This window comes from Cupriavidus sp. HPC(L) (assembly GCF_000307735.3).
Classification (GTDB): Bacteria; Pseudomonadota; Gammaproteobacteria; order Burkholderiales; family Burkholderiaceae; genus Cupriavidus.
The window spans coordinates 1-57,671 of sequence record NZ_AMPR02000466.1 but is presented as its reverse complement, the minus strand read 5'-3'; the positions used below and the strand labels follow the sequence as shown (position 1 = coordinate 57,671).

General features: G+C 63.8%; 43 protein-coding genes (1 of these 43 running past the window's edge). 19 read left to right on the top strand and 24 right to left on the bottom strand.

Features of this window, described 5'->3' with window-relative positions; translation table 11 throughout:
* Both B551_RS24305 and B551_RS26365 read left to right on the top strand, forming a co-directional pair.
* On the top strand, window positions 1–6,159 hold the 3' portion of the coding sequence (locus B551_RS24305) for a hemagglutinin repeat-containing protein (RefSeq protein WP_023265192.1). 4,419 nt of this gene lie to the left of the window's left edge; 6,159 of the gene's 10,578 nt are visible here — the last part of the coding sequence; its start codon lies beyond the left edge, outside the window; its stop codon occupies window positions 6,157–6,159.
* A 422-nt stretch (window positions 6,160–6,581) separates the two neighbouring features.
* Window positions 6,582–7,694, top strand: a complete 1,113-nt coding sequence (locus tag B551_RS26365) for a hypothetical protein (RefSeq protein WP_023265191.1) — start codon at window positions 6,582–6,584, stop codon at window positions 7,692–7,694.
* Between the two features lie 1,187 nt (window positions 7,695–8,881).
* Here B551_RS26365 and B551_RS24295 read toward each other — a convergent pair.
* Entirely contained in the window at window positions 8,882–9,763 is an 882-nt protein-coding gene (locus B551_RS24295; RefSeq protein ID WP_023265189.1) for a LysR family transcriptional regulator, read from the bottom strand.
* 144 nt (window positions 9,764–9,907) lie between these two features.
* Between B551_RS24295 and argH the strand changes: the two genes are divergently transcribed.
* On the top strand, window positions 9,908–11,446 hold the full coding sequence (argH, locus tag B551_RS24290; protein ID WP_023265188.1) for an argininosuccinate lyase: 1,539 nt from the start codon (window positions 9,908–9,910) through the stop codon (window positions 11,444–11,446).
* A gap of 72 nt (window positions 11,447–11,518) precedes the next feature.
* Here the strand turns inward: argH and B551_RS24285 are convergent, their stop codons facing one another.
* The 4 genes from B551_RS24285 to B551_RS24270 form a co-directional block, all read right to left on the bottom strand.
* Window positions 11,519–11,713, bottom strand: a complete 195-nt coding sequence (locus tag B551_RS24285) for a DUF1059 domain-containing protein (RefSeq protein ID WP_006575970.1) — start codon at window positions 11,711–11,713, stop codon at window positions 11,519–11,521.
* 123 nt (window positions 11,714–11,836) lie between these two features.
* On the bottom strand, window positions 11,837–12,487 hold the full coding sequence (gene leuD, locus B551_RS24280; RefSeq protein WP_006575971.1) for a 3-isopropylmalate dehydratase small subunit: 651 nt from the start codon (window positions 12,485–12,487) through the stop codon (window positions 11,837–11,839).
* Window positions 12,480–13,910, bottom strand: coding sequence for a 3-isopropylmalate dehydratase large subunit (leuC, locus tag B551_RS24275; RefSeq protein WP_006575972.1), 1,431 nt, complete (start codon window positions 13,908–13,910; stop codon window positions 12,480–12,482). Before leuC ends, leuD begins: the two co-directional genes overlap by 8 nt.
* Before the next feature lie 84 nt (window positions 13,911–13,994).
* On the bottom strand, window positions 13,995–14,969 hold the full coding sequence (locus tag B551_RS24270; RefSeq protein WP_006575973.1) for a tripartite tricarboxylate transporter substrate binding protein: 975 nt from the start codon (window positions 14,967–14,969) through the stop codon (window positions 13,995–13,997).
* Between the two features lie 192 nt (window positions 14,970–15,161).
* On the opposite strand from B551_RS24270, the gene B551_RS24265 reads away from it, so the two are divergent.
* Window positions 15,162–16,088, top strand: coding sequence for a LysR family transcriptional regulator (locus B551_RS24265; protein WP_006575974.1), 927 nt, complete (start codon window positions 15,162–15,164; stop codon window positions 16,086–16,088).
* A gap of 25 nt (window positions 16,089–16,113) precedes the next feature.
* On the opposite strand, the gene B551_RS24260 is transcribed toward B551_RS24265, so the two are convergent.
* The 3 genes from B551_RS24260 to B551_RS24250 form a co-directional block, all read right to left on the bottom strand.
* Window positions 16,114–17,571 (bottom strand): MFS transporter, encoded by a 1,458-nt coding sequence (locus tag B551_RS24260; RefSeq protein ID WP_006575975.1) that lies wholly within the window; start codon window positions 17,569–17,571, stop codon window positions 16,114–16,116.
* Window positions 17,571–18,440, bottom strand: coding sequence for a ParB/Srx family N-terminal domain-containing protein (locus tag B551_RS24255; RefSeq protein WP_253281418.1), 870 nt, complete (start codon window positions 18,438–18,440; stop codon window positions 17,571–17,573). Before B551_RS24255 ends, B551_RS24260 begins: the two co-directional genes overlap by 1 nt.
* Before the next feature lie 153 nt (window positions 18,441–18,593).
* The gene (locus B551_RS24250; RefSeq protein ID WP_253281417.1) at window positions 18,594–20,042 is read right to left on the bottom strand and encodes a Fic family protein; all 1,449 of its coding nucleotides are present in this window, start codon (window positions 20,040–20,042) and stop codon (window positions 18,594–18,596) included.
* 102 nt (window positions 20,043–20,144) lie between these two features.
* Here B551_RS24250 and B551_RS24245 point away from each other — a divergent pair, with 102 nt between their 5' ends.
* Window positions 20,145–20,750: a uracil-DNA glycosylase family protein gene (locus B551_RS24245; protein WP_006575978.1), complete on the top strand. Its 606-nt coding sequence runs from the start codon at window positions 20,145–20,147 to the stop codon at window positions 20,748–20,750.
* A gap of 7 nt (window positions 20,751–20,757) precedes the next feature.
* Here the strand turns inward: B551_RS24245 and B551_RS24240 are convergent, their stop codons facing one another.
* The 3 genes from B551_RS24240 to B551_RS24235 form a co-directional block, all read right to left on the bottom strand.
* Window positions 20,758–22,023, bottom strand: coding sequence for a type II toxin-antitoxin system HipA family toxin (locus tag B551_RS24240; protein WP_006575979.1), 1,266 nt, complete (start codon window positions 22,021–22,023; stop codon window positions 20,758–20,760).
* Entirely contained in the window at window positions 22,010–22,249 is a 240-nt protein-coding gene (locus B551_RS25905) for a type II toxin-antitoxin system Y4mF family antitoxin (RefSeq protein ID WP_006575980.1), read from the bottom strand. Before B551_RS25905 ends, B551_RS24240 begins: the two co-directional genes overlap by 14 nt.
* Window positions 22,250–22,376: 127 nt before the next feature.
* Window positions 22,377–23,819 (bottom strand): PLP-dependent aminotransferase family protein, encoded by a 1,443-nt coding sequence (locus B551_RS24235; RefSeq protein WP_006575981.1) that lies wholly within the window; start codon window positions 23,817–23,819, stop codon window positions 22,377–22,379.
* Between the two features lie 121 nt (window positions 23,820–23,940).
* Here B551_RS24235 and B551_RS24230 point away from each other — a divergent pair, with 121 nt between their 5' ends.
* From B551_RS24230 to B551_RS24220, 3 genes are all read left to right on the top strand, one after another.
* Complete coding sequence (locus tag B551_RS24230) at window positions 23,941–25,278, top strand: hydroxymethylglutaryl-CoA reductase, degradative (RefSeq protein WP_006575982.1); 1,338 nt, start codon at window positions 23,941–23,943, stop codon at window positions 25,276–25,278.
* A 213-nt stretch (window positions 25,279–25,491) separates the two neighbouring features.
* Window positions 25,492–26,001 (top strand): hypothetical protein, encoded by a 510-nt coding sequence (locus tag B551_RS24225; protein WP_006575983.1) that lies wholly within the window; start codon window positions 25,492–25,494, stop codon window positions 25,999–26,001.
* 23 nt (window positions 26,002–26,024) lie between these two features.
* A complete protein-coding gene (locus tag B551_RS24220; protein ID WP_006575984.1) occupies window positions 26,025–27,416 on the top strand; it encodes a tripartite tricarboxylate transporter permease in 1,392 nt (463 codons plus the stop codon).
* 57 nt (window positions 27,417–27,473) lie between these two features.
* On the opposite strand, the gene B551_RS24215 is transcribed toward B551_RS24220, so the two are convergent.
* On the bottom strand, window positions 27,474–27,974 hold the full coding sequence (locus B551_RS24215) for a cupin domain-containing protein (RefSeq protein WP_006575985.1): 501 nt from the start codon (window positions 27,972–27,974) through the stop codon (window positions 27,474–27,476).
* 298 nt (window positions 27,975–28,272) lie between these two features.
* On the opposite strand from B551_RS24215, the gene B551_RS24210 reads away from it, so the two are divergent.
* Window positions 28,273–29,460 carry an ATP-binding protein gene (locus B551_RS24210; protein ID WP_216599714.1) on the top strand — a complete coding sequence of 396 codons (1,188 nt, stop codon included), beginning with the start codon at window positions 28,273–28,275 and terminating at the stop codon, window positions 29,458–29,460.
* A gap of 101 nt (window positions 29,461–29,561) precedes the next feature.
* Here the strand turns inward: B551_RS24210 and B551_RS25295 are convergent, their stop codons facing one another.
* The 3 genes from B551_RS25295 to B551_RS24195 all read right to left on the bottom strand — a co-directional run bounded on the left by B551_RS25295 (window position 29,562) and on the right by B551_RS24195 (window position 35,252).
* Complete coding sequence (locus B551_RS25295) at window positions 29,562–33,344, bottom strand: autotransporter domain-containing protein (protein WP_023265187.1); 3,783 nt, start codon at window positions 33,342–33,344, stop codon at window positions 29,562–29,564.
* A 309-nt stretch (window positions 33,345–33,653) separates the two neighbouring features.
* Window positions 33,654–34,475 (bottom strand): IclR family transcriptional regulator, encoded by an 822-nt coding sequence (locus tag B551_RS24200; protein WP_006575989.1) that lies wholly within the window; start codon window positions 34,473–34,475, stop codon window positions 33,654–33,656.
* 3 nt (window positions 34,476–34,478) lie between these two features.
* Window positions 34,479–35,252, bottom strand: a complete 774-nt coding sequence (locus tag B551_RS24195; protein ID WP_006575990.1) for an IclR family transcriptional regulator — start codon at window positions 35,250–35,252, stop codon at window positions 34,479–34,481.
* Window positions 35,253–35,560: 308 nt separating this feature from the next.
* Between B551_RS24195 and B551_RS24190 the strand changes: the two genes are divergently transcribed.
* The 5 genes from B551_RS24190 (at window position 35,561) to B551_RS24170 (ending at window position 41,121) form a co-directional block, all read left to right on the top strand.
* A complete protein-coding gene (locus B551_RS24190; RefSeq protein WP_006575991.1) occupies window positions 35,561–36,520 on the top strand; it encodes an MBL fold metallo-hydrolase in 960 nt (319 codons plus the stop codon).
* 43 nt (window positions 36,521–36,563) lie between these two features.
* On the top strand, window positions 36,564–38,309 hold the full coding sequence (locus tag B551_RS24185) for an FAD-dependent oxidoreductase (RefSeq protein WP_043442656.1): 1,746 nt from the start codon (window positions 36,564–36,566) through the stop codon (window positions 38,307–38,309).
* A 145-nt stretch (window positions 38,310–38,454) separates the two neighbouring features.
* Complete coding sequence (locus tag B551_RS24180) at window positions 38,455–38,658, top strand: DUF2783 domain-containing protein (protein ID WP_006575993.1); 204 nt, start codon at window positions 38,455–38,457, stop codon at window positions 38,656–38,658.
* 145 nt (window positions 38,659–38,803) lie between these two features.
* Entirely contained in the window at window positions 38,804–40,126 is a 1,323-nt protein-coding gene (locus B551_RS24175; RefSeq protein ID WP_006575994.1) for an MFS transporter, read from the top strand.
* 128 nt (window positions 40,127–40,254) lie between these two features.
* Complete coding sequence (locus B551_RS24170; protein ID WP_006575995.1) at window positions 40,255–41,121, top strand: NmrA family NAD(P)-binding protein; 867 nt, start codon at window positions 40,255–40,257, stop codon at window positions 41,119–41,121.
* A 10-nt stretch (window positions 41,122–41,131) separates the two neighbouring features.
* On the opposite strand, the gene B551_RS26360 is transcribed toward B551_RS24170, so the two are convergent.
* Window positions 41,132–41,317 carry a hypothetical protein gene (locus tag B551_RS26360; protein ID WP_157072103.1) on the bottom strand — a complete coding sequence of 62 codons (186 nt, stop codon included), beginning with the start codon at window positions 41,315–41,317 and terminating at the stop codon, window positions 41,132–41,134.
* Window positions 41,318–42,490: 1,173 nt separating this feature from the next.
* Between B551_RS26360 and B551_RS24160 the strand changes: the two genes are divergently transcribed.
* Window positions 42,491–44,329 (top strand): reverse transcriptase domain-containing protein, encoded by a 1,839-nt coding sequence (locus B551_RS24160; protein WP_006575998.1) that lies wholly within the window; start codon window positions 42,491–42,493, stop codon window positions 44,327–44,329.
* 391 nt (window positions 44,330–44,720) lie between these two features.
* On the opposite strand, the gene argC is transcribed toward B551_RS24160, so the two are convergent.
* The 7 genes from argC to acnB form a co-directional block, all read right to left on the bottom strand.
* Window positions 44,721–45,698: an N-acetyl-gamma-glutamyl-phosphate reductase gene (gene argC, locus B551_RS24155; RefSeq protein ID WP_006575999.1), complete on the bottom strand. Its 978-nt coding sequence runs from the start codon at window positions 45,696–45,698 to the stop codon at window positions 44,721–44,723.
* Between the two features lie 185 nt (window positions 45,699–45,883).
* Window positions 45,884–46,711 carry a hypothetical protein gene (locus B551_RS24150; RefSeq protein WP_006576000.1) on the bottom strand — a complete coding sequence of 276 codons (828 nt, stop codon included), beginning with the start codon at window positions 46,709–46,711 and terminating at the stop codon, window positions 45,884–45,886.
* 51 nt (window positions 46,712–46,762) lie between these two features.
* The gene (locus B551_RS24145; protein WP_023265184.1) at window positions 46,763–47,356 is read right to left on the bottom strand and encodes a tetratricopeptide repeat protein; all 594 of its coding nucleotides are present in this window, start codon (window positions 47,354–47,356) and stop codon (window positions 46,763–46,765) included.
* Between the two features lie 230 nt (window positions 47,357–47,586).
* The gene (locus tag B551_RS24140) at window positions 47,587–48,399 is read right to left on the bottom strand and encodes a hypothetical protein (RefSeq protein ID WP_023265183.1); all 813 of its coding nucleotides are present in this window, start codon (window positions 48,397–48,399) and stop codon (window positions 47,587–47,589) included.
* Window positions 48,400–48,524: 125 nt separating this feature from the next.
* Entirely contained in the window at window positions 48,525–48,992 is a 468-nt protein-coding gene (locus tag B551_RS24135; protein ID WP_006576003.1) for a DUF2846 domain-containing protein, read from the bottom strand.
* 546 nt (window positions 48,993–49,538) lie between these two features.
* On the bottom strand, window positions 49,539–50,288 hold the full coding sequence (locus B551_RS24130) for a hypothetical protein (RefSeq protein WP_006576004.1): 750 nt from the start codon (window positions 50,286–50,288) through the stop codon (window positions 49,539–49,541).
* Window positions 50,289–50,633: 345 nt separating this feature from the next.
* The gene (gene acnB, locus B551_RS24125) at window positions 50,634–53,225 is read right to left on the bottom strand and encodes a bifunctional aconitate hydratase 2/2-methylisocitrate dehydratase (RefSeq protein WP_023265182.1); all 2,592 of its coding nucleotides are present in this window, start codon (window positions 53,223–53,225) and stop codon (window positions 50,634–50,636) included.
* Between the two features lie 249 nt (window positions 53,226–53,474).
* Between acnB and B551_RS24120 the strand changes: the two genes are divergently transcribed.
* Window positions 53,475–53,969 carry a hypothetical protein gene (locus B551_RS24120; RefSeq protein ID WP_157072102.1) on the top strand — a complete coding sequence of 165 codons (495 nt, stop codon included), beginning with the start codon at window positions 53,475–53,477 and terminating at the stop codon, window positions 53,967–53,969.
* A gap of 129 nt (window positions 53,970–54,098) precedes the next feature.
* Here B551_RS24120 and B551_RS24115 read toward each other — a convergent pair whose 3' ends face one another.
* Window positions 54,099–55,298 carry an esterase-like activity of phytase family protein gene (locus tag B551_RS24115; protein ID WP_083492734.1) on the bottom strand — a complete coding sequence of 400 codons (1,200 nt, stop codon included), beginning with the start codon at window positions 55,296–55,298 and terminating at the stop codon, window positions 54,099–54,101.
* A gap of 252 nt (window positions 55,299–55,550) precedes the next feature.
* Between B551_RS24115 and fliL the strand changes: the two genes are divergently transcribed.
* From fliL to fliN, 3 genes are all read left to right on the top strand, one after another.
* Window positions 55,551–56,030 (top strand): flagellar basal body-associated protein FliL, encoded by a 480-nt coding sequence (fliL, locus tag B551_RS24110; RefSeq protein WP_023265181.1) that lies wholly within the window; start codon window positions 55,551–55,553, stop codon window positions 56,028–56,030.
* Between the two features lie 141 nt (window positions 56,031–56,171).
* On the top strand, window positions 56,172–57,179 hold the full coding sequence (fliM, locus tag B551_RS24105; RefSeq protein ID WP_006576008.1) for a flagellar motor switch protein FliM: 1,008 nt from the start codon (window positions 56,172–56,174) through the stop codon (window positions 57,177–57,179).
* Window positions 57,172–57,609, top strand: a complete 438-nt coding sequence (gene fliN, locus B551_RS24100; RefSeq protein WP_006576009.1) for a flagellar motor switch protein FliN — start codon at window positions 57,172–57,174, stop codon at window positions 57,607–57,609. The genes fliM and fliN overlap by 8 nt, the downstream gene beginning before the upstream one ends.
* Window positions 57,610–57,671 lie beyond the last annotated feature (62 nt).

Genomic DNA, 57,671 nt, shown 5'->3' with positions numbered 1-57,671 from the left:
GGCGGCGACATGATCCTGGCAAATGTCGGCAGCCTCGAGAACCGCTACAGCACGGTGGCGGCCGGCGGCAACATGCTGATCGGCGATCAGGCGCAGAACGGCGAGGTGGCCACCGGCCAGTACGGGACCACCAAGCTGACCAATATCGGCCAGACCTTGTATCAACGTGCCACGCAGGAGATTGTCTCGACTTACGCCTGGAACAAGGACACTAACCAGGCAGTCGGTCCCGTGGCGCAACCGACCGTCGTGAAAACGCCGGTCGCAGTAGGAAAAATCGGCGGCACTATCACCGCTGGCACGCGGCTGACCGTCTATGGCGGCGAGATCCACAACGAGGATGTCGGCCGTGCGGACCCCATGGCGGGCACGGGCAGCACGACCGTGACCGGCGCATCGGGCACGACGGCGCCCTCTGTCAAAGGCGGCACTGGGGGCCGGACCGAAGGCAGCATCACCGGGGCAACCGCCGAGGCACCAACCGCCATCGCGCGTGGGACGCTGGCCAATGTCCCCATCAGCCTGCCCAGCAACGGCCTGTACACCTACCATAGCGAACCCGGCTACACGTACCTGATCGAGACCGACTCTCGCTTTACCAACTACGGCAACTTCGTATCGTCGGACTACATGCTCGGCTTGCTCGGCATCGATCCGGCCATGACGCAGAAGCGCCTTGGCGACGGATTCTTTGAACAGAAGCTCATTCGCGACCAGGTAACGCAACTGACCGGCCGCGTTCACCTTGCGGGTTATGACAGCGCGGAGGAACAGTACAAGGCGTTGATGGCCGCCGGCGTCAATGCGGCCAAGGAGTTCAACATCCTGCCCGGCATGGCGCTGACCGCCGCGCAAATGGATGCCCTGACCACCGACATCGTCTGGCTGGTGTCAGAAACGGTGACGCTGCCCGATGGCAGCACCCAGGAAGTACTGGTGCCGCGCATCTACCTGAGCCGCGCTCATGCGGCCGACCTGCAGCCCAACGGTACGCTGATCGCCGCCGACGACATCGAGCTGCACAGTGCGGGCACGATGAAGAACAGCGGCGTCATCGATGCCGGCAGTCGCCTGTCCATTGCCGCCAAGGAGGACGTGGTCAATCGCGGCGGTGCCATCCGCAGTCAAGGAGTGACCGCCATCTCTGCCGGCCGCGACATCGTCAACCAATCGGGTCAGATCAGCGGAGACAAGGTCGGATTGGTGGCCGGCCGCGACATACAGAATGTCACGCTGTTCGACCAGCAAGGCATCCAGTCCGCCGCCGGCAATTCGAAGGCCTCCACCAGCCTCTACGGTCAGCAAGCCAGCATCCAGTCCAGTGGTGACATGTTGATTTCGGCCGGCCGAGACGTCACGGCGTCAGGGTCCAACATCGCGGCCGGTGGCAACGCCATCGTCATCGCCGGGCGGGATCTGACTTTCGACACCCTGGCAGGCAAGACGCAGCAGTCGGTGTACAACAGCGACAAACACCACAGCGCGGACAGCCGAACCGAACATGCGGTCAGCACAGTCAAGACCGGCGGCAGCCTGACCACCACCAGCGGTGGCGACACGATCCTGAAGGGCACCGATGTCCAGAGCGGAACGGACCTGACCATGGTCGCCGGCGGCGACCTGGCGATCGCCGCGGTCACCAACGAAACGACGCATGACAACGTGGCCCGCCAGACCAAGCGGCGCCAGCTAGAGGAACACAGCCGGGATCAGACCACCGTTGGCGCGAGCCTGACCGCGGGCGGCAATGCAACGCTGGCCGCGGTCAAGGCGGCCGATCAAGGCGGCGGCATCGATCGCGCCGATGGCAAAGGCAATGTCACCGTGACCGGGGCGACGATTACGGCCGGCTCCGACGGCAAAGGCAACGGGGTATTGACGGTCGTAGCCGACCGCGACGTGACCATTGGCGAGGCCCGCGAGCTGCACGACAGCAGCCTCGATATCCAGCGCAAGGGCGGCAGCTTCGTGTCGCGCTCGTCCAGCAGCCTGCAGACCAGCAGCCATGCAGACCTTGGCGTGGGCAGTACGCTTTCCGGCGATTCGGTCGCGGTAAGGGCCGGCAACGACCTCACCGTGCGCCAGAGCGCTGTCGCAGGAACCGAGGGCGTGGCGTTGACCGCGACGGAAGGCAATGTGCTGATCACCGCCGGTCAGAACATGCGCGAAGACAGCGCGTCTCGGCAACAGAAGAAGTCCGGCATCTCGGCCTTCGCAGGTCAGGGCGGCATCGGTCTGACGGTGGGCAGCAGCAGCGCCAGCGGCGCCAGCCACACGCTGGCGATCACGCAAAGCGACGCACGCAGCGTGATCGGAGCCAGCAATGGCAACGTGACCATTACCGCGGGCAAGGACGCCACCATCATCGGTAGCGACCTGGTGGCTGGACGCACAGCCGACAGTGCGAACGCCGCCGCCGGCAACATCGACATCCTCGCGGAGAACGTCACGATCGCCGAAGGCATCGATCGCATCTCCCAGTCGTCGAGCGCCAGCAGCAAGTCGAGCGGTATTACTGTCGCGCTGGTCGGCACGCCTTACGACACAGCGAGGAATCTGAAGGCCGCACAGGAGAACTCCAGCGGCGTCTCGCGGACCATGCAGACCATGCGCGAACTCGGCGCGTCCGCACTGACGGTGCCTCAGATCGCCGTGTCGATCGGCAGCAACAAGAGCAGCAGCCAGTCGTCAAGCGAGGCCACGGTCAGCAGCGGCAGCAGCCTGACCGGTGCCGGCGACATCCGCGTCCGGGCCAAGGGCAATGGCCAAACCGATGCCGATGGCAAGGCGTTGGATGGCAACATCCTGGTTTCCGGCAGCAATATCAATGCAGGCGGTGCAGCCATCCTTGACGCGGCTCGCGACGTGACACTGCGCGCCTCCACCGACAGTTATACGGAGGCCAACAGCGCCAGCAGCAGCGGCTGGAAGTTCAACAACGCCGTGCCTAGCCTTGGCGATGTCGCCCGCCATCTCGGCGGCGGACCGAACAACAGCGGTGTGGGCATGGTGCCTTACGGCAGCCAGAAGGCGAACGCCAGCGGCGACATTGCCAGCAGCAAGCAGAACGCCAGCGTGGTGACGGGCAACACCGTCGCCGTGACCGCCCGCACCGGCGACATCACGATCGCCGGCAGCGGGATCGCGTCGGAAGGCGATGCCGCGCTGTCGGCCGCTAAGGGCAAGATCGATATTCTGTCTGGCCAGGATACCCTCTCGCAGCGCTCAGACAGTTCGAGCCGGCAGATCGGCGACCTTGGCGGCAGCGGCTACTCGGGCACGATCGGCGTACGGAGCGAGTCGCACCATATCGACACCAACCAGGCCACGCAAAACACCATTCGCAGCCAGGTCGTCAGCAACGGCGGCAACGTGACCATCGTCGCGAAGGACGACATCACCGCCCGCGGTGCAGACATTGCCGCAGGCAACGATGTAACGATGATCGGCAAGAACGTCGTGCTGGACCCCGGTGTCGATGCCGCGAGCCAGAACGAAAGCCACCGCGTCAGCCAGTACGGCACGACGCTCGCCCTCTCCGGCTACACGGTGACGGCAGCTCAGGCGCTGGAGAACGCTGCCCGTGCTGTCGAGGAAAACAAGGACAGCCGCGTCGCCACGCTCTACGGCGTACAGGCGGGACTGGCGATCGCCAACGGCATCGCCGGGATCCAGGCGGTGACAAGCGGCGGGGTCAGCTCCACCGCGGCGATCAAGGTCACCGCCAGCATCGGCGGCGGCAGCCAGAGCAGCGAATCGCACAGCCAGTCCAGCAGTCATCAAGGCAGCACCGTCAAGGCAGGCAACGCCGTCACCATCGTGGCCACCGGCTCGGGCGGCAAGGATGCCGACGGCTACGCCGTGGACGGCGACATCACCGGTCATGGCGCGCACATCGAAGGCAAGACCGTCAACCTGAGCGCCGCCCGCGACGTCAATCTGGAAAGCGCACAAGACCACAGCAGCCTGGATAGCCGCAGCCGAGGCAGCAATGCCAGCATCGGCGTGGGCGTCGGCATTGGCGGCGACCAGAATGGCTTCACCCTTGAACTGGCAGCCAGCCAGAACAAGGCAAAGGCCAACGGCGAGTCGGTGACGCACCAGAATTCGCACGTGGTCGGTACCGACAAGGTCAGCGTGACCAGCGGCCGCGATACCAACCTGAAGGGTGCACAGCTGATCGGCGATACCGTCGAAGGCACGATCGGCCGAGATCTGAACATCGAGAGCCGGCAGGACACCGAGACCTATCACTCCCGCGAATCATCCTCGGGCATGCAGGCCAGCGTCTGCGTGCCGCCGTTCTGCTATGGCACGGCCGTCCATGCCAGCGGCAGTGTCACGCAGGGAAATACCGACAGCACCTACCGCTCCGTGCAGGAACAGAGCGGCATCTACGCCGGGCAAGGCGGGTTCGACGTCAACGTCAAGGGCAACACCGACCTGAAGGGCGGCATCGTCGCCAGTACGGCCGAGTTCAACAAGAACCGCCTGACCACGGGCACGCTGACGAGCAGCGACATCGAGAACAAGGCCGAGTACAGCAGCAGCACCTCGACCATCGTCGGCAGCTACAGCGGCGGCAAGAGTGTGGCGGCCAGCGATCCCAACCTCGGACCCGTGCAGCCAGCCCACGTGGAATGGGCGGGCAACACCAACCTGCTGCAAGGCGCGGCCAACAGCCTGGCGGCTACCGCCGCCGGCAATGCGCAAAGATCGATCGACGGCAATGCGGCCGGTATCACGAAGAGCGCGATTGCGGCTGGCACCGTCGTTGTTACTGATGACACTGGCCAACAGACGAAGACTGGCAAGTCGGCGGACGAGACCGTCGCAGAGCTGAACCGCGACACCGCGAATGCCAATCAGAGCATCGACAAGATCTTCGACGCGCAGAAGGTAAAGGACCAGCAGGAGCTGAACCGGCTCAAGAGTGAGGTGGCGCAGCAGCTGGCGCCGATGGTCTATCAGCAGGTAGGGGATGTGCTGGTGGGGGCTTCGCCCGAGACCAAGGCAGCTGTGCACGCGCTTGTGGGCGGGCTGATGTCGCAAGCACTGGGGGGCAGCTTCGCAGCCGGTGCAGCAGGTGGCGCGGCGGCGTCGCTGGCCATGGAGGCCTTCGGGCAGACGTTGCTTGAGCAGAAAGACCTTAGCGAAGCCGATCGCAAGGCGCTGGTGCAGTTGGCTGGGGCGATTGTTGGCGGAGCCGCTGGGGCAGCAGCGGGAGGATCAACGGCCGATGCGGCTGCGGGGGCCAATGTTGGCAAGGTGGCGACGGAGAATAACTACCTGAACCACGCGCAGACGGATGCGCTGGCAAAAGAGCTAAAAGCGTGCAAGGGCGATCCGAATTGCGTAAAGGATACAGTCACCAAATATAAGGATATCGATCAGGAGCAGCGTGCGGACGTTCAGAGCTGCAGTGATCCCGGCGTTTGCAAAGACATCAGTTTCGAAGCACGGGGTGGTGGAAGTTTTGACCGCAGTGACGCCGTGGCGCTTTGCGCCGGCGTCCCTTCGTGCGAAACGTTCCTGATGCAAATCGGTTCGGCGAATACCACGGATCAGTTCTCCGCCATGCGGCGTGCCGAGCAAGTCGCGATAGCTGCCGAAAACGCAGTCACAAAGGGCACCCTCGTCGAAAGCCTCGACACCACATTGGCATCAGGTGGATCTTTTGGTGCAGGGGGTAGCACCGTTGCTGGCGCAACGAAAGGGCGACCGCCCAGCAACGCGAGCGCCGACCACACCGGCGCCAAGCAGGGTCGAGTAGGGGAACTCACCGAACTCTTCGATAGAGCAAATCCCAGATCTGATATCAATCTGAACGGTCGTACATATACCGCCACTTCCCAAAGCAATAAGGCTGGAACGACAAAGGTCTTCGACACCAGCGAATTATCGGACGCCCAGATAGCATCTCAAGCACAATCGTTTGTGAGGGACCTCACCGGTGGCATCCCGCTGACTCCCAAGGGCAACCCCCCAAGGGTCTGGACCGCCACAATGTCGGACGGAACGATCGTAAATCTACGGTCGGTATCGAGTTCGGTAGTCGACGCTTCGGGCGCGCGAGCAAGATGGACTGTAGATATCATTAATAGTCCGTCTATAAAGTCGTCCTCCGCCCGCCCCCGCGTCGAGATCAAGTTCAAATAGGAGCATAAAGATGCTAACTACTTCACAGTACGAGTTCATCGCAGAGGGCTGCGAAGGCATGGAATTAGACGCAATTTGGGACTACTTTTCAACTCCCTTCGGAAACGAATTTCTTCCACACTCTCTACAATCTTTTGAGGAAAGACGAGATGGATTCCTGTGGACTCTAGAGAGGCTGCTCATCGAGCATAAAATCACATTGGTTGATATTACGACACACAATCCACTTCCCGGAAGCATCGGGGCACAAATAGATTTGTTCCGAAGGGTTTTTCCGGATAATGATGAGGCTATGGATGGCGGCCTGTGGTTTTTTTCCGATGAGTGCCCTGGTGGGTCCTCATGGAGGCTGTAGCACAGTATTGCCATAGCCGGCGGCCGTCAGTCGAGTACTTTCCCCCACCGCATAATGCGGAGTTTTTATGAAACGTTTGTTTTACCCGTGCACTTTCGTAGTTGCATTCCTCGCGCTATTCTGCGGACCAGCTCAAGCCGTCCGGACTTCTTCGTTGATAGCTTCGCTTTCCGCTTGTGACGGCACGTTCTTCTCCGCCGTCCATGAAAAGCAGAAAGCGCTGACGAAAATCTCCTCCATCCGGCAGGCCAGCGGTTCGGCTTCCTTCATTGAGGTCCCTGATCGGCTCCGACCGACCGGCTACACAACGATGTTCAGCGCCCAATATCAAGACGAAGCGGCCGAACTGCTAGGCTACTACGATCTTGTCTCGGATTTTGGGTCAGCCGGCCGGTACTATTCGTGGGGCTTTATTGTTCCGGGCTCCGTTGAGCAGGTGAAGAATAGCCTCATGCCAAGCATTGCGGAACGGCACCGCCTGAGGCAAGTCGCTGGGGCCTATGCGCGCTCTGACCTGTGGAAAGATGGCGAGTGGCGCGCAGACGACAGCCTGGTTGCCGGCGAACTGCCGAAGGCTGGAACCGTCGAAAGAGTCTTCTTGATCCAAGATGCTAGTCGTGATTTTCCAGGCTCGACGTTTGTCGGATGCACATTACAAGGCAGCATCAGTAATACGATGCTCGCCGTCACACGGCCGGATATCGATATCCCTGGTCAGGTCGAAGCATCGACGCACCTTTCAACATCCAAGAAACTCGCGAATCTCATTTTCGGCGACACATTGTATCTAAATTACAGGTCGATGCTCGTAGATTGGTACAAAGTTGATCGGTGGAGCCTCGCAATGCTGCGCTGCATGCAAACGCTAAGGGCCAGCGATATATCGGACGTAATAGCGGCCCAACTTGAGAACGATCTGTCTGCAGACAGACAGGCACAGATTCTGGCCTTTATGCAAACGGATACCGGGAGCAAAGTCATCAGAGAGCTGCACCGTCAGCAGCAGAAGGATCCTCTGGCCGGGGCACCCGTTGAATTTTATGAAACGGACCGTCGCAATATGGATGCCATCAACAAGGGAATCGATGACATCGTCAAACACGCGAAGTCACCCCGTTATCAATTGGCATCTTCAGCGTTGATCGCAGAAAAATATGCACAGTGCAAGAAGTCACAATAGGGGTCGTCTTTGGAAGACCGCATCGATAACATACTTGCGAGAACAGCTCCATAGACTTGCACCGTCGCATATAGTCACTCGTCCGAGTTGAATCGACTGGCCCCATGGTGAATGCGGCCACCGCGCGTGGCAAGTGAGCTCAAACATTTCTTACCCTGCTTGCCGAATCTTCCGAGTTTTTTTAGCAACTCTGTCACAAAGAGCGCAGCAACGCCGAGGCGCGAGAAAGGAGAAGGCAGATGCTGTGTCCGAGATGCCAGCAAGGTGAAATTGTAGAGGCAAGAGTGAGAGCCACGGGCACTTCGCTCTTTATATGTCAAGAGTGTGAGGCAACGTGGTTCTCGTTAGACCAAATAGGAATCAAGAAGTTTGTCGATTTCGGAGCCTATTTGGAGGCGCATGACCTTCCCCCATTGTGGAGCGAAGTGGATCGTCATTAATCCAGATTCGGAAACTTGGCTATGGTCGATGAGGCCGCTGAGTTTTTGAATCGCCCTATGGCTTACATGGCGACACATGCACCATATCGGGCCATTCGTCAGGAACGGGAATCTTTCGTGTGGCATTGAATGTAGATGAAAAGAGGAGACGCTGCCCGAGCGGATGCAACGGGAGGTCGAAAGCTAATCTAATGGATATATTTGACAAAATTAAGCAAACATTACGAGACCTTGCACGAAGTTACAGCGACGACTGAAGAAGCGCTTTGGTGGCACACCTTAATCCTGCGGGATGACTGCATGCGTCTACTGCAAAGAATAGGCTTGTTCGCCTGTTAGTTTGCTCTCCTGTTTCTAGCAACACACCAAGAAGAGACGCACGTCGATGAGCCATGAGCTTTTAGATTACGCAAGGCAATTTGCAATTGGATGCATAAATCCAGAAATATTCTCAACAACATTCCGCACAAGATGGAAGCGCGAGCATGATGCAGGGGTGTTGAAAGTGGATTCCGCCAATATCAATGAGGCTTTGTAAACGATATTTTGTCTCGTCGACTTGTACAACGGAGAATCAGATCGCGCGGCCTATGAACTCGATGGCCTCACGCTGATAGAAAGAGTCAGCGGTACCCTTCGAAGTACAGGTCTCCTTTGATCCTGTCAGCGATGGAAGCTGAATCAATCAGGTCATGGTCCCAATGCTTGCCGCTAGTCGACAGATGGGCACGATGTACCTTGTCGGGTCTAGCTGGATTGCGCAATCGCCCGCCGCAAGCAATCGAGAAACACCCCCGCCAGCGCCGCCTCCGGATGCTGCCGCGCGCGCAACACATAGCTGTTGAACACGATCGCCGGTTCAAATGGCAGTGCTTTGACGCCAGCAATGCGCAGGCTGCGGATCACCAGCGGATTCACCACGCTGACGCCCAGGCCCATGCTGACCATCGTGCAGATCGTCGCCGCGTAGGGCGTTTCCAGCGTCAGCTTGCGGCGATCGGGCGCGAATGCCGCGTCGATCGCGGCGCGCGTGCCGTCGCCGTGCGTCAGTGAGATGAAGGTCTCGCCATCGAGATCGCGGGCGACGACGCGTCGCTTGCGCGCGAGACGGTGATCGGCCGGAACGATGCAGACGCCCTGCACCTCGCGCAGCGAGCTGGCCTCCACGCCCGGCGTGTCGGCTACGTACGAGACCAGGCCGAAGTCGCAGAACTGCGTGGCCGTCCATTTCGCGACGGTCGGCGAGTCGCTGGTATGGACCGAGATCGGCACGTCAGGGTGCCGCTTGCGGAATTCGCGGATGGCGGGCGACATCACGCTCATCGCAATCGACGGCACCGCGCCGATGCGTAGCGTGCCGGTGCCCAGCTGGCGGATCGCGCGCGCGGAATCGCGCAAGGTGTCCAGGCCGACGAAGGCGCGTTCGACATCGCGAAACAGGGCCTCCCCCTCGGCGGTCGGTACCAGGCGTCCCGCGATGCGCTCGAACAGCCGGAAGCCCGCCTCACGTTCCAGCTGGGCAATCACGCGGCTGACATTCGGCTGCGACGTATGAAGCTGCTCGGCCGCGATGGTCATCGAGCGCGACAGCATCACCGTGCGGAAGGTCTCGATCTGCTTGAAGTTCATCGTGTCGTCGGCGAAAAAAAGGGCGCGACGATGGTATATCAAAACCGTATGCATTGGCCCGATATTGTGATTTGACGATATGCGCCGTGCATTTCCATACTGGCCCGACGACACAACATCCCCCTCACCGAGATTTCGGGCCATATGGACACGACAGCAACCGACGCCACCAGCAACGCCCCCTCGAAAGTCAGCCGCCGCCTGCAGCAGGCGACCGCTCCCGAAGTCTGCGAGCTGATCTACCTGCCGCGGCTCAACCGCGACTTCGGCAGCGGCTTCCGCTACCTGACCGACATCAACCAGGCGCATCTGCTGATGCTGCATGCCGCGGGGTTGGTGCCGCGTCCGATGGCGGCGCGGATTGCACGGGCGCTGGAGCAGATGGAACACGCAGGCCCCGACGCGGTGCCGCTCGACCCAGCGCGCGAGGACGCTTACTTCAACTACGAAGCCCAGCTGATGCAGACCGCAGGTGCCGACGCCGGTGGGCGTCTGCATGTCGCACGCAGCCGCAACGACATCCTGGCGACCGTTGACCGGCTGCGTGCGCGCGACACAGGGCTGGCGCTACTGGAGGCAATCCAGGATCTGCGCACGACCACGCTGAACATGGCGCAGCAGCACGTCGACACCGTGATGCCCGGCTACACGCACCTGCAGGCGGCGCAGCCGATCACCTACGGCTACTACCTGGTGGGCCTGGCCGATGCGTTCGCCCGCGATGCCGAACGCCTCCTGCGCGCGCTCGATACGCTGGACGCCTGCCCGCTCGGTGCCGGTGCGCTGGCAGGTACCGCCTTCCCGATCCAGCGCGAGGAAACCGCACGTTTGCTGGGCTTCTCGCGCTGCGTCGCCAATGGGCTCGACGCGGTGGCGTCGCGCGATTTCGCCTGGGAAATGATGTCGGCGATGACGATCGCGGCGGTCGGCTGGAGCCGCGTCGCGCAGGACTATTTCGTCTGGTGCACGCCGGAGTTCGGGCTGATCGATTTCCCGGACAGCGTAGCCGGCACGTCGAGCATCATGCCGCAGAAGAAGAACCCGGTCGTGCTCGAATACCTGAAGGGCAAGGGCGCCCATCTGACCGGCCTGCTGACCGCCGCGCTGTCGACCGTCAAGGGCACGAACTTCTCGCACACCGGTGACGGCAACCGCGAGAGCATGCGCGGCTTCTGGGAATGCGCTGACGAATGCGTGCGCAGCGCCAAACTGCTGACGCTGGTGATCGGCGCGGCCACGCCGCTGCGCGACAACATGCTGCTGCGCGCGCGCCGCGACTTTTCGGCGGCCACCGATCTGGCCGATGCGCTGGTGCGCGAGGCCGATCTGTCGTTCCGCGAGGCGCATCACATCGTCGGCGCCGTGGTGCGCCAGGCGCTGGACGCGCGGCTGCCCGCCGACGGCATCACCAGCGAGATGGTCGATATCGCGGCGCGCCAGCAGATCGGCCGCGCCATCGGCCTGAGCGACGAGGCGGTGCAACGCTGCCTGGACCCGGTGCAGGGCGTCAGCGCCCGCATGGCATCCGGCGGGCCATCGCCCGCGCTGGTGCGTACGCGGCTCGTCGCGATGCGAGCGGAGCTCGAGGCGGCCGGCGCGAATCTTGAGGCGCGGCGCGGCGCCGTCGCCAGCGCACGTGAGACGCTCAAGCGCGAGAACGCCGCGCTCGCCGCCGCCCTGTAGAAACGACACCGCCGGCCAAGGGCCGGCGAAATGTCATGGCGCAGCGACGCCCTCAGCGGCGTCGTCCCCGATTCACTGCGGCGGCGAGCCCTCCTTGAAGGCCGCCCTGATCTGCTCGCGCAATTGCGGCGAATCCTGATGCTGGTGGACCGTCACCGCATGCTGCACAGCGGCCTCCAGCAATTCGTCTTCGCTGTCGGCGCTGATCGCCACAGTGCACTTGGTGTCGCTGGGAATTTCCCGGCAATCGATATATTTGCGTCCCATTGCTGCCTCCTGACGCTGCCTGCATGAAATGGCGGAACGAATTCCGCGCTGGCACCGCCGGCGCGACACCGGTCAAGGCCGGCGGGCTGCATTGAGTATAGGCAGGCGGCAGGCAATCGATGCTTACCCGGCGCTGCCGCTGAGCCGCCTGCGCGTCGCCGCGGCGATGTCTCGCGTCCACGGCTCGGCGGCCCAGCGGCGCTCGGCGAACGCCTCGATCTGCTGCCGATACGCCAGCGACAGTCCGATGATGTCGAGCCCTTGCAGGAACATCTGGCGATGGCGACCTGCCAGCGTAAAGCCCGCATCGAATCCATCGGCGCGCACTCGCATCGCATCGATATCGATGCTCACGGGACCGCCGTCGCTGCCTTCGGCAATCTCCATCAGCGCGGCGACCTGCTCCGGCGGCAGCATCACCAGCAGCAGCCGGTTGTTCATCGCGTTCGAATAGAAGATCTCGCCGAAGCTGGGCGCCATCACGGCGCGGATGCCGTACTGCTGCAACCCCCAGACCGCGTGCTCGCGGCTCGAGCCGCATCCGAAGTTGGAGCCGCCGATCAGGATCGAGGTGCCAGCGTATTCGGGGCGGTTCAGCACGAATTGCGTACGCGGCTGGCCCTGCGCATCGAAGCGCAGGTCGTACAGCAGGCCCTGCGCAAGCCCGGATTTATCGATGCCGCGCAGGAACTGCTTCGGCATGATCTGATCGGTGTCCAGGTTCTCGATGCGGATCGCCGCGGCCTTGCCGTCGATGCGAAGCGGTTCAGTCATGGTGGCGCCCCAGTGCGCGTACGTCGGTGATGCGGCCGGTCACGGCGGCGGCGGCCGCCATTGCCGGACTCATCAGATGCGTGATCGCCCCCCTGCCCTGCCGGCCTTCGAAATTGCGGTTGGTGGTCGACGCGCAACGCACGCCTTCCTCGAGCACATCGTCGTTCATCGCCAGGCACATCGAACAGCCCGGCTGCCGCCATTCGAAGCCGGCCTCCATCAGCAGCGCGGCAATGCCCTCGGCCTCGGCCTGTGCCTTGACCGCGCCCGAGCCGGGCACCACCATTGCGCGCACACCGTCGGCCACGCGGCGGCCGCGCACGACTTGCGCGACCGCACGCAGATCCTCGATGCGGGCATTGGTGCAGGAACCGATGAACACGTGCTGGATCGGCGTGCCGGCGATCGGGGCGCGCGGTTCCAGGCGCGTATAGGCCAGGGCCTGTTCGGTGCTGCGGCGTGCGGGACCTTCGGGCTGCTCGATCGGATCGGGAATGCGTCCGCCCACCGGCACCACCTGGTCGGGGCTGGTGCCCCAGGTGACATGCGGGGCGACGTCGCTGGCATCGAAGCGGTGCTCGGCGTCGAACACCGCGCCGGCATCGGTTCGCAGCGCGCCCCAGGCGTCCAGCGCCTGCGGCCGCAATGCTTCGTCGATATCCGGCGCGCGTTGCAGCACGTAGTCGATCGCCGTCGCGTCGGGTGCGATCAGCGCGCCACGCGCGCCGGCCTCGACCGCCATATTGCACAGCGTGAAGCGCGCCTCGACGCTGAGCGCTTCGATCGCGCTGCCGCAGAACTCGACCACATAGCCGCGCGCACCCTGGGCACCGATCCGGCCGATGATCATCAACACCAGATCCTTGGCCGTGGTGCCTGCCGGCAGTGTGCCGTCAACGCGGATCCGCATGTCCTTCGCCAGCCGGTAGACCAGCGTCTGCGTGGCCAGCACGTGCTCGACCTCCGAGGTGCCGATGCCGAAGCCCAGCGCACCCAGCGCGCCATAGGTGGTGGTATGGCTGTCGCCGCAGATCACCACCATGCCGGGCCGGATCATGCCGTGCTCGGGCGCCACCACGTGCTCGATGCCCTGCAGCCGGTCGTTGGTATCGAACAGCGGAATTCCGTGCCGGTCGCAATTGGCCTTCAGGTTGCTCGCCTGCAACGCCGACGCGGGATCGGCGATCACGCGGATCCCGCCGGGCTGGGTCGTCGGATGCGTCGGGATGATATGGCTGACGACGGCGACGTTCTGCCCCGGCATCAACACCGGCCGGCCCTGCTCGTGCAGGCCGGCGAAGGCCTGCGGGCTGGTGTATTCGTTCATCAGATGCAGATCGCAGAACAGCAGGACGTTGTCGTCGTCCAGCCTGACGACCGTGTGCGATTCGACCAGCTTGCGATAGAGCGTGCGGGGGGTCATGCAGCGTTCCAAATGAGGCGATATGTCATGCGGCGATGTTCGGCGGCGTGTGGCACGGGCAGGGTTGCGGGCAATGTTCGTGGCTTATTCCGCCGAAATGCCGCGCTCCTTGATCAGCTTTGCCCACAGCGGCATTTCCTTGGCCAGACGGGCGCGGGCCTGCTCCGGTGTGGTCGGCATCGGATCGAAGCCCTCCCGCACCATGCGGGCCTTCAGCGCCGGCGCGTTCAACGCGGTATTGAGCGCGGCGTTCAGCTTGGCAACCACCGGCTGCGGCGTGCCCGCCGGCGCGAACACCATGAACCAGGTTTCGAAGGCATAGCCGGGCAGCCCGGCCTCGGCAATAGTCGGCACATCGGGCATCAGTGCCGAACGCTTCGGCCCCGTCACACCGATCGCGCGCAACTTGCCGGCCTGCACCTGCTGCTGCGCGGCCGACAGCACCGGGAAGCTCATGTTGACCTGCCCGGCGATGGTGTCCATCAGCGCCGGACCGCCGCCGCGGTACGGGATGTGTTCGATCGGTACGTTTGCCACGCTCTTGAACAGCTCCGCCGCCATATGGAAGGTGCTGCCCGGGCCCGCCGATCCGTAGGTGTACTTGCCGGGCTCCGCCTTAAGCATCGCCAGCAGCCCCTTCAAATCCTTGGCCGGCAGCTGGTTGTTGACCACCAGCACGTGCTGCGAACTGGCCACCATGCCGATCGGCGCCAGATCCTTCTGCGTGTCGTACGGCATCTTCGCGAACAGCGAGGGATTAATCGCCAGCGACACGGTCTGCAGGCCGATCGTGTAGCCGTCGCCGGCCGCCTTGGCCACCGCGTCGACGCCGATATTGCCGCCGGCGCCGCCCTTGTTCTCGATGACGATCGTGCCGCCAAGCGCCTTGGCCCATTCGTCGGCGACCAGCCGCGCCGCGATATCGGCGCTGCCGCCCGGGGCATACGGCACCACCAGCTTGATCGGCCGCTCGGGATAGTTCTGCGCATACGCGCCCGCGGCGCCGACCGTGCTACCGAAAGCCAGCGTCAGGCCGGCGCAAAGCCATTGCAGTTTCATCGTTGTCTCCATCCACTCGGGGTCGGTGGGTATTGGTTTAGTTATGGGTTTGGTTATGGGTTTCGTTATTGGTCTTGTTGTGGAAGGCATCGTATCATTGATGAAAACCAGCATAATTTCCGGTCGGGTCATGCTTGATTAACTAGAATTCATGAATCGGCATTTCCGCTCGCCGCAACAAACAGACCTTCCATGGACGGTTTTTCCGATCTCGCCTTCTTCGCCACCGTCAACAAGTACGGCAGCCTGGCCGCCGCCGCGCAACAGCTCGGCGTCACGCCGCCCGCGGTCAGCAAGCGCCTGGCCGCGCTCGAACGCCGCCTGGGGGTGCGCCTGCTGCAACGAACCACACGGCGGCTCAGCCTGACTCCGGAGGGCGAGACCTATCTGGTCGAAGGCGCGAGGGTATTGGCCGAATTGGAGGCGCTGGAGCGCACCGTGGCGGGCAGCGGCGCGACGCCGCACGGCCTGCTGCGGATCAGCGCCACGCTCGGCTTCGGCCGGCGGTATATCGCGCCGGCGCTGTCGGCGTTCGCGCGGCTGCATCCGCGCGTCGAGGTGCAGCTGCACCTGAGCGATCGCCCGGTCAATCTGGTCGAACAGGGTTTCGATGCGTCGATTCGCTTCGGCGAGTTGCCGGACGCGCGGCTGACCGCCCGGCTGCTGGCCAACAATCGCCGCCTGCTGTGCGCCACGCCCGGCTATTTGAAGTCGGCCGGCACACCGGCCACGCCGCAGGATCTGACACGGCATCAGTGCATCTTCATTCGCGAGAGCGACGAGACCTTCGGCACCTGGCATCTGCGCAGCGGCGCGCGGCAGGAGACCGTCAAGGTGCGCGGTCCGCTGAGCACCAACGATGGCGAGTCGGCGCTGGGTTGGGCGCGCGAAGGGCACGGCATCCTGGTCCGTTCGGAATGGGACGTGGCACCGCTACTGCGCAGCGGCGAGCTGCGGCCGGTGCTGAAGGAGTGGAGCCTGCCGAACGCCGATATCTACATCGTGTTCCCGACGCGCAGCCATCTGTCGGCGAAGACCCGCGCGCTGGTCGACTTCCTGCTGCAACGCTTCGCTGCGCATCGGCGTGTCGACAGCGGCGCGCAGCACAACGGCTGGTGATCGTGACAGCGGTGCGCCGACGCGCTTACTCGCGGTATGGGTGCAGCGGCGCGGCCACGGCCTCCAGCGGCTTGCGTTCGGCATCGACCGCGTATCGCCACGCCAGCAGCCCGGCGACGATCACCAGCGCCGCGCCGATCGCATAGCCGATCGCCACCGCTTCGCGGCTGCCGGTCTCGACCAGCATGCCGAACAGCGCCGGGGCGGCAAACCCGCCGGCGCCGGTGCCGATCGCAAAGAAGATCGAGATGGCCAGCGCGCGGATTTCCAGCGGGAAGACTTCGCTGACGGTCAGATAGGCCGAACTCGCCGCCGCCGACGCCAGAAAGAACACGGCCGACCAGCACAGCGCCAGGCCGCGCGCATCGACCCAGCCCTGCACGAAGGCCCAGCCGGTCAGCGCGAGCCCCACGCCGGACAGGCAATAAGTCAGGCCGATCATCCTGCGCCGGCCCACCTGGTCGAACAGCGGCCCCAGGATCAATGGACCCAGCACGTTGCCCAGCGCGAACGGGAACAGATAGAGGGCCACGCGCCCATCGGGCACGGCATAGAAGCGCGTCAGCACCAGCGCATAGGTGAAGAAGATCGCGTTGTAGAAGAAGGCTTGCGAGATCATCAGCGCCAGCGCCACGACCGTGCGTCTGCGATAGCAATGCAGCATCACGTGCGCGACCTCGCGCCATGGCGTCGCCTGGCCCGCGGTGCGCGGCATTTTCCTCAGCACGGTATCGTCGCGAACGGTATGCGGGGAATGACCGTAGACCTCGGCCTCGATCCGCTCGATGATGCGCAGCGCCTCCTCCGGCCGGCCGTGCGTCAGCAGCCAGCGCGGGCTCTCCGGCACATCGCGCCGCACCAGCAGAATCGCGATGGCAAGGATCGCACCCAGCGCGAAGCCCGCGCGCCAGCCCAGTTCGGGGCCGAGCACCCGCGGGTCCAGCAGCACCAGACTGAGCCCCGCGCCGAGCGCGGCGCCCAGCCAGAAGCTGCCGTTGATCGCCAGGCTGACGCGGCCGCGCACACGCGCCGGCACCAGTTCGTCGATCGCGGAATTGATCGCCGCGTACTCGCCGCCGATACCCAGACCCGTGACGAAGCGGCATAGCGCAAAGACCGCGAAATTCGGCGAAAAGGCGGTCGCCAGCGTCGCGCCCATATAGACCGCCAGCGTCAGCAGAAACAGCCGCTTGCGGCCAAGGCGATCGGTCAGGCGGCCGAAGACCAGCGCACCGAGCACGGCGCCGGCGATATAGATCGAACCCGACCAGCCGAATTGCGAGGCCGACAAGCCCAACGTATCGGGCCGCTGCAACACGCCGCCGAGCGATCCGACCAGCGTCACCTCGAGGCCGTCGAGCACCCATGCCACACCGAGCGCGATCACCACGCGCCAGTGCCAGCGGGACCAGGGCAAGCCATCGAGCCGCTCAGGCAAGGCCGCCGCCGGCGCGATCGAGCGGGCCTGCGCGGGTGCCGTCATCACGCCTTTCCGTCGGACTTGCCGGATTTGCCGGATTTGGCCGCCTTCGCGCCCTTGCCCTTGCCGGCCGGCTTGGCATTCGCCTTGCCGCGCGGCTTGTCGCCCTCCCTGTCCTCGAGATGGCCCGGCAATCCGCGTGCCTTGCTGCTGCGTGCCAGCTTGACCGCATGCGCGAGCGCCAGCGCGAAACCCGAAACCGTGTCGAGCCGCCCATCGATATGACGGCGAAAGAAATCGGCCCAGCGGAAATCCGGATACGCCTGCTTGACCTTGTCGTAGCCGCCGGCCAATTGCGCGTAGGCCTCCAGACTGCGGTACGGATCGTCGCGCATCTCGGCCAGCGAATGCGGCAGCGCCGCCAGTCCCTGCCGTTCGCCGTATTGATCGTACGGATGCACCAGATGCCGCGCCTCCATCTCCAGCCAGAAGCGATCCGGCGGCAGCGCGCTCCAGTTGTGCTTGATCACCGCCGGCACGCTTTCGATGCCGAGCTCGTACCAGGCGCGCGCCCAGTGGTGGTGGTCGATCACGTAGAACGCCGGCCCCGGCCCGATCACGACATGGATGCGATGCCGCTCCATCAGCTCGATCTGCTTGCGGCCCTGATGGCGCAGGGTCACGTCCATCTTGCTCTGTACGTGATACAGGCCGACCGTCATCTGCGTCGGCCGCAATTGCCGGACCGGCAGCGTGACACGGGCGCCCTTGCGCCAGATTTCGCCGGTGAGCGCCTCCGCCGGCGGCGCCGATATGACACCGCCCGCCGTCGTCTTATCGTCAACCGGATCCAAAGATTCGCGCAGCCGGGCGGGCTCGCCAATGCGTTTCATTGCCTTGCCCCCCTTGTGACCGTCTTGCCGTGGGTTCATGCGGGCCTTTGGTGGTTTGTTGATGCCCCGGGCGGGGCAAGAAGCATGCCGTAGCGGGATGCGTTTTACGCCGCCAATCCTTTGCCGGGTACGCGACGCGTTTGTAAAAGCTGCAATATCCGGTTGCCGGAACTGCCCGACGTCGCGTCTATTTCACTTCCACACCTGGACCCATTTCTCGAACTCGCTCGGACGCAATCGGAACCGTGCAATGCTGCCGAGATGCAGGGTCATCAATTGCGTTTCGACGACCTCGACAAAACGGGAGCGATCCTGCTCCGCCAGCCGCTCTGCACGGCTTCGGATAAACGACACGGCCTGGACCTTGGTCATTGCCATGCGTACCACCTCGGCCACGGTCTCGCCAATCTGGATTCGATATCGCATGCGGAAAGGGTCCGGCTCGCCGACCGACTGCCGGACAGCGGAATAGCGCGCGCACGAGCGCTGGTAGGCCCATACAAATACGTCGCGCAGCAACTCGACGCGATTCAATTCATAGACGGCCAGCATGGCGCTGATGTAGACCTGCTGCGGGACATCGACGAAAGAAAGCGGACAGAGGTTGTGCTTGATCAGCGGAATATTCGCGGCCAACCGCGAGACGCGTTTATTGACGTCCTCGAACGGCTGCAGATAGGGCAAATGGACCATCGCAAAAAATGCCTGCTCGAACGGGTCGTCGATCGCAGCGGCCGTCTCCAGCACGCACTGGAAGCACTCTGCTATCCGCTGTGGCCCGTCCAACGGCGTGAACGACGTTTGCCCGATGCCGACCGCGATGGTGCGAAGGCGCCCGCTGGCAGCAGGGTCCGGCAGCAGATTTTCGGAAAGCAGCGCGTGCAGGTTCTGAATCGTATAGCTGTTGAACTGAATTTCCTCCGCGCTGGCCAACAGGAATTCGATGGCCTCCTTGTGGTTCAGGATCATCTGCGCTTCGATTGCGCCCTTGCCTTCCGCGGCTTCGCCGACGGACAGCAGATGCTCGGTCTCCAGCAAGGAATACGTATTGCCCTCCAGGCGGCTGGAATTCCACGACAGGTCGATCAGCAGGCGGCTCGCGATCTGGCGTGCGTATGTCCCGGCAGGCTCGTGCGAGCCCACCACGCTTCCCTGCGACCTCAACTCCGTGCGTATGGTCTCGGGGAGATAGAAGGTCCGGTTGGGGCGATAGGCGTCGAGAAACGCGCGGTTGTATCGCGCCGCAGGGCGCCGGCCCAATGGCTGGAGGACATAGGCTTGAATCGATTCGGCCTCTGCCGTCAAGGGCACGCGGATTTCGCCGCGTCCTGTCAGTCCGAGTTCCAGTTTGACGTTGCCCGCCGCGGTGACCATCGTCGCCGCGCGATACCGAGTCGCGCGACCGGCACGCTCGCGGCGCAGGTATCCTTGCGCGATCAGGTCGTTCAGCCATCGCTGAACAGTGCGACGTGTGGCCACGCCATGCAGGCCGGCATCGATCTGCTCGATTCTGATGCCTTCCGGGTGGTGTGATACAAGGTCAAGCAAGACCTCGTATTGCTTGTTGGCATGGGTTTTTGGCATCACTTCAACGCCCGCCTGATGTCGCGATTTGGAGAATTGCGACATCACCAGCGTCACCAATGTCGCGAAAGCCGATTATCACGACATCGCCCATGTCGCGCAACAGCGTCTCTGCTGAACCTGGCTACGCGCAAGAGCATTCCCGCGGCACGATCCGACATGAAGTTGCAACGTATCCTCCCCCTCCACACACTCCTTTCCGAAGTCCGCGCCTGCCGAGCCTGCGAACCGGACCTGCCGCTCGGTGCCCGTCCCGTCCTGCAAGCCTCACCGCAATCGCGCATCCTGATCGTCGGCCAGGCCCCCGGGATCAAGGTCCACGAGACCGGCATCCCGTGGAACGACGCCAGCGGCAAGCGGCTGCGCGAATGGCTCGGGGTCGATGCCGACACGTTCTACGACCCGACCCGATTCGCCATCGTGCCGATGGGCTTCTGCTATCCCGGCCGCGCCGCGAGCGGGGACAAGCCGCCGCGGCCGGAATGCGCGCCGTTGTGGATGGACCGGATTCTGGCCAGGCTGAAGAACATCGAACTGACGTTGCTGGTCGGCCTGCACGCGCAGCGGTATTTCCTCGGCGCGGCGAACAAGGCATCGTTGACCGAAACGGTCAGGGACTGGGCGGAATATGGTCCGGGCGTCGTGCCGTTACCGCACCCGTCGCCGCGCAACGTCGCGTGGTTTCAACGCAATGGCTGGTTTGGCGAGGCAGTATTGCCGGCGTTGAAGGCGGAGGTCGGTCGGGTGCTGGCCGGAGTTCGATAAAGCGGGATCAATACTCGGGGCTGGACAGCCTTCGAATGGTGAGCGCCGCCCTCTGTTCAATCAGTCGAACGATTCTTGCCACGACGTCCGACCCGCCGAAAATATCCGCCCTTTCAGCTAGCAAGCGCATGGCGACCACAGGCAATTGTTCCGCCATCTGAACCACTGCCCTTAGAGATGGCGGCACTGCCAGTCCGCCATCTTGTGCGAGCCGTTCCCAATGTTGGACGTAGAGCTCCGTGAATTTGTACTTGCCGCCCAGTTTCATCGCCATCTTCGGTGTCAGATCCGAATAGATTGCGGTGGACAACGTGTCGTAAAGCGGCGCCAGCTCTGGCCCGCTGCTGCGGTACAACAGCGAAAAATTCTTCGCATGGGCGTCGTGATTGCCTATCAACGCATGAAATACGGTATAGCGAAACAGGCGGAGTACAGCCGGAGCAAAGGGACGGACGACACGGCGAAGTAATGCAAAGCATTGCGCCATATCAGGACCACCTTCATTCTGATATTTGGATTCCGGTACCACACCCAGCGCCTGGCAAAAATCTTCCTGGTGCATCCGATGAATCTGCCCAGAGCCGTCCCGGAGGCGGTCATAGCGCTCGACAAGCAGATAGCGCCGTGCACCCACCATGCTGATCCGCGCGGGCGCCACTGCCAAGCCCATCGCTTCCGCCAGCGCCATGCAGAAGCCCTCATTGCTTACGCTGTCCTCGATTCCCTCGATAGCCGGCTTCAGGATGTGTGTGCTTGGCGCCCCGCCTAAAGGCAAGCCTATGCGCTGACCGTCGACTATCACGGGAAGCTTGTCTTGTACACCGGCCAACGACAACCTCAAATCGTCCTTGCCGACAAGCATGGGGCGGCGCGGCAGCTCATCGAGCAGCGCAGCCAATTCGTCGTCATCCAACCACTGCACCGAACCTTGATGCTGCGATGGCAACGGTTGGCCGGGCTCGACGAATGTCACGGCACCGGCGCACTCACCACCGATGTGGTCGAGCAAGGCAAAGTCGTTCTGGACCGACACGTGAACCTGTTGTGCGATCAGCCTGCGCAGTCGTCCCTCGGGCAGCAGACCAGCGAAGAAGGCCCGGGCAGCAAAATCGTCGAACGGCTCTTCTTGCAGCGGCAAGGAGCAAGACAGAGCGAGCGCATCGGGTCGTTGCAACCAATCGGTGGAGTAGGCAAAGCGCAAACGGCCGTGCGACAACGACAAGGTGCCGACCCGACTGCGCTGCAGCCATACCTCCAATTCACGCGTCATCATGGTGTTCTTCAGTGTTCAAGCCTTGGAGTACCAATCGCCCTCCCACCGCGTCGATCACGCGCAATAACGTATCGAGCCTCAGTGTGGGCTTGCCGGCTTCGGCCTCGACGATAAAACGAAGGCCGCATCCGGCAGCCATCGCCAATTCTGACTGTGTCAAATGCAGACGTTTTCGAGCGGCGCGCAAGGCCGGCCCGAGGTCTGACGCGGAGCGGATCAGTGTCATGCGGTTTTCCCGTTCGGGATATAAGACGCCGTCACGAAAGTATAGGCAATGAAATTTCCCGATCGGGAAATTTGAGGCTCCCAAACATTGTAATCGGACAGATTTATCCCGTTCGGGAAAATTCGCCCTACGGCCGCCGGCGCACCAGCTTGCTTCCGCTCCCCGCCCCCAACACCCTGCGCAATGCCGCCTCAAACCTCGGATCGAGGACGGCGCCCACGTTGAACCGTGCCCATTGCGATCGCGCTTCGGGATCGACCCGGAACACGCGGCCCGGGGCGATCATGACCTTTTGCGCCAACAGGACTTCGGCGAGCGCAAGGGAGTCCGGCACCTGCGGAAATGCTGCCCACAGGTACAGGGTCTGCGGCGGCCGCACCCATACGTCGGCGCCGAGGCGATCGAACAGGACCAATGCCTGCTCGGTGGCATCCGCGAGCCGCGCGCGCAATTTGGCGAGATAGCGCTGGTAGTGGCCTTCGCTGAGGATCACGTCGACGGTGCGCTCGCAGTATTCCGAGCTGCTGACATGGATCAGCGCCTTCAGGTCGGCGAGGTCGCTGGCGAGCGCATCGTTGCAGGCGATATAGCCGACCCGCAACGCCGCCGAAAAGGACTTCGAGAAGCTGCCGATATAGATGGTCCGTTGCAGCTGGTCCAGTGCGGACAGCCGCGGCAGCGTGGTCGGCTTGAAGTCGGCCAGCGCGTCGTTCTCGACCACCAGCAGATTGAAGCGCTCGGCCAGCTGCAGCAGGCGATAGGCCTTGGCCGCGGAAATGTCCGAGCCAGTGGGGTTGTGGCCGACCGATTGCGTGAAGAACAGCCGCGGCCGCTCGCGGGTCAGGATCTGTTCGAGCGCCTCGATGTCGGGCCCATCCGCGAGCCGCGGCACGCCGACGATGCGGGCACCGGCGAGCTTCAGCTTCCCGAACAGCGGGTAGTAGCCGGGATCGTCGACCAGCACCGTGCCGCCGGCCGGCACGAAATAGCGGATCACCAGGTCCAGCGCCTCGTTGGCGCCGTGGGTCAGCACGATCTGCCTTGCCTGCGCGCCGATGCCGACATCGCCAAGCTTGCGCACCAGATGGTCGCGCAGCGGGCCGAAGCCGAAGCGGTTGCCGTAGCGGAACAGCGCGCCCAGGCCGGTGCGCACGACCTTGTGGTGATACCGGTCCAGCCGCGCCTCGGCCAGCCAGGACACCGGCGGAAAGCCGTCGCCGACGGCCAGCACGTCGGGCCGGCTCTTCAACTGTTCGCGCATCAGCCAGACGATGTCCATCGCGCGGCCGAGCGTGCCGGCATCCTCCTCCGGCGCGGGCCTGGGTGCCACCTCGCGCACGAAGAAGCCGGAACCACGCCGCGGCTCGACCAGCCCGCGCGCGACCAGCAGCTCGAAGGCGGCGACGATGGTGTTCTTGCTGTAGCCATGCAACTGCGCCAGTTCGCGCAGCGACGGCAGGCGATCGCCGGTGCGATACGCGCCCTCCGCGATCTGGCGCGCGATCGACTCGGCCAGCGTGGCGGCGAGCGAGGGAGATCTGCGGGCGGTGCCGGGAGCGGTGGAGGTCATCGAAGGGGCGTAAAAACCAGGCGAGAGGTCACTGTCCCCGCAAACTGTACCCCTATTGACTGGTACAGTCACCCTAGACTGTCTCCATTCCATACCAGAGAACCACAGAACGGAGACCTCGATGCTCGCTTCCCTGCCCTCGTCCGACGCCAACGTCGCCGAGCCCCGCCGCAAACCCGTGGACTCCCGCCTGCCGCGCTTTCGCGAGATGACGCCGGCCCAGCGTCTGGCCGCCATTGCCGATGCAGCCGGTCTCGACGAAGACGAGCACGCGCTGCTGGCCGAGCCGGGCGCGTTGGGTGCGGTCCGTGCCGACGGCATGATCGAAAACGTGATTGGTACCTTCGAGCTGCCTTTCGGCGTGGCCGGCTATTTCCAGATCAATGGCAAGGATGTGCTGGTGCCGATGGCGGTCGAGGAGCCGTCCGTCGTCGCCGCGGCCTCGTATATGGCCAAGCTGGCGCGCGGCTGCGGCGGTTTCGAGACCTCGAGCTCCGGCCCGCTGATGCGCGCGCAGGTGCAGGTGGTTGGTGTCGCCGATCCCTATGGCGCGCGGCAGGCGCTGCTGCGCCATCGCGACGAGATCCTCGCCGTGGCCAACGCGCGCGACAAGGTGCTGATCGGACTGGGCGGCGGCTGCCGCGACATCGAGGTCCATGTGTTTCCCGACACGCCGCGCGGCGCGATGGTGGTGATGCATCTGATCGTCGACGTGCGCGACGCGATGGGGGCCAATACCGTCAACACGATGGCCGAGGCGGTATCGCCGGTGGTCGAGCGCATCACCGGCGCGCCGGTCCGGCTGCGTATCCTGTCCAACCTTGCCGACCTGCGGCTCGCGCGCGCACGCGTGCGTCTGACGCCCGAAGCGCTGGCCACCGGCGAGCGCAGCGGCGAGGCGATCATCGAAGGCGTGCTCGACGCGTACACCTTCGCGGCGATCGACCCGTACCGCGCGGCGACACACAACAAGGGCATCATGAACGGCATCGATCCGGTCATCGTCGCCACCGGCAACGACTGGCGCGCGGTCGAGGCCGGCGCGCATGCCTATGCCTGCCGCGCAGGCCGTTACACGTCGCTGACCCATTGGGAGAAGGACGCCAGCGGCGCGCTGGTCGGCACCATCGAATTGCCGATGCCGGTGGGACTGGTGGGCGGCGCGACCAAGACCCATCCGCTGGCGCGGCTCGCGCTGAAGATTCTCGGCGTGCAAAGCGCGCAGGAACTCGGCGAAATCGCCGCTGCCGTCGGACTGGCGCAGAATCTCGGCGCCTTGCGTGCGCTGGCGACCGAGGGGATCCAGCGCGGCCATATGGCGCTGCACGCCCGCAATATCGCGCTGGTCGCCGGCGCCGTCGGTCTGGAGGTCGAGCAGGTGGCGCGGAAGATGGCCGAGGAAAAGGACGTGCGGACCGACCGCGCGATTGAACTGCTGGCGCAGTTGCGGCGGGGATAAGGACACCAGGCTGCAAAGGCTGCCCTCTCCCCAGCCCTCTCCCGCAAGCGGGAGAGGGAGCAGGCCAACAGCGTGCGCAAGGCCGAGGTGTTCTTCCCTCTCCCGCTTGCGGGAGAGGGGTGGGGGAGAGGGCAAGCGCCCCGCGCCACCCCCACGCTCGCCACACCAACAAAAAGCGCCCGACAAATGCGAGGCGCCACACAGGAGACAACGATGCCAACTGAAACAAAGCCCGCCGGCAGCCCGCTGGTCGAAGTCTGGGGCGACACCGCCAACCCGCGCCATCTCGCCTGCGCGATCGTCATCGGCGGCGCGCTGAGCCTTGCCGCGTTCGCCATCGCGAGCCGCATCCTGACCGAACTGGTCCGCACGCCCGAGCTCGCACGCGCCTATGCGATGCTCGCCGGGCTGGCCGGCTGCGTGCTGGCCGGCTTCATTTGCGCCTGCCTGTTCAAGCCGAAGCGCGTGGTGACCGAGGATATCTCCGCCACGGGCAGTGTGACCGCCGGTGCCGCTCGCGAGCAGGCGCTCGACCGCCTTGCCGAAGAATCCGGTGGGCTGGGAACCATGGCCGACCTCCCCGCCGCCACGGTGCAGGAACTGCGCGAACTGCAGCTCTACGAATTGTTCGCCGCCCGCGAGCGCGGTGCGACGGCCGCAGCAAGCCAAGCCGAAGCCGCGATACCGGACGCCGCTGCACCGGTGCGCCCCAACGCCGCCTGACCCGCCACCGCCTGGAGCGCATCATGATCGAATCCACTCCTCTGCTGACGCAGATCCTCGTCGCGCTGGGCATGGGCCTGGCCGGCGCCATCGTGTTCGCGGCCATCGGCCTCGTGTCCGGCACCGACGAGACCACCACGCTGGCGCCACTGACGCTGCTTGTCGTGCTGCTCGGCGTGCCGCCGGCCGGCGTGTTCACCTTCTTCCTGGCCGGCGCGGTCGCCAAGCACATGACGCACGCGGTGCCGACTGCCTTGCTTGGCATCCCCGGCGACACCATGGCCACGCCGCTGATGCAGGATGCCAACCATCTGCGCAATCTCGGCGTGCCGCATATCGCGCTGCGCAAGATGATTTCCGGCGCAATCGTTGCTGCTTTCTGCGCGGTACCGCTGGCGGTGCTGTTCGCCGTGCTGCTGGCACCGTTCGGCGCCACCATCACCAAGGCCGCGCCGTGGATCTTCGTGGCCGCCGCGCTGGTGATCGCCTACGCCTCCCCGGGCCGCTGGGCCTCGGTAGCAACGCTGGTGCCCTTCGTCGTGGTGATCGTCGCGCTGCAGACCTTGACCGCGAAATTCGGCGTCAAGCTGAGCATCAGCTATTTCCTCGGCATCGCCATCGGTCCGCTGATCGCGGACCTGTTCTCGACGCTATCGCCGGTCGACCGTCCACGCATGCAGCGCAAGGAAGCACGCACCTTTACGCTGGCGCCGGACGTCAAGGGTTGGGGCGGCTATTTCCCGAATCCCCTGAAGGTGATGGACGGCACCCAGACCCGCTGGACCGTGGCGACCGCGGCGATCTCGAGCGCGACCTTCGTGTTCAGCCCGGTCGCGATGACGGTGGTGCTGGGCGAGCTCGTCGGCTCGCGCATCAAGCACGCCTATCACCGGCTGACCACGGTGCTCAGCGCCCGCAATGGCGTTACCGAAGCGACCTATATCGCCGAGGCATTGATTCCGCTGATCGCCTTCGGCCTGCCGCTGAGCCCGGTGGCTGCCGGCCCGGCCGCACCGCTGTTCAACGCCCCGCCCGTGTTCACCGTCGATGCGGCCAATGGCCAGACCCACAACCTGCATAACCTACTGAACCACTGGGAATTCCTCGGCTACGGCCTGCTTGCGGTGCTGCTGGCGGCGATCGTGTCGTATCCGTTCGCAATGAACTACGCGCGCCGCGCCGCGCTGTTCGTGTCGCGCCGCATCTCGCACGAAGCCATCGTCGCGACGTTCGTCGGGCTGATCCTGGTGATCAGCGTGTGGGAAGGCCAGCTGCTCGGCCTGCTGGTGATCCTGACGCTGGGTTCGATCGGCGGGCTGCTGTCGCGCGTGCTGGGCTTCAACACGGGTGTGCAGTTCATGGGGTATTACACGGCGGTGCTGACGGTGCCGGCGCTGATCAAGCTGGCGGGATAACCGTCGCGGTTCGACGGTTCGGCGGTTCGCCAGCCTTGAAAGCCGGCGAACCGCTCTTCATTCGCCTTCCCAATAGTCCAGGCTTCCCTCCGGCCGGCCCATATAGGCAAACCCATTGCCTTGATCGAGCACGCCGAATTTTCCCGAGTCGGGATAGTGGCAAAGCTCCGGTGCGGCCATCGTGCTGACGGCCAGCACTTTCAATTCCTGCGCGCCGGTATTGATAATCTGATGCGCGGTTTCCGGACCACCCGCCGGGCAGGAAATCACGTCGCCGGCGCGGCTTGGATGGCGGGCCGCGCCGATGCGTACTTCACCCGTGCCTTCGACGATAAAGAACATTTCCTCGTTGGCTCGATGGCTGTGGAAGGGAAACACGCGCTTTCCGGGCTCGATCACCGTCAGGTTGTAGCCGAGCTTCTGCGCGCCAAGCATGCGGCCGATCGGCGCCATCCGGCCGCCGTAGCGCTCGGCGGGCAGTTCTGAGCCGTATTGGCGGGACAGGTCGGCGAAGTCCAGGTATTGGGCGTCGGCGATGTTGAGGATGGGATGCGGCATGGTTTGGATCGTCGATATCGGTTTGCGGGGGCTTGAAGTCTAGTTCATTGCGTCTGCGGGCTTCCTTCCGCAGGGCACTCGCACATACGACCGGAGATACTTATTGGTCACTCAAAGATCAACCGATTCCCAATGTTTATCGGTATCATTCCCAAATTTCCCCAACGTCAATCCCAATTTTCGTCAAGCTCGCTCCCAAATTTCCGTTGCGTGGCCGCCACTCGTTCACTACCATCGCTCCATGGCCGACGCTCCATCCCTATACCCGAGGTTGCTCCAGCCCCGCCTGGCAGAGGCCATGACGGATACCCCCGTGGTCCTCGTGGCCGGCCCACGGCAGGCTGGGAAAACCACCTTGGTTCGTCATATCGCAACAGAGGGGATGCGCTACCTGACATTGGATGACGAACTCACGCTGCTCGCTGCCAAGGAAGATCCGAGCGGATTGATCCGAAGCCTTGACCGCGCCGTCATCGACGAAATCCAGCGCGCCCCTGAACTGCTACTGGCGATCAAGAAAACGGTCGACGAGGACCGCCGACCCGGTCGATTCCTTTTGACTGGTTCTGCGAACCTGATGGCGTTGCCCAACGTGGCGGATTCGCTGGCAGGCCGGATGGAAACCCTGACGTTGTTACCCCTATCGCAAAGCGAAATACGGGGCGGCACGGGCAACTGGATCGATTATGCGTTTGGGGGCGGGTTCCTCTCCGCCGCCGACGCCACCACAGGGGAGCACCTCGTGGAGGCCGTTTTGCGCGGTGGGTATCCCCAAGCGATCTCCCGTACGACCGCGCGGCGCAGGACGGCGTGGGCCAGACAATATGTCGATGCCATCCTGCAACGCGATGTCAGGGACGTCGCAGAGATTGCAAAACTAGACCTGCTTCCTCGATTTCTACGTGCGCTGGCCCAGGTTTCAGGACAAGTCTGCAATTACAGCCAGATCGGCGCTCAAGTCGGACTCGACAATAAAACAGTCTCTCGCTACATCGGTGTATTCGAGCAGTTGTATCTGCTGCGCAGGGTCGACGTTTGGGCACGGAATCGGCTGAACCGGGTTATCAAGACTCCAAAGCTTCAGTTCATCGATTCGGGACTATTGTCGATGCTGTGCGGTCTGTCTGACGCGGCGATACAGCGGGATCGGTGTCGATACGGAAATGTAGTGGAGACTTTCGTATTCAGTGAGCTGCTCAAACATGCAGCGACCGCAGAAACGGATTGCCAGCTCCTGTACTACCGAGACCACGCACAATTTGAGGTCGATTTCGTCATCGAAAATTCGGCCGGTGAGTTGGTGGCGGTCGAAGTGAAAGCCGCTGCAACGGTAAAGGAAAGCGATCTACGTGGATTGAAGCGGCTAGCCGGTCTTGCGGGCGATCAGCTCAGGCTCGGTGTCGTGCTCTACGACGGCGTCGAAACGTTGCCGTTGGGGGAGCGCTTGTGGGCAGCGCCCCTCTCGACATTGTGGGGACGGCCGTAAAGCGCCACCGGCCCATTCGCCCCGCAGCGAGATGTCAGCTGCAGGCCGGGCTTTCGTCTCCCTCGACCAAAGGCACACTTACGACGCGCCCCCAATGCCAATCAGAACCGCCACCGCAGCCCCGCCGAAGCGGTGTGATCGCGGTTGCCGTCGCCGAACTGGCCCGCGTAGCGCAAGCTGAAGGTCGCCGTGCGCGACAGCGCCAGATCGGCCCGCAACTCCGCCACTCCCGCATTGCGTGCAATCGGCGCACCCGTGACGGTAAAGCTCTGGCTACCGGCGAAGGCCAGCGTCGTCGTCGGCAGCACATCGCCGAACGCGTGTCGCCAGCCGGCGCCGGCGTGCACCGCGCCTTCGACATTGCCGATCTGGAAACGGGTGCTCGTACGCAAGCCCACGGTCGTCATCGTCAGCGTGTTGCTGTCGCCGGGGCTGTGCAGCGCGGCCGATCCGCCGGTCTCGCCGAATCCCCGCGTGCGGGTGTCGCTCCATGCCACGCCAGCATAGGGTTCGATCCGCGTGGTGCGCGACAGCGGCAGCGCATAGCCAAGCTCGGTGAATACCTGGGCGGTGCTGGCCGCATAGCTGGCGCTCAATGCCTGCACGTTGGTGCCGACCGTGGCCTGCCGATCGGTGTCGACGTCGTGCCAGCTGTATGCGGTTCCCAGCAGCAGGTTCAGCTTGCCGCCGCCCACATCGAACGCGCGCCCGCCGTATAGCGTGCCGCTGAACGAATCGGTGATCGCTCGGGACGCACGATCCGATACGCGCAGCGTGCTGTTGGCATAGCCGAATGCGCCGCCGACGCGCCAACCTGCGCCCACGTCGCCATCGGCGCCGACATGGAAACCGCCCGTCTGCTGCCGCACGCGCGCGCCGTTGCCATCGCCATTTAGCGTCTGCCAGTTGCCGACCACGTCTACCCACATCGGCTGCACGGCGGATATCGGCAGCGCCGCAGCGGGCAGCGGCCCGCCGACCTGCGCGATCAAGGCGCCTGGCATCAGCCCGGCCGACAGGCTATCCCGCAGATGGCTCAGCGGCACGCTTCGCGCCGCGCCGGCCAGCGTGATCAGGCCCGTGGCGGTGCTCGCATGGGCTTCGCCGGACAGGCTGTCGAATACCGCCGGCGGCGCGCCTTGCGGCAGCGTCAGCACCGCTTCGTGCAGCGCATTGCTGTCAGGCAGGCTGTCGAGCGCATTGGCCACGGCGATCTGGTTGCCGGTGATTGCCGCGTCGGCAAAACGGATCGGCCTCGTGGGACCGGGCTGTCCCGGCTGTCCCGGTTGCACGGGCGGCTGCGGTTGCACGGGCGGCTCCGGTTGAACGGGCGGCTGGGGCTGCTCCGGCGGTTGCGGGTCGACCGGGACCTGCTTGCGCGTCAGTTGCAGCGTGACTGCGGTGGGGCCATACGTCAGCGTCGGATCGAGAAACGCATAGTTCGATGCAACCGAGCCGAAGCTGCCCCGCAGTGAGCCCGCCGTCAGGATCGTATAGCTGCGCGTGGACGCAAAACTGCCCTCGGGACCGATATGGACAACGGCACCGCCCAGTGTCGCGGCGCCCGTCACCGCGATACGGTCGCTGGCAGACGAATCGGGATCGGCTTCGACCAGATATGTCGATCCGGCATCCAGCCGCAGATCGCCGTCGACCGTCAACGTACCGATCGAATTGCCCGGCGCAATGGTGCCCCCGTTGGCGACCACCGTGCTGCCAACCGTCCCGAACCCGCCCAGCGTGGCGCCGGCATTCACATTGACCGGACCGGCCACGCGCGCCCCAGCATGCGCGGCATCTCCGACCACCAGCTTGCCGCCATTGACCTCGGTCGCGCCGGTGTAGGTGTTCGTGCCATTGAGCAACAGCGTGCCGGTGCCGATCTTGGTCAGGCCACCGCCGGTGCCTCCGCCTGCGCCACCATCTTCGATGGTGCCGGATACCTCGGTGGATCGGTTGTCGCCACCGACCGTGAGGCGGTTCCGCCCGAGCAGGAAACGGCCTGAGCCCTCGATCGACGCTGCGGTCAGTTGCCGGTCGAAAGCAGGGCCGTACGTGCCCGAGAAGTCGACCCTGCCCGAGCCGTTGGCAATCAGCGTCGCATTGGCGGGCGTACTCCAACCCCAGAACTCGGTCAGGCTGCCGTCATTGGTGACGACGCGGCTGTTCCCCGCAGTCGACCCTTCCTGAAACGACATGGTGCCGCCGCTGTTAATGATGGTGGCATCCGCGGCGCTACTGTTGCGGTTCAGGTAGGTGAGGCCACCGAGGTTCTCGACCGTTGCCTGCCCGAGCGAAGTGTTGTCATACATCAGGATCGCACCGCCGGCATTGCGAATGACGCGATTGCCCGCGTCGAACCCCTGCATCAGAGACAGCGTCCCGCCGTTCACGATAATCGTTCCGGTACCGAGCGCATTGCCGGTCGATTCCAGCGCGCCGCCGTTGACGACGGTGCCGCCGGCATAGGTGTTGGCGCCGGTCAGCGCCAGCGTGCCGCCACCGGTCTTCGTCAGCTGACCAGCCCCGGAAATCGTTCCGTTGTGCGTCAATGTAGTGCCCGGGTCGACGGAGAAGGTACCGCCGCTGCTGCCGATCGAAGTAGCGCGCGCGGTCGTCAGCGACGCTGTCGTGCGCAGCGCTCCTCCATCCAGCATCAGGTTGCCAGCGCTCGCACCGAGATTGGCGTCGCTCGCAATGCTCAGCGTGCCATCGAGGATTCTCCATGGCGTGGTGCGGGACGTGCTGCCGGCCAGCGTCCAGGTCGACGTACCGGTCTTCTCGAATTGCGAGAAGCCGTTGTAGCTGGTGCCGATTTGCGAGACGTCGAACGACTGATCGGCGCTGCCACCCAGCGCCAGCACATTGTTGGCACCGAACACGGCAACTCTGCCGTTGATTACGCTGGTGCTCCACAGTTCGAGCCGATTGGTACCCGAGTTCAGAAAGATCGCGTATTCGCGGCCCAGCCGCCCCATGCCACCGGAGATTTCCCCGCTGTTGACGATGCTGACGTTGCTGCCGGTAATCGCGATGCCGCCGCGCCCCGCCTGTCCCTGAGCGCCGGTTTGGGCGCCGACGATCGCGCCGGCGCCCCCGGTGCCGCCATCCCCACCGCGAAGCGTCCCGGCGTTGACAATGACGCCACCGCCCGACAGTTCGACCGCATTCCCGCCGTCGCCGCCGTTCCCGCCGCTGGACGGCCCATCGAAGGAGCCCGGATCCATATCGGCGCCTTTTCCGCCCGCACCGCCACTGCCGCCAGACACAGACGCTTGACGCTCGATTTGCATGCGAACGAATCCGCTCGCCGAAATGCCGCTGCCTCCGCCGCCGCCATTGCCGCCACCGCGGATCGTGACGCCAGGCTGCCCTTGAAAGCCACCGCCTTCGCCACCCGCGCCGCCATCGCCGCCCACGATGTTGACCTGGTCCCTGACCAGAATGCCGTGATCGCCCGAATGCTGGATTGCGATGCCGCCGGCCCCACCGCCGCCGCCGCCGCCGGTGTAGTAAACGACGCCGCCCGAGATATAGCCGCCGCCCTTGCCGCCGTTGCCGCCCGCTCCTCCCCGCAGCCAGCTGACGGGCCCCGTGGGGAAAACGGTAAGGTCGCCGCCGGAGACGATCCCGGCGGCACCGCCACCGCCACCGCCGCCCCCATCGCCCAAATACACCCCGACGTCACTGGTAATGTGGCCGCTCATACCCCAGCCGCCATTGGGACTCAGCGCCGTACCGGCACTGCCGCCGGCCGGGACAACCCAGTCGTTGGCATGTTCCTCCGACAGGCCGCCGTGGCCACCCGCCTGGCCTTGCCCGCCGCCACCACCACCCGTGCCGGGGCTGTTGTCGGCGACACCATTGCCGCCGGGCCCCGTCATACCGCCCAGGCCGCCCGGTATCGGAATCGAATTAGAGTATGAGCTTCCCTCTCCTCCGCTCCCGCCAACGGCAAGAGCCCAGGCCGCCGACGGCGCGAGCATTTGAATGGATACGGCGAGCGCAATCGCGTGCCGACGCGGGCAAGCCGCGTCGCTGACCGGTATTGTCTGCATTGTTCTTCTTTATTGTTTGCCACGGCGAATACCGTGGCCTTCCCGTCGAAATGCCGGCGCTCGCTGCTACGCCGTTCTGATTACCCGCACGCGATTATAGGGATGGCGTGCCAATCTGAACGCCGGGATTACCGGTCATATCCAGCCGTGATTCGGCTGCCCAAATCTCCAGGACAGGCGTTGCGCCGCCCCAGCCAATCGACGCGCCACAATACCGTCGAGCGCGCTGTCGAAACTGCCCGCGGTTCCCATCGTCGCCAATACCAGCACTGCCGTCCCGGTGTGGTCGAACACCGGCGCGGCCAACGTATGGATACCGGGCACCGGCCTGTCGAGCGCATCGTCCATGCCTTGCTCGCGAATGCGTGCCAGCCTCGCGGCATAGGCGGTCTTTTCCTCTCGTAGCGCCTTTACTGGTGCGCCGGCCATCCGCACCGCTTCGTGTTGAAGCAGTCCGTCGAGGACATCTGCGGGCTGATGGGCGGCGAACACGCGGCCGATCGCGGTATTGACCAGCGACAGTACCGTACCGACGCGCAGGCTGACGTGCTGCGGCCGCGCCGATTCTTCGAGCCGTACTACGGTAGGCCCGAGCGGACCGAGCACCGCCATCGCGACACTGAGCCCGGTATCGACTGCCAGGCCGCGCACTTCCGGCTCGGCCTCGCGCACCGGCGACAGCCGCTGCAGCGCGATCAGCCCCAATTGCAGCGCCAGCGGTCCAGGCAGAAAACGCCCATCGGCATCGCGCTCGAGTACACCGGCTCGCACCAGGCTGACCAGATGCGGAAAGGCCTTGGCGGCAACCATGCCGGCGCCGCGTGCCAGTTCACTGAGCGCGAGCGGGCTGCCCGCACGCAGCAGCGCTCCGATCAGCTGGGCGCTGGCATCGAGCGCCTGAATGCCGCGCTGCGGCTTGCCTGCAGCCTCGTCGCTGGTTCCGATCGCGTTCGTCATGAGTCAGTCTTCTCCGCGCAGCGAATTTGCAACTTGCGCAGCCGTCGCCAGCAGGGCACGGGCCAGTTCGCCGCGCCAGGTGGTGTCGATGTTGGCCGTCGGCCCAATCGCGGTGAGCAACAGACGAAGGGCGCCCCTAGCGTCCCGTACGGGCGCGCACAGGCTGCTGACGCCGGGGCTCGGGATATCGATGCTGCGTGCGATGCCGCGGCTGCGCACCTCGTCGAGCTCGGCAAGAAACGCAGCGCGTGGGGGACGCGCCGGCAGCGCGTCGAACAGCGGCACCCATTGCGCTTGGTCCACGCAGGCGCAATACATGCGGCCGGTCGCGGTGGTGGCCAGCGACATCACGGTGCCGACATGCAGATTGACGTGCAGCGGCGCATTGCCGCGCTCGTAGCGGACGATGGTCGGACCCTGAGCACCGGGTACGCTGACGGCCACGCTGCAGCCGGTCCGTGCCGTCAGTTCGGCGACGAGGGGCACCGCCGCATGCAGGCCGGGATCCAGTTCCAGCCGCATCCGGGCCAGTTGCAGCGCCAGTGGGCCGGGCTCGAAGCGATCGTCGAGATGGTCGCGCTTGATCCAGCCCTGGCGCGTCAGCGAAACGAGATAAGGATGGGCCTGAGCCGGTGCAATGCCGACGGCCGTGGCGAGCTCCGCGGCCGATAGCGGCGCGCGCGCTTCCGCTAGCGCCTGCAGGAAGCGGCCGGCCACATCGACGCTCTGCACGCCGCGCTGTGTCTTTTCCTGTCCCGCCTGCCCTTCCTCGCCCATCGTCACCCTCCGAAAGGCTGGATATTAATCCAACGCCGCATGGAGACCGCGGCGGCGGCCTGCTGGGGCCCCACGCGGCCCGTGGCAGCGCGGCCGCCCCCGGACTGCCTCTGCGCTCTTTTTATTCTGTAGCAAACCATTTGGATATTGACTAACACAAGAACGTCTCCTACCATCCGTCTACCCCGACAACACCGTGCGCGGTTCGCGCCCGGCCAATCCAATAACGAAGGGGCGAGACAGTATTCGCGCGTTGTCACTTGCAATGCCGCCCGCTGCCGCGCCCCGTCACCCACGACGAGGCAAGCATGGCAAAAGCATTCGCATCGCAGGCCGACCTGGAAGCCAAAAAGGTCACCTTCACCCAGCTGTCCGAGAACGCCTACGCCTATACGGCCGAAGGCGACCCGAATTCGGGCGTGATCATCGGTGACGACGGCGTGCTGATCGTCGACACCACCGCGACGCCCGCGATGGCGCAAGACCTGATCGCCCGGATCCGCACGGTCACCGACAAGCCGATCAAGTACGTGGTGCTGTCGCACTATCACGCGGTGCGCGTGCTCGGCGCATCGGCGTATTTCGCCGAAGGCGCGCAGCAGATCATCGCCAGCCGCGGCACCTACGAAATGATCGTCGAGCGCGGCGAGGCCGACATGAAGTCGGAAATCGAGCGTTTTCCGCGGCTGTTCGCCGGCGTCGAAACGGTGCCGGGCCTGACGTGGCCGACGCTGGTGTTCGACAAGGAAATCACGCTGTTCCTGGGCAAGCTCGAAGTCCGCATCGCGCATCTCGGCTCGGGCCACACCAAGGGCGACACCGTGGTCTGGCTGCCGTCGCAGAAGGTGCTGTTCTCCGGAGACCTGGTCGAATACGAGGCCGCCTGCTATTGCGGCGACGCGCAGCTGGCCGAATGGCCCGCGACGCTGGACGCGCTGCAGGCGCTCGGTGCCGAAAAGCTCGTCCCGGGCCGCGGCCCGGCGCTGACCACGCCGCAGCAGGTACGCGAGGGCATCGCCTACACCAAGGACTTCGTCACCACGCTGTACCGCACCGGCCAGGAAGCGGTGGCGCAGAACATGGACCTGAAGGCCGCGATGGCGCATACGCGCAAGAACATGGACCCGAAGTTCGGCCATGTTTTCATCTACGAGCACTGCCTGCCGTTCGACGTGACGCGCGCCTATGACGAGGCGTCCGGCATCACGCATCCGCGCATCTGGACCGCCCAGCGCGACAAGGAAATGTGGGCCGCGCTGCAGGACTGACGGGGCAGGATCGGCATCCGAGATGGTGGAAGGAGACAACACGATGACGGTCGACTATCAACGATTGACCTTCGAATACCGGCCGTGCGCCGAGCAGTCAGCCGCCGGCGCGGTGCATCCCGTCGTGGTGGTGGGCGCCGGACCGGTGGGCCTGGCCACCGCGATCGATCTGGCGCAGCAAGGCATCCGCGTGGTGCTGCTCGATGACGATTGCACGCTGTCGACCGGCTCGCGCGCGATCTGCTTCGCCAAGCGCACGCTGGAAATCTTCGACCGGTTGGGCTGCGGCGACCGCATGGCCGACAAGGGCGTGCGCTGGAATCTCGGCAAGGTCTTCCTGCGCGACCAGATGGTCTATGCGTTCGACCTGCTGCCGGAGACCGGACATCGGCGGCCCGCCTTCATCAACCTGCAGCAGTACTACGTCGAAGGCTTCCTGCTCGAGCGCGCGCTCGAACTGCCTAACATCGAAATCCGCTGGAAGAACAAGGTAGTGGGCATCGAGCGTCGCGATGACGCGGGCGCGGACGGCACCGTCACGCTGGCGGTGGAAACGCCCGATGGTCCGTATGCGGTGACGGCGCGCTATGTCGTTGCCGCCGACGGCGCGCGCAGCCCGATGCGCAACCTGCTCGGCCTCGACAGCAAGGGCCGCACCTTCAAGGACCGCTTCCTGATCGCGGATATCCGCATGGAAGCCGGCTTTCCGAGCGAGCGCTGGTTCTGGTTCGACCCGCCCTTCCATCCCAATCAATCGGTGCTGCTGCATCGGCAGCCCGACAACGTCTGGCGCATCGATTTCCAGCTGGGCTGGGACGCCGATCCCGTGCTGGAGAAATCGCCGGAGCGCGTGATCCCCCGCGTGCAGGCGCTGCTCGGCCCGGATGCAAAGTTCGAACTCGAATGGGTCAGCGTCTATACGTTTTCGTGCCTGCGCATGGACAGCTTCCGGCATGGCAACGTGCTGTTCGCCGGCGATTCCGCGCACGGCGTGTCGCCGTTCGGCGCACGCGGCGCCAATAGCGGCGTGCAGGACGCCGACAACCTGGCATGGAAGCTCGCCCATGTCTTGCGCGGCGAGGCGCCGGAGGCGCTGCTCGACACCTACGCCAGCGAACGGGAATACGCGGCGGACGAGAACATCCGCAATTCGACGCGCTCCACCGACTTCATCACCCCGAAGAGCCAGGTAAGCCGTGTGTTTCGCGACGCCGTGCTGACGCTGGCGGCCAGGCATCCGTTTGCGCGGACGCTGGTCAATAGCGGGCGGCTGTCGGTGCCCAGCGTGTTGGCCTCGTCTGCGTTGAATACACCCGATATCGATGCCTTCGCGGGTGCGATGGTGCCTGGCGCACCGAGCGCCGATGCGCCGGTGCTTGTCGATGGTGCGCCGGAATGGCTGCTGTCGCGGCTCGATGGTGGATTCTGTTTGCTGGTCTACGGCAATCCGCAAACGCTCGATGCGGAAACCACAAAGCAGATCGCCACATTGCGCGCCCTGTCAGGGTCGCCACGCCTGCTGTTCGTGTCGCCAGCCACCGACTCCGCTGCATCCACAGCTGACACCGCTGTGCTAGTCGATGCCGAAGGCGTGGTAGCCAAGCGCTACGACGCCGTGCCGGGCACCGCGTATTTGATTCGGCCGGACCAGCATGTCTGCGCGCGCTGGCGTGCCGTCGAGGCGGACCGCGTGATGGAGGCCATGGCGCGGGCTCAGGGCAAGCACCTGGCGGAATCTGCGATGGTCCGGCCCGCATCATCGGCACCAGCCGAAGCAGTCGCTGCCTGACGCGTCAGCAACCGGCATTGCGCCCCGCCTCACGCTTGTTCTCCCCCCTCCCCGCCTGCGGGAGAGGGGCGGGGGAGAGGGCAACCCACTCCCGCCAAACGACAACGCCAGGCCAAAGCGCAACAAGAAACCCCCCGGAGACCCCATGCCCCTGACCACCGAACCCAACCTGGCCCGGCCCGACGATTTCTACGAAGCGCTGATCGACATGCACCGCGATCTGGATGACGCCCAAAGTCAGGCCGCCAACGCCCGCCTGATCCTGCTGCTCGCCAACCATATCGGCGACCACGAGACGCTGCTGTCGGCATTGCGATCGGCACGCGAGGCGGAAACCGCCTCTGCCTGAATGGGCAGGTCGAGCCCCACCCCGCGCAATTCAACCGGCACACGACGAAGACCACTCCGGGCCCACGGTGCACAAGACACCGGCCCGTTAAGGGCGGCGCGATCCGCCCGTCTTTTTCCTCCTTCCTGCTTTACGGAGACAAAGCATGTCCCAACTCCACGCGGGCACCGCGACGCCCCCGCTCGCCCTCGCACACGAAGAAGACGCGCTGCATCAGAAGATCTGGATGCGGATCGTCCCCTTCCTGTTCGTCTGCTACGTCATCTCCTTCCTCGACCGCATCAATATCGGCTTCGCGCAATTACAGATGAAGCACGACCTCGGCTTCAGTGATGCGATGTACGGCCTTGGTGCCGCGGTGTTCTACGTCGGCTATGTGCTGTGCGAAGTGCCAAGCAATATGCTGCTCGCCCGCTTCGGCGCGCGGCGTACGTTCACGCGGATCATGCTGCTGTGGGGCGCCGTCTCGGTGGGAATGGCCTTCGTCTCCACGCCGGCGCAGTTCTATACGCTGCGTTTCCTGCTTGGCGTGTTCGAAGCCGGCTTCTTCCCCGGCATCGTGCTGTATATGACCTACTGGTTCCCGGCCCGCCGCCGCGCTGCGGTGATGGCGATCTTCTTCGCTGGCGTCGCCGTCGCCGGCGTGCTCGGCGGCCTGGTCTCCGGCTGGATCATGCGCGATATGGCTGGCGTGATGGGGCTGTTCGGCTGGCAATGGATGTTCGCGATCGAAGGTGCGCCCGCCGTGCTGCTCGGGCTGATTGCCGCCTGGTATCTGGTCGACAGCCCCGCCGATGCCAAATGGCTGACCGCTGGTGAAAAGGCGCTGCTGGCACGGCAACTCGAAGGCGAACAAGGCAGCCACGCCGCGCATACGCTCGGCGCCCTGCGCGAGGCGCTGCGCAATCCGAAGCTGTACGTCTTCGCGTTCATCTATTTTGCGCTGACGTGCGGCTCGCTGACGCTCAATTTCTGGATGCCGCTGATGATTCGGGATTTCGGCATTACGGATGTCGTGTCGATCAGCTTGTATAGCGTGATTCCCAATGCGGTCGGCGCTGTCGGCCTGATCCTCATTGCGCGGAATTCGGACCGCACTGGCGAGCGCCATCGCCATTTCCTGCTGTGCTGCTGCGGCGGCGCATTGGCCCTTGCGCTGCTGACACTGCGGCTGCCGCATTTCGGCGCGATGCTGGCGATCCTGTCCGTGGCAGCGGTGTTGATCTTCGCCGCGCTGCCGATCTTCTGGTCGTTGCCGCGCAGCTATTTGCCCGGGCATACCGCCGCAACCGGACTCGCGTTCATCAGCAGCGTTGGCATTACCAGCGGCATCGTGAGCCCCTGGGTCATTGGGCAAGTCAAGGTGCAGACCGGCAGCATGGACAATGCGCTGTATCTGTTGGCGGGATTGCTGGTGGCGGCCGGGATCGTCATGTGGAAAGCGGTGCCGAGGGATGCGGGGCAGTAATCGTCGCCAGTTCAGCCATTTCAAGGGGAATTGCCAACGCCGCTTCCGTCTTTGATATGGTTTCGACATGAGCAATGACTTATGCGTCCATTCCTGACAACGGCTCAGGGAACGCCGGAGGCAAGCACATGTACGTCATCATGGGCGGTACCGGACATGTTGGATCGGCGACAACGGAAGCGCTGCTCGCCCGCGGCCAGGCGGTCACCATCGTGACCCGCTCGGCCGCCCGTGCGGCCAAATGGCGCGACAAGGGCGCCGATATCGTCGAGGCCGATGTGGAAGACGTGGCGTCATTGCGCGCCGCGTTTCGACGAGGACGCCGGGCGTTCTTGCTCAATCCGCCCGCCGACACCAGCAAGGACACCGATGCGATCGAGCGGCACACGGTGGCCAACATCGTTGCCGCGCTCCAGGACTCGGGCCTGGAAAAGGTCGTCGCTGAATCCACCGGGAGCGCCCAGCCCGGCGAGCGCATCGGCGATCTGAGCGTCCTGTGGGAGCTCGAAGAAGGACTGCGCCGCCAACCGATACCCGCTGCGATCAATCGCGCCGCTTACTACATGAGCAATTGGGAGTGGCTGCTCGACTCGGTACGCAGCACGGGCAAGCTGCCGATGATGTTCCCTGCCGATCTACCGATACCCATGGTCGCGCCACGCGATCTGGGAGAAGCGGCAGCGGCCCGGCTGATGTCTCCGCTCGACGATGTTGGTGTCCGCTATGTCGAGGGGCCGCGTCGGTATTCCTCCAAGGACGTTGCGACTGCCTTCTCGCAGGCGCTCGGCCGACCCGTTGAAGTGGAAGTCGTGCCGCGGGACAAGTGGAAGGAGACGTTCCTGGGATTGGGGTTTTCGGAGGCTGCGGCCGATTCCTATGCCCGGATGACTGCGGCCACTGTGGACGGTGGATTCGATTTGCCGGAGGAGCCGCTGAAGGGCGGGACGGCGCTGGAGGAATATATCGGCAGTCTTGTGGCCAGTGGCAATAGCTAGGGCCACGCTCCTAGCGATGATCAGCTGGTTTCTTCCGACCTTTGTCGTAATGCCACTTGATGGCGAAGAACATGCCCGTGCCCAGCACGAGAACCTTGAAAACGATAAAGACGATAGGGAACCAATCCACCATTTTGAGCACTTCCTGGCTTTGACTTGACGCTATTTCGATCATAACACCGCTGTCGAAGCGCAAGCAGATATGAGCAACAAATCGGACTCGAGATGTCCGCGAAGGGACGCGAGCTTGCGCTGTCTATCCTCAGATCGAAAGCAAGCTTCGAGCGCGCGGCCCAGCTCGGCTGTTGGTCCGAGGCTTCTGCCATGGCGACCGCGTCGGTGCCCTCACAACAGCGATGCCGCGCAGATGACGACGAAATCCGACGCGCAAAGACCTCATGGCCAAACAGGCCCACCCTCCAGCCCTGCGGTTTCATGCAACCCACAAATCAGGTTCGCATTCTGCACCGCCTGCCCCGCAGCCCCGTTGCCAAGGTTGTCAACCACGCCCATCGCGATCACCAGGTTGCGCTCCGGGTCGGTCGCATAACTAACGAATGCGAGATTCGAGCCGGTAGGCCATATGGGCTGCGCCGCCAATCGATCCCCGCGGCGATCAATCGCGCCACTTATTACATGAGCAATTGGGATTGGCTGCACGATACGGTACGCAGCACGGGCAACCACCGACGATGCTCCCTGCCGATCTACCATTCCCATGGTCGCCCCCGCGATCTGGGAGAAGCGGCTCCCGCCCGGCTGATGTCTCCGCTCGACGGTATTAGCGTCCGCTATGTCGAGGGGCCGCGTCGGTAATTCATCGGAAGATGTTGCAACCACCTTTCCCCAGGCGCTTCGCCGGCCCGTTGAAGTTGAAGCCGTGCCGCGGGACAAGTGGAAGGAGACGCTTTTTGGGGGATGGGATTTTCGGATGCTGCTGCCGGCTCGTATGAGCGGATGACTGCGGTTAGTGTGGACAGTAGGTTTGGTTTGCCGGAGAAGTGGGCGAGGGGTGGATTGTTCCTGGAGAAGTACATCGGCGGTCTTGTGGCCAATAGCGATAAGTAGGATTGCGGCGGCCTACAAGCAACGATCCGGAACCTTGAAGGCCGATACATATGGAGCCCTCCGCCAGAGTGAGAGCGGCTTTGTTAAGACAGGTCCATGAAAAATATCCTTTAAGCGAGCGACGTTGCACCGTTGTGAGTCAACCGCTTACAATCGAGCGTCGCCCCCAATCGGAGCTTAACCAGGCCCGCGTTTAACGCAGGCTTTCGACGAGGTTTCCTCAGCCAATGTGCGCCATGTTGATTGTCGTTTGGCCGCTGCAGTACAGGAGAAAGACGAACGGGGGCGGCACCCTGGGCCAATGGAGGTAAATATTTTCGATCTTGAGGAAATAGGCGAGCGGCTTACGCGCACCGACGTGCCCATGTTTTCGCGCTCCGTTTTGGGAATCGAATACTCGAAGTTGGCGTCGATAATTTACCCGACACCGCCATATAAGCACTTCACCATTAAAAAGCGGGATGGTTCGTCGCGACATCTTGCCGAACCGCGGAGACGACTGAAAGACCTTCAGTACAAGGTGCTCGGATTCCTGACGGAGCGAATGACAGCACTGAAACCCGCCGTGCACGGGTTCGTGCCTAATCGCAGCATTGTGTCCAACGCCAATGCACACGCACACCGGAAGAATCACTTCATCCTCAATTTGGATCTGGAAGATTTCTTTCCCTCAATCACGTTTTACCGAGTTAGAGGGGTGCTAACTAGCCGCCCCTTTAATTTTTCCCATCAGGTCGCTACGGTCATCGCGCACATGTGCACGTTGCACGGGACGCTTCCTCAGGGTGCCCCAACGTCGCCTTTCCTGTCGAACCTCGTTTGCCGGACGATGGACCGGGATCTGACAGAGCTAGCCCGACGCAACCGCGCAACCTACACCCGGTACGCCGACGACATAACGTTCTCTTTCATCGTCCGCGCGCGCAGGGGCTTGCCATCGGCCATTTGCACGGCAGACGACGAGGGGCATCTTGCGCTTGGTGCCGAATTACAGGAACTCATCACCAACACACATCACTTCTCGATCAATGAGGCTAAGACCCGATTGAGTGACAGGCACCGACGGATGGAGGTCACTGGCCTGACGATCAACAAGTTCCCGAACGTGCGCCGGAAGTTCATCGATAGGATCCGTGGCGCCCTCAATGCGTGGGAGCGCAACGGCTATGCAGCCGCTCAAAAAGGTTGGCAGGACCGAATCGCCGCCTCTGCGTCCCATGCGTATGAGGAGAGGCCATGGAAGCGCCAGTATCGATCTGGCGGCACTGCAGAATTAAAGAACGTATTGTGGGGAAAATTGCTCTACCTGCGCATGGTCCGAGGGAAGGACGACTTGATCTATACGCGCCTCGCGGAACGCTACAACGCCCAGGTGCAAAAGGAACAGGAAGCCAAGCCGTTCACCGCATCTCTGCTCCCAGTCGAGCCGGTCGTGCGCGACCACGCCACTGCCTTGGAAGCGTGCTTCGTCGTCGAATGGTTTGGGGAGTATTGCAGCAGAGCCGGTGTAGTTGACGACATCCCGATGGGCCAAGGCACCGCTTTCGTCTATCGCGAACTGAATCTCCTCGTAACGTGTGATCACGTGTTCGAAGCATTCGCGAACGTGAACGGCCATTCGTTCAAAACAGACTACGAGGCGCAGGAAGTTATCAATAAAACGCTCAACCTGATTAGACCAGATACGCAGCAAAGATGGCCGGCCAAGATCCTTTATCGCAATGCGCAGTTGGATTTTGCGCTACTCGCGTTTGAGGATCCCGTCCCGCCGCATCGGTACTTCTCGCCCATGGACAACCCGATCGAGCGGCGCTCGGACGGCGTGCTCATTGGATTTCCGGATTGGAAGCAGTGGAACCTCCCAGATTTCAACGATCAGAAGGTTCTCAATCGGACCGAGCCCAATAAGGGCATGATCAGCTTTACAATCACTGGAGCGGGAAGCATTCGCCCGGGCAACAGTGGTGGGCCTTTTACGGACAATCGGCTCCGCGTAGCTGGTATGGCCCAACGAGGTGCCCATATGGGTTCAGGCCACGACGAATGCCTGTGCTTGGATATCATCAATAATTTGATCGCTAAGTACAAGGCAGCGCTCACTACTGTCGCGTCAACACCAACAACGTACGCCGTAGATTAAAAACAGTCGTTAAGCGGATAGCGGGCAAGGCGGGCCGTGATGGACCGGACAGCGAGCACCCCTTGGATGAGGTACCGAAACTCCCTTCCCTGCGGGAGTTACTCACGGATAGGTCAAGCGTGCCTGCCGCGTTCCGCGTACCCTTGAACAAGGGAAATCCCAAGGTCAGAAGCCGCCCTTGAAGCTCCAGCAGATATCGGTCGTCCAAACGACTCGGAATGTCCGCGGACAGACGCGAGCTTGGGCTCTTCCACCTCGCGATCAACAGCAAGCCTCGCGCTGAAACCTAACTCGGCTGTTAGTCCGAGCCCTCTGCCGTTCCAACCACGTCGCTGCCGCCCACCAATGTTGCAGCGAAGCGACGACTACGCAATCGGCCCCTGAAAAGACGTCACGGCCAAACAGGCCCACCATCCAGCCCCGCCGTTTCCGGCAGACCGCAGATCAGGTTCGCATTCTGCACCGCCTGACCCGCCGCGCCCTTGCCGAGGTTGTCGACCACGCCCATCGCGATCACCAGGTTGCGCTCCGGATCGGCCGCATAACTGACGAACGCGAGATTCGAGCCGGTGGCCCATTTGGTCTGCGGCGGCTTGTCGCTGACGCGGACGAACGCGCGTCCAGTGTAGAAGCGCCGGGCCGCGTCCAGACACTGGTCGGTGGTAGCGCGGCCGCGGCAGTAGATGGTGACGAGCACACCGCGAGTCATCGGCACCAGGTGGGGCGTGAACACCAGCCCTGCCGCACAGCCACCACTCAGACGCTCGATCGTCTTGGCGATCTCGGGCATGTGGACGTGCTTGAGCAAGCCGTAGGGCACGACGTTTTCGTTGCTCTCCGCGTAGCCGAACTTGCTGTCCGCCCCGCCCCGGCCGGCGCCGGAGATGCCGGTCTTGGCGTCAATCACAATGTTGCCGGGCTCGATCAGCCCGTTGGCCAACAGCGGTGCCAGCGCGGTCAGCGTCGCCGCGGGGAAGCAGCCAGGGTTGGCAACGCGGGTCTGCCCCTCGATCTGAGCCGGCCAGACGTCGGCGAGACCGTACGCCCAACCGTCGACGTAGCGGTGATCGCCGCCGATGTCGACGATCTTGACGTCCTTGGGAACGCGCGCCAGCGCGTCGGCCGACGACCCGGTCGGCAGCGACGCGAAGAGAACGTCGAGCTTCGGCAGGGTCGCAGGGTCCCACTTCTCGATCACCAACTCGGCAAGCTTGGCCGGCACACCGGGAAAGCGATCCACCAATCGACTGCCGGCGCTGCCCTCGCCCGCGGCGTAGACCAACTCGAAAGACGGGTGGCTCGCGATCAGGCGCATCGCCTCACCACCCCCAAAACCGCTGATTCCGACAATGCCGACGCGAATGCTCATGGTGGTGTCCTGCTGCTGGAGTGAGAGAACAAGTTGGGTTTTATCCCGGCCGCGTAAAGTCTAACCGACTCTCTCGGGATAACGTCCTCTCGGCAGTAATGAACGACCGATCCTGCGCTCTATCCATCTACTGGATTCTGGCGAACAGTAGATGGCGTCAAGCGCGGGAGATCGCCGATAAAAATTTACGAGCCAACCTTCAGCCGCCCGCCACGACCCAGGCCACCCTTGACCTCTTGCGCCTTGTAGTTGCGCAGCGAGATCACCATGTTGTTGTAGGCGTCCATAAATGCGGCGACAGTGGCCTTGCCTTCAGGCGTGCGGGAGAAACCGCCCAGGCCGCCGGCCGTATTGCCGCCAAACGCGCCGAGGGCAGCGCCAAAGTTCGTTGCCGTGGAGTTGCCTTCGGAGATGGAGACCTGCACGCCCGAGCGGATGTCGAACATGGTCAGTGTCACGACCGATGCCTTGCTTTGCATCGCACCGCCGACCAGTGCGCCGACGCTGCCAAAGAGGCCGCCCACACCAGCCGCCAGCTGGCCCGTGGAGTCGTTGTCGATGATGATGGCCGGCTCCATGTAGTAGTCGGCCGCTACGCGCTGTCCCTTCTGCTGGCGCGAGCCCGCGCGGAATTCACCGGAATTGCGTTGCTTGTCGGTAATGTTCGACAGCTTGCTTTCGGTGCGATTGTTGCCGATCGACGTGATCACGAAGCAGTTCGACTGCTGCACGGCCAGGCGGATCAGCGGCTCGATGGTCGTGACCTTGGTCGCTGCGCCAAAACCGGCAAACCACTCCTTGCCGCGGCCATCATCCACTGCCAGCGTGCCGAGCGGCGCGTCGCAGCGCTCCAGCGAAGCATTGGCGTTGACGCTGGTGGCACCACCCGCGGCGCCGGTGGCCGCGGTAGGCGCGGTGCCGGTGCTGATCAGACCGCCACCAGCAGTGGCGCAGCCAGCGAGAACCACGGACGCAGCCAGTGCGGCCACGCGCAAAGAAATATTCTTGGGCATGATAGGGCGTTCCTGTCGAGGAATTGACGAAAAAAATCCGGGTGGGATGACTTAGCGGTGATACCAGCCCGAAGGGCCCCAAACCCAGTAATACGGATAGCTGCTGTACCAGGCGAACCACGACGTGCGATAGGCCTCGCGGACCCGGTACGCGCTCTGTTCGTCTTTCTTGGCAGCCTGAGCCTGCGGAATCAAATCCTTGGCCTCCTTGCTGCCCTTGGCTGCGGCTCGCATCAGCCAAGCCTCGGCTTCGGCAGGGTCCGAACCCATTTCCTCAAAGCCCATCAGATAAATTCGGCCAAGCGCCAATTGCGCCTGCATATGTCCGTTGTCGCCGGCCCTGCGCAGCCATTCCAGCGCTTGATAGCTGTTGCGCTCGACGCCGTCGCCACGCAGCAGGCGCAGGCCCAGATCGTAGGCGGCGTCCGGATTCTTCTCGGCGACCTTCGCCAATGCCTCCATACGCGGATCCGCTTCGTTGGAGGCGAGCTGCGCCGTCGCTACGCGTCGATCCTGTTCGCTACAGGCGTTGCCGTCGCACAGGCGCACCGTGGACGAACGCGGAGCCAACTGGTCTTCCGGCGTTTGCGCGCATCCGGCAAAGCCGACCGTCGTGGCCAACAGCAAAGGAACAAGAACACGCATGGATGACCCCCCGAGGTCTGTCTTTTTTCGTTTTGTATTTGTTCGCCTTTTGAGAAGGCGTATGGATTGTATTTTCGGCGGGGAATATTTGCACCCAACCGCCGTAGGGGCGGAGGGCCCCTTTCATTGGAGACTGCTAGCGGAAAATGGCAGCCGCCAGTGATCAAGGGCGTGCTGCAGGCGCTGGAGGAAGGGGGCCTATGCCGCGCCCTTCCCCCGATCTATCGTCATCACTTGCGGACCAGGACGGATTCGTACTTTTTTCCGTTGATGAAGAATGCATACTCCATCGAGGCTCCGTCCAGTGCCGGCGCCAAAAGTCCATTGACCGAGATCTTGTGCGCTGGATGATCGAACAGATCACTGCGGTTAGCGTGCGCAAACATGGTGTAGTGAATTTCGTCGCCTTTCCAGGACACGGCATTAAATAGATGGGTCCAATCGTCACTCCGGTCGACATTCAGTTGGTAGCTGCCATCAGCTGCGCGCCTGACTTCGATCAGGACATCACCCTTCTCATTGGCCCATCGACCGAGATAACGGTCCATGCCAGGGCGGCCCGGGATCGTGGGGTCGGGTACGAAGTCCGAGGCAACGTAAGGTGCCCGCCTGAGCCGATCCTTCTCCCAGCGCTCATCGGGATCGCACAGCGGCGCGAGATCGGCGCCCTTCTCGTATTCCAGGTAGATTTGTTGATCGCCCACAGTCTGGCGCAGCACAAGAAACGCGTCAGTGACGAACACAATGTTCAGCGTTTGAGTTACCCCATCCCCCTCGTCGATGTGAATCGTTCGAGCACTCCGGTTTACAACGTAGCGACCGATCTCAGGCACTTCCTGAGCCATGGTGATGCAGTTGTACGGATACAAGCGGCTCTCACCGGCGCGGGTAAATTCAACGACGTTCGCGATACCGGCGCGCAGCGGACTCATTTTCCAGATTCCTGGGAGCTTGTCCGCCTCATCAGGCGTGCCGGAAACACCAATGCTGCCTTTGTTGGTACCGCAAGCCGCAAGTGCAAACGCGGCCAGCACTATGGCCAAACAGTGTCTCAATCTTCTACCCCTGCAAAATCCTGAATGCGGGAATGTGAATTCCCGCGGATCGTCATCGCCGGCCACCCGATCTCCACATCAACAGCGCGTGGCCGACCGTCCAAACAGATGACTTACTGGCTGCAGGTGCCCGGCTTTGCCATTTCAAGCTTGGCCACATCGGCCTTACCCTGCTCCTCGGGGATCAGCTCCAGATCCGCGCCGCTCACGAAGGCGCCGAGCTTGATGAACTGGCGGACGAAGTAGTTCTTGCCGGCTTCCATGGCGACTTCCAGGGCGTTTGGCGAGAACTCCGATTCCGTTTCGATCTTGTGCTTCTTGCCGCCTTCGACCTGCGTGTAGAAGAACACATCCGCGGCGCTTTCGCCGAGGCACTTGCCGTCGACCCAGATGTCCTTCTTCTGCGCCTTGCCGACGAAGCTGTTGCGGTAGACATAAAGGCCAGACTTGCCTGCGCTCGGAGCGCTGAATTGTTTGGCCTGGTCGGACTGCTCCTTGCTGGCCATGTCGACGGACGCGCAGCCGGTCAATACCAAGGTAGAGACGGCAAGGATAGTAATAATGCTGTGGTTGATCTTCATTTTATGAATCGTGGAAACAGAAATGGCAGAAGGCTAAGACGCAATAAACGCGAGAAATACGTTCTCGGTGATCGCGATGCTCCGCACTCTGCTACCACTTTCATCGGCCAGCGATCCATGCTTCTCCGGCTCGCATGCGCCGACCGATACCGACGTGATGGCGTCGCACGCGCAACCGGAACGCTTCCGGCTATCGACCACAGACGCTCATCACTGTACCCCCCTGTCGTTGGGTACTCAGGCATGCCAATGCGAAACAGCGCAGAAGATCACGACCAACAACCGTATGGAGAGCATGCCTTTGCACGCCGCAGGCGAGAAGGGATGAAGACGGTCTCTCCCTGTCCATGTAAAGAGGTAGCGCATCATTCCTGCATCGCTCCTCAGCGGCTATTTTCGGATCGTTAGCAGGAACCGCTGCAGTCGCAAGCGGACGTGCACTTGGGTCGGAAGCCGCCATCCATGCAACCTCGGCGACTGACAGTCGCGGGTAGTAAGCACGAGGAAAAACTCTCATGCGCCAAGGCGAAGGGAGGAGAAACTCTGCTACACGTTCATAGTGGTCTGGTATTCATATTTCGCGCCGAGAACCGCGGCAATCTCCCTAAGCGTGGCAGTAATGTTATCGGCGCGGGACGCTGGATGGTCAGACAAAATAAGGAAGCCACCCACGCCCCTGGATCGGTAACTCGTTTCAGACGGCCGGTTCCTGGCGGAAGCCTTGAACTGCAGCGTGACCGCGTAGTAGCCGTCGCCCTTGGCCGGAAGGACGTCGGTGAAGCGTATTGTGGAAATCGACCAGCAGCTGAAACGAAAGCTCTCGCCGCCGAACCGGAAGCCTGCCCATGCATAGTCCCGCGAGCGGAACACCACGAGCGCATCGTTCTGGTGGCTCGTCGCATCATGCCCGGCGGCGAGTTCCATGCTGGAAACCATCGCGGCATCAGAGCCATCACGGCCGGCCTCGACTTCAAGGTATTCGCTGATCGTTGCCCTCAGGTCTTCATAAAGCCGGCGGGTCGCATCATGCCGGCCTTCCGCCCCATCCATCAGCAGGAGCCGCTTGAAGCGGGCCTTCTCGCCGACTTGGAGTGGCACTGGGGTCCGTTGGCGTGGTGTCTCCTCAGTTGTAGCCGTGGCAACCACGCCGCTCATGCGGCCCGAAAGCCAGAACAGGAATACCGACTGAGCGACAAGCACCGCGATAAGCGTAGCCAGTCCAGCGAAGAAGCCGTGGCCAGATCCGACTTTCGACGCTGCGAGCGTGGCTGGGAGCAGATAGAGAAGCCAGAACATCCTTCGATCTTTTGTTTCTGCGGATTGTGGCGATTATGCCGTGCTTCCCTGCGCCGAAACGGAGATGCCGCCCCTATCCCCAAGCGCTCAATCGGCTCGCGTTCCAGATCGATCAAAACGAAGGGATCCGAAACGACGATCATCATCGAAAATCAGGTGACCTGCCGCGCCGGCCGGACTTCGACCCCGGTATCAGCCCCAAAACAAAAAAAGCCCCGGAGACTTCCGCCTCCGAGGCTTTTCCAACAGCAACCAATTCAAAAGCCGTTCAACTCAGTCCCAAGGGCTCGAGGCCAAGAACACACAACAACCTCAAACCCCAGCGACCAGATCAAACCCCCGCTATCAAACCGTCACCGTATCCGCCACCCCCTTGAAATCCTCGATCTGGTCGAAGTTCATGTAGCGGTAGATCTTGTCGCCATTGGCGTTCAGCACGCCCATGTCGGCCATGTATTCCTCCTTGTTCGGAATACGGCCGAGGCGCGAGCAGATGGCGGCCAGTTCGGCCGAGCCCAGATACACGTTGGTGTTCTTGCCCAGGCGGTTCGGGAAGTTGCGGGTCGAGGTCGACATCACGGTCGCGCCTTCGCGCACCTGGGCCTGGTTGCCCATGCACAGCGAGCAGCCCGGCATTTCGGTGCGCGCGCCGGCGGTGCCGAACACGCCGTAGTGGCCTTCCTCGGTCAGCTGCTTCTGGTCCATCTTGGTCGGCGGGGCGACCCACAGCTTGACCGGGATGTCGCGCTTGCCTTCCAGCAGCTTCGACGCGGCACGGAAGTGGCCGATGTTGGTCATGCAGCTGCCGATGAACACTTCGTCGATCTTGGCGCCGGCGACATCCGACAGCGTCTTCACATCGTCCGGGTCGTTCGGGCAGGCGACGATCGGCTCGTGCACGTCGGCCAGATCGATTTCGATCACGGCGGCGTACTCGGCGTCGGCGTCCGGCTCGAGCAGCTTCGGATCGGCCAGCCATGCTTCCATCGCCTTGATACGGCGCGACAGGCTGCGGGCATCCTGGTAGCCCTCGGCGATCATCCACTTCAGCAGCGTGATGTTGCTGTTGATGTATTCGATGATCGGTTCCTTGTTCAGGCGCACCGTGCAGCCGGCGGCCGAGCGCTCGGCCGAGGCGTCGGACAGTTCGAACGCTTGCTCGACCTTCAGATCGGGCAGGCCTTCGATTTCCAGGATGCGGCCGGAGAAGATGTTCTTCTTGCCTTGCTTGGCGACGGTCAGCAGGCCCTGCTTGATCGCGTACAGCGGAATCGCGTTGACCAGGTCACGCAGCGTGACGCCCGGCTGCATCTTGCCCTTGAAGCGGACCAGCACCGATTCCGGCATGTCCAGCGGCATCACGCCGGTGGCCGCGGCAAACGCCACCAGGCCCGAGCCGGCCGGGAAGCTGATGCCGATCGGGAAGCGGGTGTGCGAGTCGCCGCCGGTGCCGACCGTGTCCGGCAGCAGCATGCGGTTCAGCCACGAGTGGATGACGCCGTCGCCAGGGCGCAGCGAGATGCCGCCGCGGGTGCTGATGAATTGCGGCAGCGTGTGGTGCGTCTTGACGTCGACCGGCTTCGGATAGGCGGCGGTGTGGCAGAACGACTGCATCACCAGGTCGGCCGAGAAGCCGAGGCAGGCCAGGTCCTTCAGCTCGTCGCGGGTCATCGGGCCGGTGGTGTCCTGCGAGCCGACCGAGGTCATCTTCGGTTCGCAGTAGGTGCCCGGGCGGATGCCCTTGCCTTCCGGCAGGCCGCAGGCGCGGCCGACCATCTTCTGCGCCAGCGTGAAGCCCTTGCCGGTGTCGGCCGGGTTCTGCGGCAGGCGGAACAGCGTCGACGGGGCCAGGCCCAGCGCTTCGCGCGCCTTGGCGGTCAGGCCGCGGCCGATGATCAGCGGAATGCGGCCGCCGGCGCGCACTTCGTCGAACAGCACGTCGGACTTGACCTGGAATTCGGCGATGACTTCGCCATTCTTCAGTGCCTTGCCTTCATACGGGCGCAGCTCGATCACGTCGCCCATTTCCATCTTCGACACGTCGAGCTCGATCGGCAGCGCGCCGGCGTCTTCCATCGTGTTGTAGAAGATCGGAGCGATCTTGCCGCCCAGGCACACGCCGCCGAAGCGCTTGTTCGGCACGAACGGGATATCTTCGCCGGTGAACCACAGCACCGAGTTGGTGGCGGACTTGCGGCTCGAGCCGGTACCGACCACGTCGCCGACGTAGGCGACCAGGTGGCCCTTTTCCTTCAGCGTTTCGATGAACTTGACCGGACCGCGCTTGCCGTCTTCCTCGGGCTGGAACGCGGCGCCTTCGCGCTTGTTCTTCAGCATCGCGAGGGCGTGCAGCGGGATGTCGGGGCGGGTGGTGGCGTCCGGCGCCGGCGACAGGTCGTCGGTGTTGGTTTCGCCCGGGACCTTGAACACGGTCACGGTCAGGCTTTGCGGGACTTCCGGACGGCTGGTGAACCATTCGGCGTCGGCCCAGCTCTGCAGCACCGCGCGCGCGTTGGCGTTGCCCTTGTCGGCCTTTTCCTTGACGTCGTGGAAGGCGTCGAACATCAGCAGCGTCTTCTTCAGCGCGTCGGCGGCGACGGTGCCGACTTCGGCGTCGTCCAGCAGTTCGATCAGCGGCGAGATGTTGTAGCCGCCGAGCATCGTGCCGAGCAGTTCGGTGGCGCGGGCACGGTTGATCAGCGGGCAGGCTTCCTTGCCGAGGGCGACGGCGGCCAGGTACGAGGCCTTGACCTTGGCCGCATCGTCGACGCCGGCCGGCACGCGGTAGGTGATCAACTCCAGCAGCGTCTGCTCTTCACCCGCGGGCGGGTTCTTCAGCAGTTCGATCAGTTCGGCGGTCTGCTGCGCGGACAGCGGCAGCGGAGGGATGCCAAGCGCGGCGCGTTCGGCGACATGGGCGCGATAGTTTTCGAGCATGGGAACCTGCGGGGTGATAGAGGAATGAGGATTAAACAACACCGTTGTGGCTGCGATTGTACGCTCAACGTCGGTCCTGGGTCAAACGTCTTATATCTTATATAAGACTTAGGACGGACCGCCGTGCAACGGTGCGCCGCCGTTACCGGGTGTAACCGCCGTAAGTCGTTGGCAACAAAGGGAAACGGCGGGCCCCGGCGGCCTCGCCGCGCGGTACAACGGAGGCTGCCGAATCATGGGGAGAACGGTGTGAATGCAGGAATTTTTGCCCTGCGCCGAGGGCTGGCCGCGATGGCGATCTGCGGCGTAACGATGGTCGCCGGCCAGGTCCAGGCGCAGCCGGTCGAATCCGGCCCGATGACGGTGGCCGGCACGCTGGTGGTCAACGGACCGGTGACGGTGCAGGGGCCGGTCGAGGTCGACGGCCGCGTGCGGGTACGCGGGCCGGTGACCGGGCAGTGGTTCGAAACGGACGACGGTCCGTCGATGCGCGGGGCGCCCCAGCGTACCTTCAACGGTCCGCTGACCGTGCATGGGCCGTTGCGCGTGCAGGGCGACCTGATCGTCAACGGGCCGCTGGAAGCCGCCGGCCCGATCCGTGCCGCTCGGATCCGTGCCGACGGGCCGGCGCGGCAGCGGCAATACGGCGAGGACCGCCGCGGTTATCCGCCGCCGTACCAGCAGGGCTATCCGGACCAGCCCTACGACGGGCGGGGCTATGACGGGTACGGCTACGGGCGCTGAAAACGCCTGAGCACCCATCACGTCGTTCCCGCGGAGGCGGGAATCCAGCATCTTTGAGAGCCGCTGGGTCCCCGCCTTCGCGGGGACGACGAAGTGAATCAGTACGCGCCGAAGCGCCCGGGCGCCGCCCTACTCCGGCAACACCTCGAACGCCAGCACCTGGGTGATCTGCGTCGCGTTGAAGTTGTTGTCGGACACCAGCACCAGGCTGTCGCGGCCGTTGGGCAGCTTCGGGCCCCAGGCCATGCCCTCGATGTTGTCGACCGTCTTCAGTCCCAGCGTGTTCAGGTTCTGCACCAACCGTTTCTGCACCGGCACATAGCTGGCGCCTGCCAGCCGGTCCAGGCCGCGCACGTCGGTCGCGCCGCGGATATCGATCTGGTACAGCCGTACATAGGTGGTGAAGTTGCCGTCGGCGCCCTGCACCCCGGCGCGCTCGAGCGTCAGCAGCCGGTTGTCGTCGATCGCCAGGATCTCGGTCACGCCGTTGTCGGCGCTGCGTCCGGGGGCCGGGGCCGCCGGAATGGCGTCGAGCGGATAGACATACTGCGCCAGCACATTGCCGTTGCGGTCGTAGCGCAGCAGCCGGGACACCGAGCCGGACGACGGCGTCGGCAGCGCACCGTCCTGGTACAGCGGGCCTTCCATGCTGACCCACAGCGACTTGCCGTCGGCGGACAGCGACAGGCCTTCGAACGTCGCGTTATTGCGCGAGCCGGTTTCCTGCGTGGGCGACATCCGGAACGCCGCCGGCAGCGGCAGGGTGCCGGTCAGCAGACCGTCGAGGTTGGCCCGGGCCACGAATGGGTCGAGGCCGAGCGCGCGGTCGCCCTCGCTGGTCCACCACAGGCTGCGGGTCGACGGATCGAAGCGGATCGCCTCGGGATCGGGCACGACGCCGCCGGCGGTGCGATTGGGAAAGGCGCTGCCATCGGCCTGGCGCAGCGTGACGACGCCGGCGATCTGCACCGGCTGCAGGCGGGCCAGGTCATAGCTGAGCCGCGCGGTATAGAAGCGCGCCGCCTGCTTGTCCGAGCGGTCGTCCGAGACCAGATACCAGAGCTGGGACGCGGGATCGTAGTCGATGCCCGACAGGCCGCCGACCGTGGTGCCGCCGACCTGCAGGTCGTTGGCAAGCGTCTGCTCGCCGATCAGGCGGACCGATCCGACCGAGCGCCGCGGGCTGTCGTCATTGTCGTCGTCGCCTCCGCAGGCGGCGAGCAGCGCGGTCGACATCACCAGCGCGGCCAGGCCCAACAGGCGGAATCCGGTACGGGCAGCGGGCACGGCGGAGGAACGGAAGGCGGAAGGGACAGCGGAACGACGCATGCGCAGGCTCTCCAGGGAAGGAAATCCCGCGAGTCTGGCGCCTCGCAATGACCCGCCGATGACAAGCCGGCCGCCGCCCGCTCAAGTTCCGCCGCCCGCCAACGTTAACCCGTGAGATGACCGTCCGCTGCCGCCGACGGTCGCTCCCGCTCGACTCAAACGGCCAAGCTGAGCGGGTTTCCCCCTTTTTTTCGGCCCATTGCCCGCCACCGATTCACCCAGAATGGCGGGGCATTCCGATACAGGCATCTCATGGCGAAAACGCTCACGACTCCCCAGGCACCCAGCTCCAGCAAGCGCGGGGTGCTGATTCTCGCCGGTGTCGCGGTCGCGGCCGTGCTGGGCGCGGGAAGTTTCTTCCTCGGCAGCCTGCTGAACAACCGCGCACCCGCCGCGCCGGCCGCCCCCGTGGTTCCGGCGCCGATCTTCGTCGCGCTCGACGCCTTCACCGTCAACCTGAAGGGCGAGGACGGCGACCGCTTCCTGCACACCGGCCTGTCGGTCAAGGTGGCCGACACGCAGACGCAGGCTCGCATTGCCGAATACCTGCCCGAGGCGCGCAGCCGCATTCTGCTGCTGCTGTCGGCCAAGCAGCCGCCGGAGCTGTCGACCGTCGAGGGCAAGCAGAAGCTCGCCGAAGAAATCAAGCAGGCGCTGGCAAAGCCGTTCGCACCGGCGCTGCCGAGCCAACAGATCGTGGATGTCCTGTTCACTTCCTTCGTGGTGCAGTAAGCCCGTGCCCTGCCCCGCTTGCCAACCCGATATGAAGCCGACCACCCGACTCTCGCCCGCCGATGCGCACCTCGCGCGCGCCCAGGCCGGCGTGCGCGCGGCGCTTCTCTAATCCAGTCGTTCATTGGGGCAGGACACTAAATGGCTTACGACAAGTTCCTCTCGCAGGATGAAGTAGACGAGCTCCTCAAGGGCGTATCCGGCGAAGCCGAAACGCCCGAGGCCGCCGCGCCGGTCTCCGAAGATGGCGTGCGGCCCTACAACCTGGCGACCCAGGAGCGCATCGTCCGCGGCCGGCTGCATACGCTGGAGATCATCAACGAGCGTTTTGCGCGCCAGCTGCGCACCGCGCTGTTCAACTTCATCCGCCGCGGCGCGGATATCTCGGTCGGTTCGATCCGCATCGAGAAGTACGGCGAGTTCGTCCGCAACCTGCCGGTGCCGACCAACCTGAACCTGGTCCACATGAAGCCGCTGCGGGGCACCGCGCTGTTCGTGTTCGACCCGAATCTGGTGTTCCTGGTCGTCGACAACCTGTTCGGCGGCGACGGACGCTTCCATACCCGCGTCGAAGGCCGCGACTTCACGCAGACCGAGCAACGCATCATTCGCCGCATGCTGGATCTGGCGCTGGCCAGCTATGGCCACGCCTGGCAGGCGGTCCATCCGATCGAGTTCGAATACGTCCGCTCGGAGATGCACACCAAGTTCGCCAACATCGCGATCCCCAACGAGGTCGTGGTGACCACCGCCTTCCATATCGAACTGGGCGCGGTCGGCGGGCAGCTGCACGTCTGCTTCCCGTACTCGATGATCGAGCCGGTGCGCGATCTGCTGATGAATCCGCTGCAGGATGAAGTCGAGGTCGACAAGCGCTGGCTGCAGCAGCTGTCGCAACAGCTGCGCGCCGCCGAGGTGGAACTGGTGGCCGAATTCGCGCATCTGCGCAGCACCGTGGCAGAAGTGCTGGCGCTGCGCGCCGGCGACGTGCTGCCGATCGAGCTGCCCGAGAACGTGATCGGCAAGGTCGACGGCGTGCCGGTCATGCAGTGCAGCTACGGCACGATGAACGGCCAGTACGCGCTGCGAGTGCAGCGCATGTTCAATCATCAAGACAGCGATTCCAACAAGGAAACCGACCATGACTGACGGCAAAGAGGACAAGCCGGCCGATCCGATGGACGACTGGGCGAGCGCCCTGGCCGAGCAAACCAGCGCGACCGCTGCGCCTGAGCCCGCCGCCACGGTGGCGACGGCCACGCCCGCGGCCGCGACGGTCTTCCAGCCGCTGGAGCGCGAAGCGTCGAGCGGCTTCCACAACGATATCGAGATGATTCTCGATATCCCGGTGCAATTGACGGTCGAACTGGGCCGCACCAAGGTACCGATCAAGAGCCTGCTGCAACTGGCGCAAGGTTCGGTGGTCGAGCTCGACGGCCTGGCCGGCGAGCCGATGGACGTGCTGGTCAACGGCTATCTGATCGCGCAGGGCGAGGTGGTGGTGGTCAACGACAAGTTCGGCATCCGCCTGACCGACATCATCACGCCGTCCGAACGCATCCGGAAGCTGAACAAATGAAACCCGCTCGGGGCCGCGCCTTGCGGCCCGCGCCGGGCACGCGCTCGTACGCGGCCCGCTCG

Coding starts and splice junctions, on each gene's coding strand:
- acnB (WP_023265182.1), bottom strand. CDS start 53,225: ATGCTCGAAAACTATCGCGCCCATGTCGCCGAACGCGCCGCGCTTGGC.
- B551_RS24170 (WP_006575995.1), top strand. CDS start 40,255: ATGTACGTCATCATGGGCGGTACCGGACATGTTGGATCGGCGACAACG.
- B551_RS24225 (WP_006575983.1), top strand. CDS start 25,492: ATGCCAACTGAAACAAAGCCCGCCGGCAGCCCGCTGGTCGAAGTCTGG.
- B551_RS24160 (WP_006575998.1), top strand. CDS start 42,491: ATGGAGGTAAATATTTTCGATCTTGAGGAAATAGGCGAGCGGCTTACG.
- B551_RS24135 (WP_006576003.1), bottom strand. CDS start 48,992: ATGAAGATCAACCACAGCATTATTACTATCCTTGCCGTCTCTACCTTG.
- B551_RS24240 (WP_006575979.1), bottom strand. CDS start 22,023: ATGATGACGCGTGAATTGGAGGTATGGCTGCAGCGCAGTCGGGTCGGC.
- B551_RS24265 (WP_006575974.1), top strand. CDS start 15,162: ATGGACGGTTTTTCCGATCTCGCCTTCTTCGCCACCGTCAACAAGTAC.
- B551_RS24295 (WP_023265189.1), bottom strand. CDS start 9,763: ATGAACTTCAAGCAGATCGAGACCTTCCGCACGGTGATGCTGTCGCGC.
- fliN (WP_006576009.1), top strand. CDS start 57,172: ATGACTGACGGCAAAGAGGACAAGCCGGCCGATCCGATGGACGACTGG.
- B551_RS24270 (WP_006575973.1), bottom strand. CDS start 14,969: ATGAAACTGCAATGGCTTTGCGCCGGCCTGACGCTGGCTTTCGGTAGC.
- B551_RS24230 (WP_006575982.1), top strand. CDS start 23,941: ATGCTCGCTTCCCTGCCCTCGTCCGACGCCAACGTCGCCGAGCCCCGC.
- leuD (WP_006575971.1), bottom strand. CDS start 12,487: ATGACTGAACCGCTTCGCATCGACGGCAAGGCCGCGGCGATCCGCATC.
- fliL (WP_023265181.1), top strand. CDS start 55,551: ATGGCGAAAACGCTCACGACTCCCCAGGCACCCAGCTCCAGCAAGCGC.
- argC (WP_006575999.1), bottom strand. CDS start 45,698: ATGAGCATTCGCGTCGGCATTGTCGGAATCAGCGGTTTTGGGGGTGGT.
- B551_RS25295 (WP_023265187.1), bottom strand. CDS start 33,344: ATGACGGGGCCCGGCGGCAATGGTGTCGCCGACAACAGCCCCGGCACG.
- fliM (WP_006576008.1), top strand. CDS start 56,172: ATGGCTTACGACAAGTTCCTCTCGCAGGATGAAGTAGACGAGCTCCTC.
- B551_RS24185 (WP_043442656.1), top strand. CDS start 36,564: ATGACGGTCGACTATCAACGATTGACCTTCGAATACCGGCCGTGCGCC.
- B551_RS24200 (WP_006575989.1), bottom strand. CDS start 34,475: ATGACGAACGCGATCGGAACCAGCGACGAGGCTGCAGGCAAGCCGCAG.
- B551_RS24180 (WP_006575993.1), top strand. CDS start 38,455: ATGCCCCTGACCACCGAACCCAACCTGGCCCGGCCCGACGATTTCTAC.
- B551_RS24245 (WP_006575978.1), top strand. CDS start 20,145: ATGAAGTTGCAACGTATCCTCCCCCTCCACACACTCCTTTCCGAAGTC.
- B551_RS24115 (WP_083492734.1), bottom strand. CDS start 55,298: ATGCGTCGTTCCGCTGTCCCTTCCGCCTTCCGTTCCTCCGCCGTGCCC.
- B551_RS24195 (WP_006575990.1), bottom strand. CDS start 35,252: ATGGGCGAGGAAGGGCAGGCGGGACAGGAAAAGACACAGCGCGGCGTG.
- leuC (WP_006575972.1), bottom strand. CDS start 13,910: ATGACCCCCCGCACGCTCTATCGCAAGCTGGTCGAATCGCACACGGTC.
- B551_RS24255 (WP_253281418.1), bottom strand. CDS start 18,440: ATGAACCCACGGCAAGACGGTCACAAGGGGGGCAAGGCAATGAAACGC.
- B551_RS24190 (WP_006575991.1), top strand. CDS start 35,561: ATGGCAAAAGCATTCGCATCGCAGGCCGACCTGGAAGCCAAAAAGGTC.
- B551_RS24145 (WP_023265184.1), bottom strand. CDS start 47,356: ATGCGTGTTCTTGTTCCTTTGCTGTTGGCCACGACGGTCGGCTTTGCC.
- B551_RS24285 (WP_006575970.1), bottom strand. CDS start 11,713: ATGGGACGCAAATATATCGATTGCCGGGAAATTCCCAGCGACACCAAG.
- B551_RS24210 (WP_216599714.1), top strand. CDS start 28,273: ATGACGGATACCCCCGTGGTCCTCGTGGCCGGCCCACGGCAGGCTGGG.
- B551_RS26365 (WP_023265191.1), top strand. CDS start 6,582: ATGAAACGTTTGTTTTACCCGTGCACTTTCGTAGTTGCATTCCTCGCG.
- B551_RS24260 (WP_006575975.1), bottom strand. CDS start 17,571: ATGACGGCACCCGCGCAGGCCCGCTCGATCGCGCCGGCGGCGGCCTTG.
- B551_RS24150 (WP_006576000.1), bottom strand. CDS start 46,711: ATGCCCAAGAATATTTCTTTGCGCGTGGCCGCACTGGCTGCGTCCGTG.
- B551_RS24215 (WP_006575985.1), bottom strand. CDS start 27,974: ATGCCGCATCCCATCCTCAACATCGCCGACGCCCAATACCTGGACTTC.
- B551_RS24175 (WP_006575994.1), top strand. CDS start 38,804: ATGTCCCAACTCCACGCGGGCACCGCGACGCCCCCGCTCGCCCTCGCA.
- B551_RS25905 (WP_006575980.1), bottom strand. CDS start 22,249: ATGACACTGATCCGCTCCGCGTCAGACCTCGGGCCGGCCTTGCGCGCC.
- B551_RS24130 (WP_006576004.1), bottom strand. CDS start 50,288: ATGTTCTGGCTTCTCTATCTGCTCCCAGCCACGCTCGCAGCGTCGAAA.
- B551_RS24235 (WP_006575981.1), bottom strand. CDS start 23,819: ATGACCTCCACCGCTCCCGGCACCGCCCGCAGATCTCCCTCGCTCGCC.
- argH (WP_023265188.1), top strand. CDS start 9,908: ATGGACACGACAGCAACCGACGCCACCAGCAACGCCCCCTCGAAAGTC.
- B551_RS24220 (WP_006575984.1), top strand. CDS start 26,025: ATGATCGAATCCACTCCTCTGCTGACGCAGATCCTCGTCGCGCTGGGC.